This window comes from Desulfovibrio sp., assembly GCF_018379785.1.
GTDB lineage: Bacteria > Desulfobacterota > Desulfovibrionia > Desulfovibrionales > Desulfovibrionaceae > Desulfovibrio.
In genome coordinates, this window is the sequence record NZ_JAGZUV010000001.1 from 57672 (window position 1) to 106058 (window position 48387).

Genomic DNA, 48387 nt, shown 5'->3' on the forward strand with positions numbered 1-48387 from the left:
CGCGTGGGGCTGAAGAACACGCCGGGCATGTGCACGAGTTTGGAGAAGGGGAAGTAGATCAGCAGCACGCTGACCAGGGTCAGGTGCACGAAGAACAGGGCGTTGATGCCTGTGGCCGCCACGGGCGCGAAGTGCGTGAGGCCCATGACGAAGATCTTGACCTCGGCGATTTCGGTTTTATCAAAATAACGCAGGCAGAGGCCCGTGCCCACGATGCCGATGAGCAGCCAGAGCGGGAAGTAGTCGTTGAGCAGGGAGAGATAGCGCAGGCGGTGGTTGAAAATGCGGCGGCACAGCAGGAAAAGCAGGGCCACCAGCACCAGACCGCCGGTCCAGTAGAAGCGCGGCGAACCGACCTGCATGATCCCGTCGATGGATTCCAGGAAGGTGATACAGGACGGCACGGGCTCGATGAAGAAGCGGAAGTGCCGGATAAAGATCAACAGGAAACAGTAGTGGAAGAGCAGGGCGAAACACCACAACCACTTGGAGGAATAGTAGACGCTGCGCGGCCCGTTGCTGATCGGGTCATTTTCGCGCACGTCCGCCAGGGAGTTGCGGAACAGGGAACGGAAGAAAAAGACTTCCAGGAACATCCGCTTTACAACGCCCCAGGTGGTGCTGGGGCAGTCGATCTTGTTCTGCTTGATGAAATCAAGCGATTGCTCCTGCCCGCCGGTGGTGGGGATGCAGAAGGGCACGGGCGATTTGGCCCAGTACACCATGCGCCAGACCATCCCGGCGATGAAGACGACTACCGCCACATAAGGCAGCGCCACGCCGAACAGAGGGGCGAGTCCCGCGCTCGCTCCCGCCCAGGCGATGGCCCCTATGAGCAGCACCAGCAGTAATGATGAGAACATTCCCTACCTCGCTTGACTACAAGTTATCCTGAAACCGCCCGGCGGATTCCGGCCGGGGATTTCAGGAAGATCGTTGCGTCCCACACGCCTGTGGGCCTTGCCGTCCGCGTGTTTTTGCCGGGGCTTGTCCGGCGGCGTGCGCCGCCCCGGATCGGGTTTTCCCGTGCCGCGCGCGTGGCTTTTCAGGGTGCCCGGCGGGCCGTCGCCGGCCGCCGTTCCACAGTAAAAAGCCGGCCGTGGACACTGTCCGCCGCCGCGCTTCGGCATCAGGCCGCCTCCCGCCGCCGCGTCAACGCGCGCCGGACGGGCCTTCCTCCAATGTCTGCGCCCAGCGCGCCAGTTGGGCGTACTGGTTGCGGATTTCCTTGATGCGCGACTCCGCCAGCGTTTCGCGGGCCGCGGTATAGATGTCGAAGGCCAGCAACGCCAAGCTGTCCAGGCGGGATTCAGCCGTGAGATAGGCGTCAAGCTCCCCCTGTTCGGCCAGCTCAGGCAAAATGCGCTCCCGCAGAAGGGGCTTCATCAGGTAAAAAACCCCCAGGCCCTGGCTCGGCGTGAAGGTCTGCACGGCGCGCAGCTTCACGAAGCGTTCCAGCGCGTTTTTGACCGTGGCCACCTCCACCTCTTCTCCGGCCACGGCATCGTACAGCGTTCCCGCCGCCTCCTTGGTCATATTTGCCACGGGATTGCCGAAAGCGTCCTGCTTGGTGCGCAGGAATCCGGTGGTCTCAAAGGGATAGGTGGAGTACACCGCCTCTGTCCAGAGGCGGACCACATCGTTTTTCCGGCTGCGAAAAATTTCTTGTGCGTTCATGAATTCCAGCCAAACGGCCAAGTATATAGATTCCTCATATAAGGGGGAAGGGCAAAGCGCGTCAAGCCCTTTCGGTCATTTCGCGCACTGTTCCCGGTCCCTGTGCCTCGGGCAAGCATGCGTCGCTTTTGGCAAAACGGCCGGGGCGGGGACGCGTTGCATGCCGTGAAAAACTTTGCCCGTCAAAAGGCGTGCCGGACGATTTCGAATTGTGAATTTTTATACAAGATGGAGGCAAGCCCGAGAAGAAAGAAGACGGACGGCGAAACAAAAGAGTACGGAGCATGCCCGTACGAGGGCATGAAGGCTCAAACACAATCAGGCCCTAGGGACAGGGGGTCGGACCGCCGCACTGCCCCGCCACCTGGGGGTCCAGAGGCAGACCGGCGTCCCGGCCGGCCTGACCTGCCGGGGCGGCTTGATCGGGCGCGGGCAGGACGGGAGACTGCGCCGCGGGAAGGCCCGGCCCGCCTTCCGTCTGGCCGGAAGCGGAACCGGGGGACCGGCGCTGCCCGCGCTCCTGCTGCTTGACCAGCATGCCGGGCAGGCCGTGATATTCAAAGAAGGGCACGGTTTGCGCCCCGGCGGAAAAGACATGGGCCTTGTTGCGCAGCATCTTGAAGCGCAGCCAGAGCAGGTCGGGGCTCAAGGACGCAAGCCCGCGCGGCACGGCCACGTTCTGGGCCTGGGCCAGGGCCTCGGCCAGATTCATGCCCGCGTCCAGCAGGCGGCGCATCTGAGCCACCTTGTACACATCGTTGTCGTTTTCGGCCAGGGGATAGAAAGCCACGTCCACATGGCCGGACAGGATGTTGATGCCTTCGCGGCAACTCGGGCAGGAGGGAGAGAAGAACATGCGCACCGTGGCTTCCTCGCTCGTCCCCATGATCGGCCAGGCTTCGGCCTGCGAACGGGCCACGGCCCCCACGTTGACAGTGAACAGCAATACCCAGATCCAGAGCAGCACGGAGCGGCGGACATGGCTGTCGCGCTCGCGCGCCCGGGCCAGCTCGGCCTGCCGGAAGCCCAGATAGCTCAGGGCGAAGAACACGGCCACCACCAGGCAGCTCACGCAGGGCGCGGTCAGGGCCATGAGCAGCAACAGGCAGATATCGCCCAAAAGAGCCAGTCCGGCCAGAAGACGGCCCGCGGCGGCGGCCCCCAGCAAAGCCAGCAGGGCCAGCAGGGCGAAGGTTCCCGTGCCCATCCACCAGAGCGAAATGCCGCCCACGGTAAAGTCCTGATACAGGGAACAACCGGCGGTCACACAGAAATTGACGTCATTGCCGAAGGCACTCCAGACGCAGAAGGCCGCTGCCAGCAGCGTGACGCACAATGAACCGGTGAGTATCTCGCGGGATTGCTTCATGAAGCACCTGTGGGTATGGCTGTGCGGCGCGGGCCTGCCGCGCCGGTATTGTCCGGGATTGCTCCGGCGGGGGTGTCCGGGGTGTACCGCTGGGAGAATTCTGGGGTTACAAAAGTACAACATCTATAGGCTGTTTTTTACTTTTCGTAAAGCGCGGCGGCTTTCGATGGCGGGCAGGCGCATTTGGGAGCATGCCCTGTGCGAATTCTCAACCCGCGGATGCGCTTGCTCAGCATTCGGCGGTCCGGAGAACGGCTGATGGCAGGGGCGGGGGACGGTCCTTCCCGGCGGCTTGCCTTGACCCGGCCCACGGGTTTATTGAAAAAGAGCGTGCCGCGCCTTGCGCGCGGGAAACGGCTTTTCTCCTTTCGCGGAGGCCCGCCATGCCCCTTACGCCCCTGGAATTGAGCTGCGCCGCCCTGGCTGTGTTCTGCGCCGCGCTGGTCCGTGGCGCCACGGGGTTCGGCTTTTCCATGATCTGCATTGTGCTGCTGACTCTGCTGCTGCCCCCGGCGCAGATCGCGCCGGTGATCGTGCTCTGGGAGATCGCGGCCAGTGCCGGGCATCTCCCCTTTGTCTACAAGGAAGCGGACTGGAAAGCCCTGCGCCATCTGGCTCTGGGCGTGGCCCTGGGCACGCCGCTGGGCGCGTATTGCCTGGCCTCGGTGCCCGCCGCGCCCATGACGGCGGCCATCAATGCGGTCGTGCTGGTCCTGACGGGCATGCTCTTTTTCGGCTTCCAGCCGCGGCAGCGGCCGGGCCGCTGGGGCGCCTGCGGGGTGGGCGCGCTTACCGGGCTGATCAACGGCGCATCGGCCAACGGCGGGCCGCCGGTGATTCTTTTTTTCCTGTCCGGCCCTTCCAGCGCGGCGGTGAGCCGTGCTTCGCTCATTGCTTTTTTCCTGTTTACCGACGTGCTGGCCGCTCTGGTGTATTGGGGCTACGGCCTGATGACCGGCCGGGTTCTTTGGCTGACCGCCGTGATGCTGCCCTGCGTGGGCCTGGGCATCTGGCTGGGCTCGCGCTGGTTCCGGCGCGTGGACGAGGCCCGCTTCCGGCGCGTGGTGCTGGCCCTGCTCTTGCTCATAAGCCTGGCGGGCCTGCTGCCGTCTCTGCTCAAAGCAGACTAGCTTTGAGAATGTCAATTTTTAAAGTTAACGCTGCCCTCAGCCTCCCGCTGCTGTCCTTATCTGCAGCCAAGGCAACGTTCGCTTTGCTCCGGAGCGGCGGGTTGAGCGCTCCGGAAAGCGCTTGTCCTTTGCGGCCATGCGGGGCACACTGCCGGGATCAGCGGGGACCGGCCGGATCGCCCGCCTGAACTTTTGCCCGGAGAAAGTGCCATGTGGAAGAACGTCATTCTGTTGGGGGCCTGCGCTTTTCTGCTCTGCGCCTGCGGCGGCGCGCGCAACGCCAAACTGCCTGACGGCAGCGAGGGCTATTCCATCAACTGCAACGGCGCGGACAACGACTGGGCCGACTGCTATAATCAGGCGGCGGACAAGTGCGACGGCCCGTACGAGATCGTCAGCACCAATACCGTGGGCGTGGGCGATACGCCCATGCGCAATATCATTGTGAAGTGCAAGAAGTAGGTCGCATTTGCGGTGAATTGCCCGGCGGTTGATCCGCCGTCGTCCCCCTTCACCGTCCCCTCGGTTGGCCCTCAAGCACGGTCTGCCCGCGTGGCGTGTTGCATCGGAGCGCTTTTTTACCGCGCACCGCCGTTTCAGAACATGAAAAAAAGGACGCCCCGAAGGGCGTCCTTTTGTATACCTGTGATGAGGTCCGCTGCTACATGGTGGAACCGGCGGCGGCGCGCTGCATCTTGATTTCCACCTTTTCGGTGAGACCGGAATAGTACTCGCGCAGAATCACGAGCACTTCTTCGCGGCCGAAGTGATCCGGCACTTCCGCGCCTTCGGAGAGCATCTTGCGCAGTTTGGTGCCCGACAGGATCACGCGGTCTTCCTTGCTGTGCGGGCAGGTGCGCATGGAAGCCATGCCGTCGCACTTCTTGCAGTAGAAGGTCCAGTCGATGTTCAGGGGCTCGCAGAGCAGGCGTTTGCCTTCGTCGGCGGGCGCGGGCATCTTGCGGAAGATTTCCTGGGCTTCGAACATGCCGTAGAAGTCGCCCACACCGGCGTGGTCGCGGCCGACCAGCAGGTTGTTGATGCCGTAGTTCTGGCGGAAAGTGGCGTGCAGCAGGGCTTCACGCGGACCGGCATAGCGCATGTCCAGAGGATAACCGGCCTGGATCACGAAGTCTTTGACAAAGTATTTGTCCACCAGGGTGTCAATGCACTTCACGCGCACTTCGGCCGGGATGTCGCCGGGCTTCAGGGAGCCCACCAGGGAGTGGATGACCACGCCGTCGCAGATTTCCACGCCGATCTTGGCCAGATATTCGTGCGAACGGTGCATGGGGTTGCGCAGCTGCAGGGCGGCAACTTTCTGCCAGCCGCGTTCGTCCATTTTTTCGCGCAGCTGGGCGGGGGTCATGTACACGCCGGGGAACTTTTCGGGGAATTCGCCCTGCGAGAGCACTTTCACCGGGCCGGCGATGTTATATTCCTTCTGGGCCAGCACCATTTTGACGCCGGGATGGTCATTGGGGGCCACTTCCCAGAACTTTTCGGAGTCCGGGCCTTCGCCCTTGAAGACCAGTTCGCATTCCCACTTTTTGTCGGCTTCGGTCATCTCGTAGATTTCTTCCACCTTCATGGTCGCCATGATTTCGCCCTTGCGGACGAGGGCCACTTCCTGGCCGACTTTAAGGTCCTTGGCGTCTTCAGCGGAGATGTCGAGGGTCACCGGCACGGGCCAGAAGGTACCGTCGGCGAGCAGCATTTTTTCGCACACGCTTTTCCAGTCGGCTTTGTTCATGAAGCCGGTCAGGGGCGAAAAACCGCCAATGCCCATCATGATCAGGTCGCCCTTGGCACGGGAAGAAATCTCGATCTGCTTCAGGCCGGCGGCCTTTTTCTTTTCATCTTCCAAAGCCTTGCCTTCCAGCAGGCAACACACCAGGCCTTTGCCGCCATGCGGGGGTACCAGTTTGGACATCGCGAAATCCTCCATGTTTTGGTTATGGACGCCTCACCGCGCCGGACAAGAACGCGCGTCGGACGGCAAGGGGCTGTTTCGGCATCCATCTTGTGAATAATCTAACAAAAAGTCAACTACCTTTCAGAATTTTTTGTGGCTTCTCTCGCGGGGACGCGGCACCGCTCCGGGAATCCAATTGCGGATAAAAAATTTGAAAAATAGCGCCCGGAATAAACATGTGCGGCGAAGATCGTCCCGGCGGATATCCCGCGGCTCTGCCGGGATTTGTCTGCAAATCCCGGCCGCGGAATGCGGGCGGGCGGACTTTGCCCGCCGTAAACGGGCATTTCAAGTGCTGACTGCTTTTAGCGTCACCGGACCCTAAAAAAGGCATGCCCATGGAGGCCGTAAAGACAACCACGGGCATGCCGCTCTGTTCATCGGGACGCGGGCTTCCACAGGTCCGGGCAGCGCGCTTCAGCCTTGGAGGGGAAGTGCTCCGGCGACGGGAAGTGCGTGGTCTTCGGCTGAATCAACGCCGCTTTGCGGCGCGCCTCACCGTGTTCGGCGTTGGAGCATTTCAAAGTTGAAATGCTCTAAAAGGGCACTTCATCCATGTTGGAGGCTTCCGAGGGAAAGGCCGGGCCCAGATCCTCGTCCTGGGGCTGCTGACGTGGAGCCTGGCGCTGCGGCGCCTGCCCCCCCCCCTGTCCGCCTTGGGGCCGCTGGCCCCCGCTGTAGCCGCCGCCCTGGCCACTTTGGCCGCGCGGAGCCTGCCGGGGGGCGGACCCGCCGCCACCGGCATAGTCATCCTCATAGCCGCCGGGGCCGCCCTGGCCGCCGCGCGGGGCGTCGCCCTTGCGGTCCAGAAACTGCACGCGCTGGGCCTTGATTTCCGTGGTGTAACGGTCCTGGCCCTGCTGATCCTGCCATTTGCGGGTCTGCAGGCTGCCCTCCACATAGACAAGACTGCCCTTGGCAAGGTAGTTGGCGCAGTTTTCGGCTTGGCGCTGGAATACCGAAACGCGGTGCCATTCGGTGCGTTCCACCTTGTTGCCGTCGCGGTCGGTATAGGATTCGTCGGTGGCCACGTTCAGGCTGGCTACCGGCGAGCCGCTTTGGGTGTAGCGCAGTTCGGGGTCGCGGCCCAGGCGGCCGATGATCATGACTTTATTCAGCATGGCTGTCGCTCCAGATGAAAGCGGGTGGAGCATTTTCACAATGAAATTGCTCTGTTATTGTCAAAATGTTCGGCCTCGTTAAGACGAAGTGAAACAAGGCCCGCGAAATTTCCGCAGGCGGGTTTTGCCCGCCCACGGAAGTTTCAAGCGCAATATGCTGTTAGCGGACGCATCCGGCTCAGGCCACGAAGGCCCGTTCCAGATTGTCCAGCACGTCTTCCAGTTGATCGCTCAGAACGTTGGCTTCGCGCGGCTGCCAGTCGGCAAGCGCCGCCTCCAGTTCCTGCTTCAGGCGCGCGGCTTCGCGGATGCCCGGTCCCAAGGCGTCCTGGCGGGCCTTGGACCATTTCATGAAGGTCAGGCCCTCGTCCAGGGCGCGCACCATTTCCAGCACGCCGCGCTTTTCGTGTTTGATGGGCACGCTGAAAGCCAGTTCAGTCAGTTGGGGCCAGAGTTGTTCCAGGAGATCTTCATTCCAGGTCACGGCGCTGACCCGTATTTGCAATGCTTTTCCCATAGTAGTGTACCGTATGTATGAGTGTTGGGGCGGCGTATCATGGGCCGCGTCGGCTGACGCGGGGGCGCCGCCGTTATTCCTTTTCCGTCCATTCGGTCTGAACGCGCATGATCACGTCCTGAATGGCCGGAAGCTGGTCCTGCGGGCAAACGCCGATGAGCGGCGCGCCCGTGTCCATGTTCTCGTTGTATTTGAAGTAGACGGCGTAAATGACGCCGTCCGGGCCCGTGTAGTGCAGGGGCACTTCGCGTTTCATGCGCGACATGATCAGGAGCTCCATGCCGTCCCGCACCGCCACGGAATGCGCGTCCGAAGCGCGGATTTTTTTGTCCACTTCGGGCGTGAAATAGTATTTGGCCCGCTCCGGCGCGCGGAACAGATGCAGGGCCTTTTGCAGAATGGCCCGCTGCACCTCCTCGCGGGTGTGCATGTGGCGCAGCACGGCCAGCGGCGTTCCGGCCTCCACGAAGCAGCCCTCCAGCTCGCTGTGCAGCACGCTGATTTCGCCTTTTTCCGGCGTGCAGATGGGCTTGGGATTGCGTTCGCGCTCCAGGGTGGCGAGCAGGGTGCCGGGTTTTTCCTTCCATTGACCCTGGGGGCCCAGAACCTTGTCGCCGGTTTTGAGTCCGGCAAAGGTCACCCGCCCGGTGTGGGGCGCGGCAATGACGATCTCGCGGTAGGGCGAGGCCTTGATTTCATCCAGCAAGGCGGAAATGTCGATCATTTTCTGTCCGTTATGGCTTATGTCTATGGCGCGTTCTGCGTATTTTTTGTTCGTCTTTTACGAAAAACAGCTTTTTTCCCGCGGTCGGCGTCATACTCGTTTTTTTGATGCGCACGTACCTGAGTACGTTTACGCTCAAAAAAACGAGCTTTCCTTGACCGCGAAAAAATATCTTATTTTTTGCAAAACCCGTCCAAACCGGCACCCGCCTTCTTCGCTGCGCTCAGCGCGGCGGTATAAGGAAACAGAGCCTGAACGGTTGTGTTGTTGAGGAAGTGCTGAGTAATGTGAGGATGTTTGTCCTTTGCCAAGAAAGGCGAACGCCGGGCGGAACGAAGTGTATCAAAACATACATGAGTTTCGCACGGGGTGAGCCTGACGCAGGCAAAGGGCAAAAAGACCATTACTCAGTACTTCCTTACCGATAATACAAATTTCTGCCGCCGATGGTAAGCAGAGCCTGCTTGAGGTTCGCGCGGATCTGCCGCCGGTCCCAGATGCCCTGAATGTGGCCGCGCGACAGCGCGCGGTAGGAGCGGTGGTATTTGGGCGGAATGTCCATGCCCGTGGTTTCCTTGATCACGCCCGGTCCGGCGAAGCCGATGTTGGAGGAGCGTACCGCGAACTGGTAGGGCGAGCAGCCCAGGAAGCTGGCCACCGGCCCGGCGAAGGAATTGGTGTCGTACAGCACCATGTACAGGCCGCCGGATTCGATGTAGCGGCGCACGGCCACGGTGCAGCGCGGCATCTGGATAACGCCGTGGGTGCCCTCCTGAATACGGATGCCCGCCGTGCCGTGCACGTAGGCCAGGAAGGGGTAGCGCTTCTTGGCGGCGCGCTGCGCGGCCTCCACGAATTTGTAGCCTTCGGCCGCGCCCACCGAGCCGCCCCGGAAGGTGCCCATGAGCATGGCAACCACCATCTTGATATTGTCGATGCGGGCTTCAAAGGTCATGCAGCCGCTCTTGGCTCCGGTCTTTTTCTGGGCGTCGCTGATGCGCTCGGCAAAGCCGGGAAAGTCCAGGGGATTGCCCGCCTCGATTTCGCTGTTGAACTCAAAGACCGAGCCGGCATCAAAGACGTTTTTCACGTACCATTCGGGTTCCATGGGGAAATGGTAGCCGCAGTGGCTGCACACGCCCGCGAATTCCGCGAAAAGGTCCGGGCCCCAGAGATCCAGACAGCCGTAGGAAGCGCTGTTGGGACAGGTCAGGGTGCGGTCGACCTTGTAGCGTGGCGAGAGGTAATTCCACTTGTGCCGCCGTGAATCGTCCGTCCAGGCCGAAAGGGCCGTGAGTTCCCTGGCCTTGTTGTCCGCGCGGCTGGGCAGATTGCGGGTGAGCTTGCGCCAGGGGGAGAGCAGGCGGCCCTTGAACATTTCCCACTCGTTGTCCACCTCTTCCATGAAGCCCCGGATCTGGCGCTGGTGCTTGCGGTAGAAATCATACTTGAAGCTGACCCAGGGCTTGGAGACCCAGTCCCAGAAAGCGGCGGCGGTCTTGGTCAGGAAGGGACGGCGGTCGCGGGCGGCCTGGCGTGAGAGGCGCAGGAATTTCTGCTGGCGGCGTTCACGCAGGCGGTCCTTGGCCGCGGCCGACAGGCCCCAGCGGATGTGCAGCTCGTCCAGATTGACTTCCGGATTGCGGTGGCGCGAGAGGGCCAGCCCCCGGAAGCCGGGCATCTTGCGGGTGGAGATGACCACTTCGTCCGTGGCCCGGATGACCTCCTGGCGCAGATGGCGGAAAAAGTCGAAATGCCAGGGCCGCGCGCCCAAGGGCGGTTCCTGCACCACGCGGTCGATGTAGCCGAAGCGCAGATTGTCCTGGGCCGTGATGTGCAGATTTTCGGCGCAGTGTTCGATCAACTCGGGCGTGGCGCGCTGTCCGGCCTTGAGCCGTCCTTCGATGGCCGCGGCGCCTTCCGGCGAAATGACCGAATAATAGCCGTGCGAGAGCATCAGGCGCTTGTCCGCCAGGCCGATGGCCTCGGCCCCGCCGGAGCCGCCCTCGGAAATGACGGCCACCACGGGCACGCGCAGGCCCGCCATGCCGTAAATGTTGCGGGCGATCTGCTGGGCCGCTCCGGGGTAATCCTCAATGGGAAAGGAGCCGGGCGTGAAAATATAGGCGTGGATGGGAATGCCCTCGGTCTCGGCCACACGCATGTACTGGAGGGCCTTGGCGTTGCCCCAGGGCTTGACCGAGCCGCCGTTGCGGAATTCCGCGCCGTGGCCCTTCTCCTGCCCGATGACCATGACCGACTGGGTGTAAACCTTCTTGCCCCGGCGGCGGGTGATCACCGCGCGGGCGATGAGCATGCTGGGGTCCAGGCTGTGCTCGTCCTGGCCGCCTACTTCGGTGAAGTTGTCGTAGACGTTTTCCAGAATGTCGCGCAGGCAGACGCGCTGCGGATGACGCACGATGCGCACCCGGTCCATGGGCGTGACGCTGCTTTCCAGGCGGCGCTCCACATAGGAGAACAGATCCTCGACCGTGGCCAGTTCCGCATAGGGATCGTTGAGCGAGCCGGAGCGGGCGCGTTCGGCGAAAGCCGTCAGTCGCTCTTCCAGCAGGTCCGCGTTGTCCTTGTGCTTGCCCGCGAAAATGTCCTGCATGTAGGTCAGTCGGTCGCGCAGGCTCTGGATGCGTTTTTCGATGTTGTTGTCCATAAGTTAGGTGCGCCGCTCACATCGGTGTCTTGAGGTAGTTGAAATAACTGCCGCTGCACTGGACAGCGGCCAGCGGATTATGCCCCAGCATGCGGTCCTTGACGGCCAGCACCGTGGCCGGGGCCTCCAGATGGCGCAGGGCCAGGGTGTCGTGGCCCACGCAGAGGCCCAGCAGCACGTTGAAGTCCACCTGGGCCCTGTTCATCAGCTCGGCCTGGAGCACGGGATTGCACATGCTTTCCGGCTGCTCCGGGTTGAGCAGATCCTCGCCCGTGAGGCCCAGTTCGCTCTTGGACAGGCCGCCCGCCTTGCAGACGGCGGAAATTGTTTCCAGGCCCTGGGCCTCGAAGATTTCCGCCGCGCCCGCGGCCTCGCGCCGCAGGCCGATACAAAAGAGCAGGCCCAGGCGATGGTAGCCCATGGCCCTGGCAAAGGCCACGATTTCCAAAATCCGGGGGCGGCAGGGCATGCGCCCGCCGTCGGGCAGTTTGGCGTAGCTGTGCCGCTCCACCCGGGCGGCCTGGCGGGCGAAATGCCGGATGTCCGGCTGCGCGTAGGTCCGGCGGCTCTTTTCCACCAAGTCCGTGTGCGCCGCCGAAGGGCAGTCCGGCGGATGCTTGCCGCCCGGCACGCAGCAGAGCCGCTCTTCGCGTTTGAAAGGACAGGCCGCGCAACGGGGCGGTGGGGAGGAACTGTGCATGCCGACGCCTTGGCCGTGGTTAAAAACGCAGAATGCGTCCGGTATTGGCCTTCAAAAAGCCCACATTGGATTTGAGGGGCTCGCCCGCGCCGTTCTGGCCTTCCAGGCGCAGGGAGTCCAGAAATTCCAGGCCGCGGGCCTTGGCCTCATCCAGATCCTTGCCCCAGATGATCGCCAGGGCCAGGTTGGGGTCGAATTCCGTGGGGATTTCGTAGGGCTCGTTGCGGGGCACATGGGTCAGCATGGCCAGCCAGGGCTGGTCCTTCCACTGGAAGCGCTCGATGCGGCCCACCCAGGGCGTGAAATTGTTGTCCGGATCCTCGGCGATGAGGCGGTACTCAATGCCCACGCCCTCGGAGGCGATTTCCGCCTGGGTGTAGCCCAGGGGCTGGCCCAGGCCGATGCGGATCTGCTCGGCGATGAGATCCACGCCCTCTTTGCCGCGAACGCGCGAAATGCGGGCCGAGACGCCGTTTTCCACCTGGATGCGGGTGTTGACCTCCATAAGGAAGGGGTCGCCCTTGCGGGTGACGATCCATTCCCAGGTGCCCACATTGTCATAGCCCACCTTGCGGGCCATGGTCAGGGAATAGTCCACGATATCCGTAAGCACGCGGCCCGCGTTGAACGTGTATTCCAGTTCGTCCGGCGCGAAGCCGGGCGCGACCTCGATGCGTTTTTGCAGGCCCGTGGACTGGATGGAGCAGTTGCGCGTGCCGAAGTGCACGGGGTTCGTGCCCGAGCGGTCCGAAACGATCTGCACTTCCAGGTGGTTGAAATCCGTGATGCGCTGCTCAATGAGCACGCCTTCGTCCTTGAACTGGCGCAGGGCGTAATTGCGGATGCGCCGGTAGACCGAACGGAACTGGTCCGGGTCGTAGACTTCCTCGATGCCCATGCCGCCGCCGCCCGCCGAGGCCTTGACCAGCACCAGCGGGCGCTGGATGCCCTGCTGTTCCTGGAATTCAAAGACCGACTTGGCGATGCGCTCGGCCTCCATCTCGTCGTAAATGGGGCGGTCCGAACCGGGCACCGTGGGCACGCCCAGGCTGCGGGCCAGGCGTTTGGTATTGATTTTGTCGCCCAGCTCACGGATGATTTTCCAGGAGGGGCCGATGAAGATCAGTTTGCGGTCGCGTTTGGTGACCCGGCGGGCGAAACGGAAATCCTCGGCGAAAAAGCCGTAGCCCGGATGCACGGCGGTGCAGCCGGCCTCGTCGGCAACGGCCATCAGTTCGTTGGCGTCGTGATAGGAGGACACGCGGAACAGGCTTTTCCCCCCGCCTTCCTCGCGGGCCAGGCGGACATGGCCGGAGGCTGCGTCCTCGGCGGTGTAAACGGCCGTGAAGGCCACGCCCAGCTTGCGGCAGGCCCGCATGATGCGTATGGCGATCTCGCCCCGGTTGGCCACCAGAATCTTATGCCCGGTCAACGGAATCTCCGTGGGAGCGCCCTTGGCGGCGCTGCCGGCGGCGGCCTTTTTTTTGCTGCTGTCCTGAGCTTTGTTCAAGCCTCTCTCCCCAGGGAACAGTGCTCTTCCCTATTATGACACGTCCGCGCCGCGCGCCTCCCCTTGTGGGCCGGATGCGCGCGGGCTATAGTGGCCGGGCGATATCTTGCACCCGAAAATCTACCAGAAGTCGAGAGATAATCTTATGCAAAATCCACAAGAAGTCCAGCTTGCCGTCGAGGCGTTGCGCGCCGCCCTGCCCGATTCCGCCATCGGGACGGATGCCCCTCTGGGGCTGATCCTGGGTACCGGCCTTTCGGACCTGGCAGCCGCCTTGGCCGATGACGCGGGCGGGGCCGGTCCCTGCGTGGTGCCCTTCGCGCAACTGCCCGGTTTTCCGCTGCCCGGCGTGGATTCGCACCAGGGTGCCTTTGTCCTGGGCCGCCTGGGCGGTCGGCCGGTATTGGCCCAGCAGGGCCGCTGCCATCTGTATGAAGGCAGAAGCCCGGCCGAGGTCTGCATGGGCGTGCGGGTCATGGCCGGGCTGGGCGTGAAAACCCTGGTCATCACCAATGCCTCCGGGGCGCTCAACCCGCTCTTTGAGGCCGGGGATCTGATGTGCATGGCCGACCAGATCAACCATACCGGCGTTTCGCCGATCATGGGGCCCAATTGCGCGGCCTGGGGCGAGCGCTTTCCGGACATGAGCGCGGTTTTTGACCCGGAGTTGCGGGCTCTGGCCCAAGAAACGGCGGAGCAGCTGGGCATCCGCCTGGAGCGGGGCGTCTACATCGGCGTGCACGGTCCGGAAATGGAAACTCCGGCGGAAACCCGCATGTACCGCCAGTGGGGGGCCGACGCCGTGGGCATGAGCACCGTGCTGGAAGTGGTTGCGGCGCGGCATCTGGGCATGCGCGTACTGGGCTTTTCCTGCCTGTCCAACAAGAATTTGCCGGACTGCATGGCGCCCGCGCCCCTGGAGGAAATCATCGCCGTGGCCGGGCGCGCCGGGGCCAAACTGGACCGCCTGCTCAGGGCCTTGGTGACAAAACTTTGAAAAATGCGTACAAAGCCTCTCCTTCAGGCTGATGACAAGCCCCGCTCCGCAGTGTTGGCGCCGCCGTCGGCGGCCTCTCTCCAGAGCGTTTGCACTGTTTTTTACGGCGGCCTTCCGGTTCGTCGCCGCCGTATCCTTTTCTAATCCAAGGCTTTTCCCATGCAGCAGAATGATTCTCTCCGCAATGTTGCCATTATCGCCCACGTTGACCACGGCAAGACCACCCTGGTGGACGCCCTTTTCAAGCAGAGCGGCGTATTCCGCGCCGACCAGCGCGTGGATGACCGCGTCATGGACAAAATGGATTTGGAGCGCGAACGCGGCATCACCATTGCCGCCAAGAACTGCGCCGTGCGCTGGAAGGGCGTGAAGATCAACATCATCGACACGCCGGGCCACGCGGATTTCGGCGGAGAGGTGGAGCGTTCCCTGTCCATGGCCAGCGGGGCCATTCTGCTGGTGGACTCATCCGAAGGCCCCTTGCCGCAGACCCGCTTCGTGCTGCGCAAAACCCTGGAAGCCGGTCTGCCCGTGGTGGTGGTCATCAACAAGATCGACCGCAAGGACGCCCGGCCGCAGGAAGTGCTCAATGAAATCTACGATCTGTTCATCGACCTGGGAGCCAGCGAGGAACAGCTGGAATTTCCCGTGCTTTACGCCATCGGGCGTTCGGGCGTGGCCATGAACAATATCGACGACCCGCAGGAAGATCTTTCCCCGCTGTTCGAAGCCATTTTGACCAAAATTCCCGGCCCGGCCCACGATCCGGAGCAGCCCTTCCAGATGCTGGTGGCGGACCTGGATTACTCGGACTATCTGGGGCGGCTGGCCGTGGGCCGGATCATGCACGGCAAGGTCTTTGCCAAGGAATCCCTGGCCTGCATCGGCGAGGACGGCCAGGCCCGGCCCCTGCGCGCCACCCGCCTTCAGGTCTACGACGGCCTTCAGCTCTCCGAGGTGGAGGAGGCCCGGCCCGGCGACATCGTGGTGCTGGCGGGCATCGAGGACGTGACCATCGGCGACACCATCTGCACCCGCGAGAGCCCGCGCGCCCTGCCGCGCATCCGCGTGGACGAGCCCACCGTGGCCATGCGCTTCGGCATCAACACCTCGCCCCTGGCCGGGCGCGAGGGCAAACTTGTGCAGAGCCGGGCCATCCAGGACCGCCTGATCAAGGAAAGCCTGCGCAACGTGGCCATCCGGGTGGAAGAGACCTCGGACCGCGACGCCTTTCTGGTCAAGGGCCGGGGCGAATTCCAGATGGCCATCCTCATTGAGACCATGCGCCGCGAGGGCTTCGAGCTTTCCGTGGGGCGGCCCGAGGTGATCCTGAAAAAGGACGCCAACGGCAAGACCCTGGAGCCCATTGAGCATCTCTATGTGGACTGCGATGAAATCTTCATGGGCGTGGTCACGGACAAGCTGGCCCAGCGCAAGGGCCGCATGCTCAACTGCACCAACAACGGCACGGGCCGCGTGCGCCTGGAATTCTCCGTGCCCTCGCGCGGGCTCATCGGCTATCGCGACGAATTTCTCACGGACACCAAGGGCACGGGCATCATGAATTCCTATCTGGAAGGGTACGAGGAGTGGCGCGGCGACTTCCCCACGCGTTTTTCCGGTTCCATCGTGGCGGACCGGCCCGGTTCGGCCGTGGCCTACGCCCTGTTCAATCTGGAGCCGCGCGGCACGCTCTTTGTGGAGCCCGGCGACCCGGTCTACGAGGGCATGATCGTGGGCGAGCACAACCGCGACAATGACATCGACGTCAACGCCACCAAGGAAAAGAAGCTCACCAACCTGCGCGCCGCGGGCAAGGATGAAAACGTCATCCTCACCCCGGTGAAGAAAATGACTCTGGAACATGCCCTGCACTTCGTGCGCGAGGACGAACTGGTGGAAGTGACGCCCCAGTCCCTTCGCCTGCGCAAGGTCGAGCTTTCGTCCCTGAAACGCTACCAGATAGCGGGCAAGGCCGCCAAGAGCAAGTCCTGAGCCGTTGGGCCTCAGGTAAGGGGAAACGGGCGGCGCGTTGGAGCATGAATCAGCGCCCTGTCGGCAAGTCCGGCGGGGCGCTTTTTGTTTCCACGCCCTTTTGACGGAAGAGCCCTTGCTGAAAATATATTTTCAGTTAATACTATTTATAAATAAATAAAATAGTCTCTGATGCCTCACCGTGCGCGGTGTTTGAGGAGATGTCATGCCGGGTCGCGAATGCTCTGGTGTGCGCCTGCGGGTGCTTCTTCCGTTTCTCGGGCTGCTTGTGTGCCTTTGTTCCGGCTGCTCCGGCGCGTGGGCGGCGCAACCGGCCCGCCCCGGCGAGCCCCTGGCGCGGGCCTTCAGCGAACTGTTTCAGGATGCCGACCGGATCACGCGCCTGGAAGCCTGTTTTCTTTCCGTGGGACTGCCCGAGCGGCCGGAGCACGTGCGGATTCTGCGGCAGAATCTGTCCACGGATGATCCTTTGGAGCGGATTGTCACGCTCTACGCCTTGGCGGCGATGACCCGCGCCCCGGAGGATGTGGACGCCTTTCTGGCTGCTTTTCCCGTGGACCCCGGACTGTTTTTGACGTTGCAAGATGCGGAATGGCGGCTTTCCGCCACGCTGGGTGAGGGCATTGCGGATTTTTTATTGCTCCTGGTGCATGAGCCGCGCACGCGCGACAGGGCGCTGCCGCATCTGGCGCGGATCATCAGCAATAAAGGCGTGGTGGAAAATCTGACTGCCGAGGAACAGGATGTCTATGTGAAACCCTATCTTGGGACACATAGAGACACTTTTTTACTTGAGGGTACCAGCGATTTTGCCCTGTCATATCTGTATGAAGAAGAGCGCAAGTGGGCCTGCGGAGCGAAGCTGACGGAACTCCTGCTGAGCAATGACCCGGATTCCAGAATCACGGCGCTACTGATGCACCGGAGGCTGTTTGATCCCGATGCCGCCCGACGCGAGATGCTGCAGACCTGCAAACAACCGAAACCACTGCGGGATGCGGCTCACGCCATACTGATGCAACGAGTTTTGGATTATACATCTTTTATGAAAAACTTTCCAACGGACCAGGCAACGGTGGAAGCTGTTCTGCGCACGGAAAAGCGGCTGTACAAACCTCCGTTTCACAGCCTTGCCTTTTCTTTTATGAATCGCGGCGACCCACACGACGCGGCGGTGGCCGCAGCCTTGCTGCGTTATGGCAACGGCCGGCTTGAGGCTGTCGAGCGGCACTATCTTCAGGACTATCTGAAGGGGGAATCGTTATGTGGAGATTCAATGGTTACGCCCTGACCTGTCCGGAAGGGGGCATCTGGGGCGCCCGTAGCGGTGGAAGACCCGGTAATTCCCCTAAAGTAACCTACGGTCCAGACGGGCTCTCTGAATGCCTGCCGGAAGGTCTGTATCTTATTCTACGCAGAGAATTTGTGGAGATAAAAGATGAAAAGGGTTATTATAATGATCCGGGAATGTATCTTCCTGAAAAAAATGAAGGTTGGTTCGTACCTCTGAGGCCGCTGTTTTACACCGAGCGCGGTACGCCTGAAAAGGGCAGGTTCGGCATCCATCCCGATGGGGAAGCGCCCGGCACCAACGGCTGTATCGGCGTATTCTCCGGAGATTACGCCAAGTTGCTCCTGTTGCTGGTACGCGGGTCGTTCTGCACGCATCTGGAGGTAAAATATTCCTGCTGCTGCGTGACTCCTTCCGTGTATGCCGGGCGGTAAGCCTGTCTTCCATTTTCAATGCCAACTATGCCCTAAAGGCGTTCCACTCGTGCCCGCGCGGTCAGGGTTTCCGCATCCAGTTTGCTCATGGCGTCCAGCAGGAAGATCCGGTAAGAACCGCTGCCGCCGTCCACGGCCCGCAGTTTTTCATAGGCCAGTTCGCCGCAGACGCCCATGGCGGCCATGGCGCAGACACAGGCCCGCAGGGGCGCTTGCGGATTCGCGCCCAGATACGCGCCGGTCACGGCAGCGGACATGCAGCCCGTGCCCGTGATGCGCGCCATCATGGCATGGCCGTTGCGCACGGCCCAGGCCTCCCGGCTGTCCGCCACAATATCGATGGGCCCGCTGACCATGATCACCGCGCCGGTCAGCGCGGCCATTTTCTGGGCGCGCCGGGCGTTTTCCGCCAGATTGTCCTCCGTGACCAGGCTTTCCAGGCTGGCGTCCACGCCCCTGGCGTCGGCCATGCCCCCGGCCAGGAAGCTGATTTCCGAATTGTTGCCCTTGATGGCGGCGCAGCGGATCTCGCGCAGCAGGCGCAGGGCCGTGTCGTTGCGGAAGTCGGACGCGCCCGCGCCCACAGGATCAAAAACCACGGGTCTGCCCAGAAGGTTGGCCGTCTGACCGGCGTGGAGCATGGCCTGCACCGTGCGTTCGTTGAGCGTGCCCATATTCAGTACCAAGGCCGAGCAGAGGCCCGTGATCTGCCCGGCCTCGCGGGCGTCGTCGGCCATGATCGGCGAAGCGCCCGCCGCCAGGGCGATATTGGCGCAGTCATTGACCGTGACGTAATTTGTGATGAAATGCACAAGCGGCACTGTTCGCCGCACGACGCGGAGCAGCTCTCCGAAGCTTTCCATATTCCGGCTCTCCTTGCCCGGCATGCGGAACCTCCGTTCCCAGGGCTGGAAACGGAGGTCCGCCGTCGTGCCCGACATACCCGAAGGCGGTTCCTCAGAAACAGCCTCTACGGTTTGATGTACGCAAAACCTTCGCGTTGCAGGCGCACCACTTCCACCAGACCGGCGGGCACCACCGAGCAGCCCGGCCAGAGGCGGGCATGGTCGATCTTGTTGTCCGCCAGGGCATTGGCGCAGAGCATGACGCGCACGCCCTGGGCCAGAAGCGGCGCGGCCAGTTCGCGCAGATCCGCGTGCTCGTCCGTGAACAGGATTACGGCGGGGCCGTTGGCAACCACGGCCAGTTGAAATTTTTCGCCGGGCAGGCCCTTGATGTAGTTGGCCGCGTTTTTCAGCACCAGGCGCAGCATGGCGGGGTCGTTGCTGTCTATATGCAGGCAGAGATCATAATTCATAAGTATTCTCCAGATAGTTTCACGGTTCCGCGATATGGCGAAGCGGCATTTACGCTAGCAAAGCGGCGCGGCTTTGCCAAGCGGGCGGGCGCTGCGGCGTTTTTTTCGCCCTCCCGTGGAACCCGGCTTGCGCGCGCTGACGCTCAAGCGTATATGGAATATACTATGCGTTGCGCATTCGTTACTCTTTTATGCTTTTTCCACACCGTCGGCGGGCGGCTTTTTTTTATCGGCGCCCGGCCCCGCCCACGGGCCGGGCAGTCGGCGCGTGTTCTGATGCTGGCCGCCCTGCTGGTTCTGCCGGGCCTGCTCAACGGTTGCGGTCTGCTGGCCAGGAGCGGCGATGCCGGGCCCGAGGCGGCGGACTCCGGACAGGGCGCCGAGCCGGATCCGGCCTGGCAGGGCAAGCCCATTCCCTATGCTCTGCGTATTGAGGTGCGCGGCGGGCCGTCCTCCCTGGAGGGCAAGATGAAGGCCGCCAGCCAGCTCGCCCAGCTCGCCAAGGAGCCGCCGGACAGCATGCTGGCCCTGGAACGCCGGGCCCGCGCCGATACGGAAACCGCGCTCAAGCTGCTCCATTCCCAATCCTATTATGACGGCAAGGCCTCCTTCAGCATGGACGAGGCCGCCTCCCCCGTGAAGGTGACCCTGCTGCTGGAACCGGGCCCGCGCTACACGCTGGGCCGGGCCGATGTGCGCTACGAACCCGCGCCCGTGGTGCCGGAATCCTTCAAGAACCGCAGCCGCGAAACGGGCTTCTGGGGTCTGGAGCGGGAGGCGGTGCCGCCGCCGTCCTTCCCGTCAAGCCTGCCCGGCGTGAACGTGGGGCAGCCGGTGACCGCCGACGCCATGCTGGCCGCCGTGGACGCCCTGCCGGAATGCTTCCGCCGTGAGGGCTATCCCCTGGCCAAGGTGGCCGCCGCCCGCTATACCCTGAACCGCGAGGCCCGTACGCTCAATGCCGATATTCTGGTCCGGACCGGACCGCCCGCGCTCATGGGGGACATCCGCGTGCATGGCGCGCAGGATGTCAACGCCGAATACCTGCAACGGCTGACGCCCTGGACGCCGGGCGACGAGCCCTGGGACAGCGAATTGCTGGACGATTACGCCAATACCCTGCGCGGCCTGGGTCTGTTCCGCTCCGTGGAGGCGGCCCCGGCCGCGGCGGATCTGGAAAAAAGCGGCGAGGGCGGCGTGGCCGTGCTGCCCGCGGACATTACCGTGGCCGAAGCGCCCTTCCGTTCCATCAGCGGCAGCGCCCGCTACGACACGGATACGGGCCTGGGCCTGGAAGGCGTCTGGGAGCACCGCAATCTTTTCCACAACGGGGAAAAACTTACGGTCACCGCGCCCCTGGCCACGGAAATCCAGGGCATCAAGGCGGCCTTTGAAAAACCCGCCTTTCTGGTGCGCGAGCAGCGCCTGCTGGCCTCGGCCTCGGCCCTGCGCGAAGATACCAGCGCCTACCGCAAGATGGCGGGCAACGCCTCGGCGGGCCTGGACCGGAAGCTGGCCCGCCAGTGGTGGGGCGGCGTCGGCGTATTTGTGGAAAGCGGTTCCCTCAAGGACAACGAGAACAGCGAGCACCCCTACGGCGTATTCAGCCCCCGCGTGAGCCTGCGGCGCGACAGCCGCAACAATGTGCTCAATCCCAGCAGCGGTTCGGAAATGGAAATCAAGCTCACGCCCTTCGGCGGCTTTTATCAGGAGTCGTTCAGCGCCATGGCCGGAAGCCTGGCGGCCAGCGTCTATTACGCGCCCATGCGCGACAAGACGGGCCGTCCCGACGACCGCCTGGTGCTGGCGGGCCGGGTGGAGGGCGGGGCCATGGCCGGTTCGCCGCTGCACAGCATCCCGTCAAGCATGCGCTATTACGCGGGCGGCGCGGGCTCGGTGCGCGGCTATGCCTATCAGGCCCTGGGGCCGCGCGACAGCAAGGACGACCCTCTGGGCGGGCGCTCCTACCAGATCGTCAACCTGGAGGCGCGCTTCAAGGTGACTGAAAACATCGGTCTGGTGCCTTTTCTGGATGGCGGCATGGTCTATACGGACGAGTTCCCGCGCATCATCGGCGACATGGATTGGGGCGCGGGCTTGGGCCTGCGCTATTACACGCCCATCGGGCCGTTGCGCCTGGACGTGGCCACGCCCCTGCGGCGCATTGACGGCGACCCGCCGGTGCAGGTCTATATCAGCATAGGGCAGTCCTTCTGATGGCGCGCATACAGGAAGAACGGCCCGCGAGCCCGGCGACCCAATCTCCGTCCGCCGTGCAGGACGGGCACAGCGGACGCCCCAAGCGCCCCAAAAGGCGGACGCGCTGGCTGCGCCGCGCGCTGGCCGCTCTGCTGGCCCTGCTGTTGACGGCGCTGGGGGGGCTGGCCTATGTGCTGCGCAGTGAAAGCGGCCAGGCCTGGCTGACCAAAACCGTCAATGCAGCTTTGGAAAGCTCCTTGCGGGAAAGCGGCCTGCATGCGCGCCTGACCCGTCTCTCCGGTCCGCTGCCCTTTGCCTGCTCCTTCGGCCTGGAAGTCGCCGACGCCCGAGGCGTCTGGCTTACGGCTCCGGAAAACAGCTTTGCCTGGGACTGGCGTGCCCTGCCCGGCGTGGTGCGCATTGCGGCCATCCGCAGCGTCGATCCGGCATTGAGCCGTCTGCCCGACCTGCCCTCTGATCCGGAACCGTCCGTCCCGCGGCAGCCCCTGACCGTGGAATCGTTGCGCGCGGCCCTGGGCGAAGCGGCCCGCGCCCTGAACGATCTGCCCGCCTGGCTGCCCGAGGTGCGTCTGGACGCGCTGAGCGTGGAAAACGCCCTGCTGCCGCCGGAATTGCTCGGCGGCGCGGCCTCGCCGCCAACGCCGGGCGCGGCAAAAGCACAAGCGCCGGAACAAAAAACTGCTGACGCGCCTGTCCCGGTTCCCGCCGCGCAGGTTTTGCGGGCCGATCTGGACGCCGGGCTCACGGCCGGAAGAGAGGGCGCGAAGCTGCACGTCCGGGCGCGCCTGAGCGGCGCGGAGGATGCGCCTTTTGCCCTGTCCGCGCTCAGTTGCGCGGTGGCGGAAGTCAGCCTGGAAGCCCAGGCCGGACCATTGAGCAACGGGGCGGAACAGGGGCCGGGCCTGGCCGTGAACAGCCGCCTGGAAGCGGTGTTGCGGCGGCCCGTGCTTCATGTGGACGCTCTGCCGCCGGATCTGCTGGGTTCCGAAGCCCGCTTGAACCTGGCTTTTGAAGGCGGGACGGCCGCAATGGAACCCGGCCCGGCGTCCTCGGCGCGGCTGGCCCTGACCAAGCTGAATCTGACGGCGGGCCGGGTGACGGCCGCAGGGCAGGGGCAGTGGCACAGCGGCCGGAAAGACTGGCCGGACGGCCCTCTGGACCTGAATCTGAATGTCAGCCTGCAAAGCCCGGCGGCGGACACGGCCGCTATTCCCACAAAAATCACAGAGGGCACGGAAGAGGCCGGGGATGTGCTGGCCATGCTGCGCGCGCCGCTCTCCCTCACGCTGACCGCCAAGGGCGCGCTGCGGCGGCCGGATGTGGACCTGCGTCTGGCCTGCGCGGATATTCAGAGCAACGGCCACGTCCTCAAGGATACGACGCTGGCGCTCACGGGCGCGCCCCTGGCCTGGGGCGACGCGCTGGGCCTGGGCGGCTCTCGCGGGGAAGCCCGTCTGGTGCTGGACCTGCGCGCCGAGCTGGATCAGCGTCCTCTCAAGCTCACGACGGAACTTTTTTATGGGCCGGACCTGAAGAGTGGCCCGGAAAACGCGACGGACAGCACGACGGATAGGACGGACGGCGCGCCGGGGGCGGCTGTGGCCGGTCTGCGCAAGCTGCGCCTGGGCGCGGCGGGCCTGGAAGGCACGGGCGACGTGACCGCCGTGCTCGCGCCGGGCAAAGCGCCCGCTCTGGACGGCGCGATCCGGCTGCGCGTGGCTGACTGGCAGGCCCTGTCCGCCTTTGTGCCGGGGCAGCGCCTGGACGGCGAAGCCGGGCTGGATCTGGAATTGCGCGCGGAAGCGCCGCAAAACGGCTCCGGGTCCGCCGCGCAGCAGGTTCTGCTGCGCTGGAAGATTCCCCGTTTCAACCTCAGCTCCGCGCAAGGCGGGGATGCGGCGCTGCATGTGCGCGGCCTGGACGGCGAGGCCCGGCTCACGGATCTTTTCGGCCGGGCGGCGCTGGCGGCGCGCCTGGATCTGGAAGAGGCGAGCCGGGGCGATCTGCGCCTGGGCGCGCGGGCGCGGGCCTCGGGGCCCTTGCAGGGGCCTCTGGACCTCAGTCTGGAAAGCACGGGCGGCGTGACAAGCCGACTCAACATCCAGTGGCGGCCCGGCCTGGTCGCCTTGCAGACTCTGGAAGTGCGCCTGAACGCGGCGCTGGCGGCGGTCGGCAGCGGCAAGGGAAGCAAAGGGCAGGCCCTGGGGCTGCGCGCCACGCGCGGCGCGGAGATCCGCTACGGCGACGCCGGGCTGGCGGTTTCCGGCCTGGATCTGGCCCTGTCGCCCTCGGGACGTTTGCAGGCCCAGGGCGCGCTGACGCCGGAGAAACTTGATTTGCGGGTCGTTCTGGACGGCCTGGCCCTGGAGCCCTGGCGCGCGCTGGTGCCTGTTCTGCCTCTGGGCACGGCCGAGGCCCGCGTGCGGCTCAGCGGCAGCCCGGCCCGGCCCGGCGGGGATTTCCGGCTGGGCGTGCGCCGTCTGCGCGTGCCGGGCAGTCCTGTGGCCCCTCTGGATCTGGCCCTGGTGGGCGGCATTGAGCGTAACGCCTCGGGCAGTGCGCTGGCCGCGCGATTGGAGCTGGATCCCCAGGCCGTCAAGGCTCTGGGCGGCAGCGAGGCCAGTCTCAACCTGCGCCTGCCGTTGCTTTTCGGCCCGGACGGCCTGCCCCGACCCGCTCCTCAGGGGCAACTGGCCGGACAGGTGCGCTGGGAGGGGGCCGTGGGCCCCGTCTGGAGCTTGTTGCCCCTGGCGGACCGCCGTCTCAACGGCCGGATATCCCTGAATCTCAATCTGGGGGGCACCCTGGCCGCGCCGCGCGTGACCGGCGGCCTGCGCGTGGACAAGGCCCGCTATGAGGACCTGCTGCTGGGCGTGCTGCTCACGGACATCAATCTGCGCCTGGATCTGAACGGAAAAGAGGCCGGAAAAAAGAATGCGGCAGGCGGCACTGGCCCCCTGGCCGGAAGCATGTATCTGGAACTCAGCGCGGCCGACGGCCTGGGCGGCAGCCTGCGTCTGACGGGCGGCGGCGGGCTGGACGGCCGCAATCTGGACCTGCGGGCCGCGCTGGACCATTTGCGGCCTCTGCGCCGACGGGATCTGCGCATCAATCTTTCCGGCCAGGCCCGGGTTACGGGCAGCGCCACGGCTCCGGACGTGCGCGGTGAAATCATCATCAATCAGGGCGCGTTGCTGCTCAACAATCTGGCCGTGGGCGGCAGCATCACCACCTTGCCCATTCAGGAAGCCGCTACAGTGGCGGACGCCGCCCCGGCGGCACCAGCAGCGGCCGCCGAAGGACAGGGCTCCCTGAACCTGCGCATCCGCGCTCCGGGCCGCTTCATCGTTGAGGGGCATGGCCTGACCAGCGAGTGGCAGGCCAATCTGCTGGTCAGCGGCAGCCCGGCCGCGCCCATGATTACCGGCGAACTGCGCGCCGTGAAGGGCAATTTCGATTTCCTGACCAAGAATTTCGCGCTCACGCGCGGGGTCATCACCTTTGGCGGCGGTTCCCTGAGCAATCCCCTGCTGGATATTGTGATGACCAATGAAACGCCGGACCTCACGGCTCACATCACTATCAGCGGCACGGTGAGCAAGATGAAGCTCAGCCTGAGCAGCGAGCCCAGCCTGCCCAAGGATGAAATCCTCTCCCGGATTCTCTTTGGCCGCAGCGCCAATGAGTTGAGCCGCCTGGAGGCCCTGCAACTGGCGGGGGCCGTGGCCCAGCTGGCCGGTTTCGGCTCGGGCGGGGGCGGCATGCTCGACTTCACGCGCAAGGCCCTGGGCGTGGACGTGCTGCGCCTCGGCACCTCGTCCACCGGGGCCGCCGGAGAACCCGGTGACCAGACCGCGGGGGGCACCACCCTGGAAATGGGCAAGTACATCGGCGACCTGATCTACGTAGGCGTGGAGCAGGGCATGAAGCCGGACAGCACGGCCTTTATCATCCAGCTGGAACTGACCCCGCGCATCAATCTGGAACTCCGCACCGAACAGCAGGATACCTGGGGCGGCGTGCGCTGGAAGTACAATTACTGATCCGTCCGTCGCCGCCTGTGCCGTATAATGGAAGGGCCGCCATGTCCGTACCGCCTCATTCCGCCTCCGCCGCTTCCGGCAACCCGCCCTGGCCCGTCCGCCGGGCAAGTGGCGATGATTTTCCCGCCCTGGCTGAGCTGTGGCGGCGCAGCGTGGAAGCTACACATGATTTTCTGCTGCCCGGTGATCTGGAGCGGATTCACGCGGAAGTGGCGGACGTGTATCTGCCGGGCGTGGGCGAAGTCTGGCTGGCGGAAGGGGAAGGCTGTCCGGTGGGCTTCCTGGGCTGTGACGGAGCGCATGTGGAAATGCTTTTCGTGGAACCGGAATATTTCGGACGCGGCGTGGGCAAGGCCCTGCTGCGGCACGCCCGGAACCTGCACGGCGCGCTCAGCCTGGAAGTCAATGCACAGAATGCGCGGGCACTGGCCTTTTATCAGCGTCAAGGCTTCGCGGTGACGGGGCGGTCCGACCTGGACAGCGCGGGACGGCCTTATCCTCTGCTGTATCTGGCCTGGCGGAGATGAACCGGCTGGCGCATATTGATGAGTAAAACATCCCGGATTCGCCATCTGAACGAATCCGGGATGTTTGTTGATTCCTGGTACCCGGAGTCGGACTCGAACCGACATACGCTATGCGTGAGGGATTTTAAGTCCCTTGTGTCTACCAATTCCACCATCCGGGCATGGTGCGTCACATCAGGCCGCTGCCGCGAGGACGCGCCGGGCCGTCACTCTTCTCCTTCCGTTGCCGCCGGAGCGGGCGGCACACGCCAGATTTTCAGCCCGTGGGGAGGATCCTCGGGCACGGGACGTTCCTCTTCCTGCCACTGACCGGCCTGAATCCAGTAGACGTGCAGGGCGGCCAGGCTTTTGTCCAGGCAGAGCAGCCGCCCCGTGACGCCGCGCGGCAACAGAGCCGCCGCTTCCTGGGCGATTTTGCGGTAGACGTAGAGCTTGTGCGCCTCAAAGGCGCACTGACACATCAGCGCGTCGCCCAGCGGCGTGAAATCCAGATGTGTCGCCCCGGCCCGCAGCAGCAGGGCTTCCAGGTCGGTGATCAGCGTGCTTTCCACATCCAGCAGTTCTTCGTAGGTCAGGCTTTCGTCGTAGCTGAACTGACCGAAAACCTCACTGCGATTTTTGTCCATGGCGGCCTCAATCTGCCGGTTTTTATATGTCAAAGCCCGGCATTAGGCAACACGCGTCTGGCCTTGGGAGCGGAAAGCCGCTATACACGGGGCAGGCCGCTGCGCGGCCGTTCCGAACAGGAGGAACTATGCGTTTCCGGGATACCTGCGTACTGGCGTTCTGCCGCCTGGGCGTGGCCGGACTGGCTCCCAGGGCTCCGGGCACCTGGGGCACGGCCCTGGCCTGCCTGCTGGCGCCCTTTGTCTTTCTGCCGCTCGGCATGGGCGGGCGCGTGCTGGCTTTGCTGCTGCTCTTCGTGCTGGGCGCTCTGGCCGCCACGCGCGCGGAAAAGCTGCTGGGCCGCAAAGACCCCGGCGAAGTGGTCATCGACGAACTGGTGGGCGTCTGGCTGGTGCTGCTGCCGTTTGCCGAACCGGGCTTCTGGCTGGTGGTCGCGGCCTTTGTGCTCTTCCGCATTTTCGACATCGCCAAGCCCTGGCCGGTGCGCGCCTCGGAAAACTGGCTGCCCGCCGGTTTCGGGGTCATGCTGGACGACGTGCTGGCCGGGCTCTGGGCTCTGCTGTGTGTGGGTGTGTTGCACTGGACCGGGCTGGTTTAGCCGGGATTTTTCCGAAGACGCGCAGCATGACGCCGGAGCGCCGCGCAAAGCGGGCGCACCGACGGAATCCGGCGGAATATGCAGGGAAAGCGGAAAAAGGAAATCGCCGTGCCTGGCGCTACTTCATGCGATAGGTGATGCGGCCGCGCGTGAGATCATAGGGGGAGAGTTCCACCTTGACCCGGTCGCCGGGCAGAATGCGGATATAGAATTTGCGCATTTTACCGGAAATATGGGCCAGCACTTCGTGGCCGTTTTCCAGCTCCACGCGGAACATGGCGTTGGGCAGGGCTTCCTGCACCACGCCGTCAACTTCAATGGAACCTTCCTTAGCCATGGGGCCTCCGTAAAAAACGTATTCGGGCAATGTGCGCGTGAACGTGTTGCGTGACGGCAAAGCGGCGCTGCCGTCTTCACGGCGGAGATTTTTTTGAAATCCCGCAGGCGGCCCGGCTTCTCAAAGTTAAGCCGCTCTGAACGGCGGACAGCTTCACAAAAAAGCCCGCACCTGTCAACCGGAGCGGCGCACGGCATCCGCAACCACGGAGCATCGTGCCGCGGGCGCTGCCCCGTGGCGTTTCCGGATGCGTTCAGAATCCGTTCAGATCCGCGCGGAACCGTGCGGGCCGCCGTCCTTACGGAAGAGCAGCCACAGGCCCGCCAGAATCAACGGCAGGCAGAGCACCTGCCCCATGGTCAGCCAGCCGAAGGCCAGGTAGCCCAGCTGGGCGTCGGGCACGCGCACGAATTCCACCATAAAACGGGACAGGCCGTAACCCACGGCGAACAGACCGGATACCGCGCCGGGTTTGCGAGGCTTGCCGGAGTATACCCAGACCACGATGAACAGCAGCAGGCCTTCCAGCAGGGCTTCATAGAGCTGAGAAGGATGGCGCGCATAGGGGCCGCCGCCGGGAAAAACCATGGCCCAGGGCGCGTCGCTGACCTTGCCCCAGAGCTCGCCGTTGATGAAGTTGCCCAGGCGTCCGAAAAAGAGGCCCTGCGGCACCAGCGGGGCCACAAAGTCCGAGACTTCCAGGAAGGATTTTTTGCGGCTGCGCGCGAAGTACCAGAAAGCCCCGAGCACGCCCAGCAGCCCGCCGTGGAAGGACATGCCGCCGTTCCAGATGCGCAGGATTTCCACGGGATCATGAATGTAGACCGGCAGATCGTAAAAGAGCACATAACCCAGGCGGCCGCCCAGGATGATGCCCAGCATGACGCAGGTCAGCAGGTCGTCCACGTCGGCGGGACGCCAGCCCGAACCGGGGCGCGACGCCCGCCAGCGGCCCAGGCCCCAGCCCACGGCAAAGCCGATGAGGTACATGAGGCCGTACCAGCGCAACTGGAGGCTGCCGATGGAAATGGCTACGGGATCAATGTGCGGCATGGTCATGCCGGCAATTCCGGAGCGTTGAATTCGCCGCTTTTGCCGCCGCTCTTGTGCAGCAGGCGCACCCGGCTGATGACGATGTCGCGCTGCACGGCCTTGCACATGTCGTAAATGATGGCTGCGGCGCTCTGGGCCGCCACAATGGCTTCCATTTCCACGCCGGTGCTGCCCACAGTGCGGGCCTCGGCCTCAATGCGCACTTGGGGCGGCATGTCGCGCACTTCAAAACGGACGTCCGCGAAGGTCAGGTTCAGACTGTGGCAGAGCGGGATCAGCTGACTGGTGCGCTTGGCCGCCATAATGCCGCCGATCTTGGCGCAGGCCAGCACATCGCCCTTGGGCAGGGCGGATTTTTTCAGCAGTTCCAGAGTGGCCGGGGCCAGTTCCACCACGGCCTCGGCAATGGCCACGCGCTTGCTGGGGGCCTTGTCGCCCACATCCACCATGGTCACGTTGCCCTGGGCGTCCAGATGTGAAAAGGCATGTTCCATATTGCGAATCCTTATCGAGAACGTATGCTTTTATCGTAACCGACCACACACCCGCGCGCATACGCCGGTGTATGCCACATACTGCAAGTAGGGGCGGGGCGCAAGCCGCCGGGACAGCCGGTCGGGCTCAGCGCAGGCCCACCAGCCATTCCGCCGGTGACGGAGGCCGGGGAACGCGCGGAAGCTGCCAATGCGAGTCGCGCCGACTGTCGGAAAAGCGCAGCCGTTGGCGCAGCAGGCGTATATCCGTGGTTTCCGCGCCGGATTGCGCCTGCGCCGGGGCGATTTCAACCATCAACTGGAAGGGAATGTCCGCGTGGGGGCGCAGGGCCATGATTTTGCGGACAAAGGCCAAGCCGCTGCCGAACCGCAGATCGTAAAACAGGAGATTTTGCGCGTCCTGAACGCCGGGGGGCGTTTGGGGGGCATCCGAGGGGCGCAGCGGCGTCATGACCGGCAGAAGCGTGAACTGAAAAAAAGTCTCGCACGTCACGGACTGGCGCGAAAGTTCCGCCGTCAGCCTCGTGGGCGCGGCCTGGTGCGTGGTTTCGGGCGCGCGCGGCCGGCCCAGGGCATTGAGGCTTTGCTCATGCACCAGCATGCCGTCCGGGCCTCGTTCCTCAAACAATACCCGCCAGAAAAAGGGCGAAAAGGCATCCGGCAGCACGGTCAGGTGGCTGACCTGACGGCTTTCGGCCCGCAGCCGGGTTTCCGCCTGGGCCGCGTGCCAGGCGTTGAGCCCCACGCCCGACGCCGGATAGACGAAAACCCAGGCCAGGGCCAGGAGCATGAGACCACGTTTGCGCCGCCAGCGCCACACAGCCCAGAGCAGGGGCAGGGTGAGCAGCAGGTCAATGATGAAGACGCCGTTGAGCCGTACCCGCTCATGCGAGAAGGGCAGAAAAATCATGGTACCGTAGGTGGTCACCACATCCAGCCAGATGTGCAGCAATATCATGGCGCAGGTCAGCAGCCAGACCTTGCCGAAATTCCAGCGTTCCGGCGTGGCGGACCGCCAGAGCGGATAGCAGCAGAGAGCCAGCAGCAGCCCCAGTACGGGCATGGCGGCAAGGGAGTGGGTGATGCCCCGGTGCAGCAGCAGGAATTGCAGCGGCGTGGAGACAAAAACCAGGTCCAGATCGGGCGAGGCCGCCGCCAGGGCGGCCAGGGGCACGGCCCAGCGGGTGAGGGGGCGGCGCGGCAGGGCCAGCATGGCCACGGCGCCGCTGGCGGCATGGGTGATGGGATCCATAGGCCCTTATTGCCGGAAGGGGCTGCGCTGCTTGGGCACGGCGCGATAGGCCGGGTCTTCGGGTGAGGGCTGTCCGCCGGTCAGGCGGTTGAAACGGCTGATCTGCCAGTCCTGCATCCGGCTCATGACGTCCGGGCGGTTGTAATAGTAGAGCATGCGCTGGGTATTGCCGGCTCCGGTCATGGGATAACGCAGCTGTTCCGCTGTTGACGGGGCCGGAGCGCCGCGCTCATAGTCCGAGGAGGAACCCGCCCCGATGTCCTTGGGACCGCAGCCCGCCAGAACCGGCAAGAGCAGGACCGCCAGAATCAGAGGCGCGAGCTTCGCCGAAAGGGCGGCGCGGATTTTTTTTGTCAGGGCCTTCATGGCTCTCAGTATAGACATGCGAGGACCATCCGGCAAGTGGCGGGGAAGGGCTCATTGCATTTGAAGCCAAGAGGGCCTATATCCCTAAAATATGTGTCACCAGCAATGCGACATCGCCGGTTATCTGATGTCGGGATGAGGATTGCCATGGAAAGGGTGTGGGGAGCGCCGGATCTGTTGCGCCTTGCGGGCGTTCTCGCGCTGTCGCTGCTGTTCCTCTGCGTGTGGGTTCCGGCGCGGGCCGCCCCGTTGCGGGTGGGCCTGGACAGCAATTATCCTCCGTTTTCCCGGGTGGACAGGCGCGGCCACGCCTCGGGCTTTGACCTGGAGGTGGCCGAGGAACTGTGCCAAGCTATGGGCCGCCAATGTGAATTCGTCTTTCTGCCGCTGGACGGCCTGCTGGAGAGCATGCGCAACGGCGGGCTCGACCTTCTGATGGGGGTCAGTGAAACTGATGAACGGCGGGAATTCATGGATTTCTCCAAGCCCTATTTCCGCGCGCGTTCCGGTTATATCGGCAGGCCCGGCGACGTGGGAACCGGAAAGGACGGCGTGGTCAGGATCGGCGCGCGCGGGGGCAGCGTGCAGGTAAGCCATCTCCGAAACCGCCGGGCTGAGCGCGCGGAAGTTGTCCAGGCCGAATTCGGCCGCCTGCTGGACATGCTCTGCGCCGGGGAACTGGACCTGGTTCTGGCCAATGACCTGGCGGGCTACAGCTTTCTGCTTTCCGAGCGGGGCCGGGATTTTGAGGTGTTGGGCGACCCCCTTCCGCTGGATTCCTTTCCCAGCCTGGTGAGCATCGGCGTACGCAAGGGAGAAGAGGATCTGCGCGAGGAAGTGAACCGCGCCATCCGGACCATCCGTTTCAGCGGCGCGTTCGGACGGATCAATCGCAATTATTTTCCGTACACTTTGTATTGACGGAGCCGCGGCATGGATGCAGAGCGGGGGCGGCCCGAAGCCCCATTCGGAAAAGTCAGGCGCATCAGCGCCTACCGCTTCCTGGCGTTGCTCATATTGCCCGCGGCGCTCCTGCTGGCCGTGGCCGGACTGGCGGTCTTTCTCAGCCTGGACACCATCAGGCAGATCACGGATTCTCTGGAAGAAGAGCATTTGCCCGGCATTCTGGACAGCCAGCGCACGGTGGACAACATCAATGTGCTGCGCAGCGAAGCCGCCGTGGTCTTCATGGCCGAGGATCCCGACCAGCGCCGCGCGGCCCGGCTCAAGGTCCAGGCTCTGGTGGCCGAATCGGTGTTCGAGCAATCTCCGGAGATCACCGGCTTCGCCAAGACCGTGCAGGAACTGACGCAAAAGCTGGATAATGCCCGCAAGCGCAGCGATGAGGCCTCAGACACGCTGCATCTGAACGAACTGCGCCTGTCCGCCGTACTGGCGCGACTGAAGCTGGCCGTCGGAGTCGTGGACACCCTTGAACCCACGCACAGTTCGCGCCACGTCACCTCTTCCCTTCGGGAAAAGGACATGGCCCAGTATGAACGGGCTCGGAAGAGCTTCGAACCGGTGTTGGCTCTCTGCCGCCGTACAGACCTCGCCTCCGCGTTGCGTGAGGACTGCGCGGCCTTTCAACGCGACCTGCGTGTGGTGGGGCGGACCTGGAACCAAAAAGGTGCGTCCGACCAGGAGGCGCTCATGCTCTGGAGGAGCCTGGACGCCTCCCTTCAAGATCTGAGCAACGCCGCCTCCAATGAGGAATTCCAGCGCGCCTACGCCGGCATGGAGGGCCTGCGGGCCGAAGCCCGCAGCATGCGGAACGGCTTTTACATTTCCATCGCTCTGCTGGCGGTCATGGTGCTGGGGACAGTGGCGGTGCTGCACCGGCATATCCTCTCGCCCATTTCCCTGGCTGCCCAGGAACTGCGCCAGATCCGCTTCGGCAGCCCGGCCAAGGCGCTGCCGCCGGTGCGCATCCGTGAGCTGCAGCAATTGCTGGATCTCGTGCCCAGCCTGCGCGGCTACCTGAAAGATCTGGCCGCGCGCTCCGGCGCGCTGGAGCAGGAAAAAAACAAATACGAGAGCCTCAGTCTGGTGGACGCTCTGACCGGCGTGGCCAACCGGCGCAGCTTTGACGCGCGTCTGGCGCAAAGCGGCTGTTGCGCTTCGGTGGGCATGCTGATGATCGATGTGGATTTGTTCAAAAATTACAATGATTCCCTGGGACATCTGGCCGGCGACGAATGCCTGATCGCCGTGGCCCGGGCCATGCAGGCCACGCTCTACCGGCATGACGACACCCTGTTCCGCTATGGCGGCGAGGAATTTGCCGTGATTCTGGAAGATGTCGTCGCGCAGCAGGCCCTGGCCGTTGCCGAGCGGGTCATGGACAGAATCCGTTCGTTGCGCCTGCCGCATCCCGATTCGGCGGTGGCTTCATATGTGACGGTGAGCATCGGCGTGGCGGTGGCCCGCCGGGATGAGGGCTGCTCCGGGGCGGAACTGGTGGCCCGCGCGGACAAGGCCCTGTACCGGGCCAAGGCCGGGGGCCGCGACCGGATCTGTCTGTACGGGGACGAGGACGCGTAGGAACGCGGGTTGATGGCCTTTTTGCCCTCTGCCCGCGCCCGGTTCACTCCGTGCAAAGGTCGGCTTTGAATATACTTCCTCCACCCGCAGCTCGCCGTTCTTGGCAGAGAACAAAAATCCTCATTACTCTGTGCTTTCCCAGCTTTTTTCGGGGCGGCCCTGTGTTCCCGCGACGCGGGTTCGGCAGGACAGAGCTGCTTGAAAACCGCTGCCAACGAATGCCTGATTAACGTATCTGATTTATTGCTGTTTGTACTGGCCTTTCCAGCACGTTGAGCCAATCCCCTAATACTGCCTTTTTATTTATTATGAGTCGCTTCATCTGCAAAGAGCCATTCGTTCGCAGTCGGCGGGTAAGGCGCTTTTGATATCCCCCTATTTGAAAAGGGAAAATAAGCTATGAGAAAATTTAAGGTCGCAATGGTACAGCACAAAGTACCTACGTCAAATGTCGGGGAGAACACGGAACTAGCGATACGATATATCACAGAAGCGAAAGCGGATGGCGCTGATTTTGTTCTTTTTCCTGAATGCTTCCTTTCGGCTTATCAATTTCCAAAAATTTGTGAAACATTACAGTCTGTTGAAGAGATTGAAACTAATGATGAATTTGCCAAATGGTGTGAAGATGCCTTAGACGATGGCTGCACTTATCTCGAAAAGATAAGACGGGTCGCGAAAGAACTAAGCATCGGTGTTGAGATCACTTGTTTCACCAAAGGGAAGAAATATCCTCAAAATACGGCATTTATAATTGACAGGGATGGTTCAATCATTTTGAAATACAGCAAAGTTCATACTTGTGATTTTGATTTGGAACGCTATCTTGAAAGCGGTAAGGAATTTAAGGTATGTCACTTTGACGGGATATGTATTGGAGTTATGATTTGCTATGACCGGGAATACCCTGAAAGTGCAAGAGAGCTAATGATGCAGGGCGCAGAGCTGATACTGGTGCCAAATGATTGTGATTGTGTCAGACCGTTCAGATTAAGAGAATTGTCAGTGGAGGCCATGCAGAATATGGTGGGCATTGCAATGGCAAACCCACCAGGGGAGAATTCAGGGTGTTCCTGCGCATTTCATCCTATGGTTTGGGGACATCAAGAAAACAGCATAATCGTCGCTGACGAAGAATTTGAAGGCTTGGTGTATGCTGTATTTGATATGGAATCGATAAGAAAATACCGTGATACAGAAGATTTGGGCAAGTTTAGAAAAGTAAACGCTTATAAACATTTGTTGTCATAATCATCATTATAAATTGAACGTATTTTATTCTCCCTTTTGGCGTGTCGTTGTAGTTTTTATTTTGCGATCTTTCCGTGTTGCGCCTCCGGCCCAAACCTGCGGAGCCCGCTTGTTGAGGGGGTTCTCTAATCCCCGGCAAGCTGCGCTTTGCCGCCTTATGGCCGTTACTGTTGCTATTCACGCAATAAAAAAGATTTTTCGGCGCCGGCAAGGAAAAGGATGGTTTTGACGGATAATTCGGCAAATAAGAAGCCGGCAAAAGCTGGCTGGGAGGCGTCTGCCCGCGACGCGGGTCCGCGCCGTCCTTGCCTTGCGCTCCGGCTCAGACTATAATCTTGCCTTCATATGCAATTATACCGCCGCGCGGGACAGCGCGGCGTTTCCCTCGGAGTTGCCATGCGCCCAGCACATTGCGGCATAACGCCCGAAGGGTGGCCCTGCATCGGCCTGACTGGGCTTTCGGCTCTGGTTTTCGCGCTTCTGGACTGGTGGTTTTTGGCGCTGGTGCTGCTGGCGCTCTGCTGGTTCAGCCTGCATTTTTTCCGCGATCCGGAGCGGGTCGTGCCCCAGGGCGAAGGCTTGGCCGTCAGCCCGGCGGACGGCAGAATCATCCGCGTCGAAGACAGGGCCGATCCTTTCAGTGATGAGACCCGCTGCTGCGTCAGCATTTTCATGAATGTCTTCAGCGTGCACGTCAACCGCGCGCCCGTGGACTGCGTGGTGGAGGATATCCGCTACTGGCCGGGCAAATTTCTCAACGCCGCCTTTGACAAGGCCTCCACGGACAATGAGCGTTGCGCCTACTGCCTGCGCGGCGACGACGGCCAGGTCTGGAGCATGGTCCAGATCGCGGGCCTGGTGGCCCGGCGCATCGTCTGCCGCACGGAGCCCGGCGATCCCCTGGCGCGAGGCCAGCGTTACGGCATGATTCGTTTCGGCTCGCGAGTTGACCTTTATCTGCCCCGGGGCTATGTTGCGGCGGTACGCATCGGCGAACAGGTCTTCGCCGGACAAAGCGTGATCGCCCGAGCCCATTGAGCCGGATACGCCGATCAGGCCACAGCCATGGACGTTATGGAAAAGAAAAAGCCGCATAAAGGGGTCTATCTCCTGCCCAACATGATCACGACGCTGAGCATGTTTCTCGGCTTTTTGTCGATGGTCTGGGCGGTGCAGGGCCGCTTTGAAGAGGCGGGCATGGCTATCCTGGTTTCGGCCCTCATGGACGGCCTGGACGGCAAGGTGGCCCGCCTGACCAACACCGCCAGCGAATTCGGGGTGCAGTATGATTCCCTGGCCGATCTGGTGGCCTTCGGCCTTGCCCCGGCCATGCTGCTCTGGCAATGGCAGTTGCAGGCTTTCGGCCGCCTGGGCGTGGCCGCGGCGTTCATTTACGCGGCCTGCGGGGCTTTGCGCCTGGCGCGTTTCAACGTCAGCACCGCCGCCGTGGGCAAGCGTTTTTTCATCGGCCTGCCCATTCCGGCGGGCGGTTGCACTGTGGTGACTTTTGTCTTTTTCGCCTCCCTGTTTCCGGATTTCCTGGCTTCCGTCACGCCCTATTTCGCCCTGCTTCTGAGCGTGGGCACTGGCGTGCTGATGGTCAGCCGGGTGCGCTATTTCTCCTTCAAGGAATATGATTTCCTGCGCGCCCATCCGGTCCGCACCATGGTCACCTTTCTTTTCCTTCTCGCATTGGTGGTTTCCCTGCCCCGCCTGTTCGGCTTTCTGCTCTGCGCCATCTATATCGCGGGCGGGCTCGTCTACACCTTTGTGATCCTCCCCCGCCGCAACCGTCAGCTACTACGCGCCCTATCGCCCCAGAGCGATTAAGGCTGCGTAACGGTTCGCCGCCCGTCGGGCGGAAGACGCGCTCCCTGGACAGCCGCCCTTTACGGCGGCCGTTATGCAAGCAGATATATCTTGTCAACCCAGAGGAGTACGAACATGCAAAACCGCGTTTATTTTTTCGACACCACCTTGCGTGACGGCGAGCAGTCGCCCGGCGCCACCATGAATCTCCAGGAAAAACTGCGCCTCGCCCATCAGCTGGAAGTGCTGGGCGTAGACATCATGGAAGCGGGCTTTCCCGCCTCCAGTCCCGGCGATTTTGAATCCGTGCGCACCATCGCCGCGCAGGCCGGAGACATTCAGGTGGCCGGGCTCGCCCGTTGCGTGGACAGCGATATCGACCGTTGCTGGGAAGCCGTGAAGTGCGCCAGGAATCCGCGCATCCACACCTTCCTGTCCACCTCGCCCCTGCATATGAAGCACAAATTGCGCAAGGATCCCGAAGACGTGCTCAGGATGGCCGTGGCCGGGGTCAAGCGCTGCGCCTCCTACACGGACAATGTGGAATTTTCCGCCGAGGACTTTTCACGCTCGGAAAAGGATTTTCTCTGCCGCATCGTGGAGGCCGCCATCAATGCCGGGGCCACCACCATCAACCTGCCGGACACCGTGGGCTACGCCCAGCCGCAGGAATTCGCGGCTCTGGTGGACTATGTGATCAAAAACACGCCCAACAGCGACAAGGCTGTGTTCAGCGTGCACTGCCATGACGACCTGGGCGTCGCGGTCGCCAATACTCTGGCCGCCCTCAGGGTGGGCGTGCGTCAGGCCGAGGTGACCCTCAACGGCATCGGCGAACGCGCGGGCAACGCCTCCCTGGAGGAAGTCGCCATGGCTCTGAGCGTGCGCCGGGACTACTACGGTCTGGAGCACGGCATCAAAACCGAGCAGCTCTATCCTTCCTGCCGCCTGCTCTCCATGATCATCGGCCAGCCCATTCCCAACAACAAATCCATTGTGGGGGCCAACGCCTTTGCGCACGAGTCGGGCATCCATCAGGACGGCATGCTCAAGAACCGCGAGACCTATGAAATCATGACCCCGCAGTCCGTGGGCCGCACCGAGAGCAATCTGGTCATCGGCAAGCATTCGGGCCGCAACGCCGTGCGCAACAAGTTCGAGAGCATGGGCTACAAGCTGGACGACGAGCAGCTCAATCTGGTCTTTGAGGCTGTGAAGCAGTTGGCCGACCGCAAAAAGACCCTGCTCGACGACGATCTCATGGCCCTGGTCCAGCAGGAGATCTATCGTATCCCGGACCGCCTGCGCCTGCGTCACGTCAGCGTGCAGAGTTCGGACGCCGGGGGCGTGCCGCCCACGGCCGCGGTGCTCATGGATGTGGACGGCATGGAAAAGAGCGGCGCGGGCTTCGGCGTGGGGCCGGTGGACGCCCTGTTCAACGTCATCGCCGATATGGTGGGGCGTGAGCCGGAGCTGGAGCAGTACGCCATCAACGCCATCACCGGCGGCACCGACGCCCTGGGCGAAGTGACCGTGCGCATCAGGGAGAACGGGCATTCCGCCGTGGGACGCGGCACGCATCCGGATATTTTTGTGGCCAGCGCCAAGGCCTATGTGGATGCCCTGAATCATCTGGCCAAGAGGGAGGAGGAGGGGACGCGCCTCCACTGCCAGCATGATTAGCGGAGAGGCGGATTTTTTCCCCTGGGCTGCGTCAGAAAAAAAACTTCGCCTCTCCGCGAAAGCGGCAGCGGCCCGATATTAAATCTGTTATGTGCCTGAAGGCAGTAACAGGCGGAGCCAATAAGGAGTTTGAACATGCCTCAGACGCTTGCGCAGAAAATTTTGCAAGCCCATACCGACGAGGCCGTGCAGTGCGACGGCCAGATCGTCCAGTGCCGGGTATCCATGGTGCTTGCCAACGACATCACCGGCCCGCTGGCCATCAAGTCATTTCGCGGCATGGGCGCGGAAAAGGTTTTCGACAAGGACAAGATCGCCCTGGTCATGGACCATTTTACGCCCCAGAAGGACATTGATTCCGCCAATCAGGTGCTGATCAGCCGCAAATTCGCGGAAGAGCAGGGCATCACCCACTATTACGAGGGCGGCGACTGCGGGGTGGAGCACACCCTCCTGCCCGAGCAGGGCCTGGTGGCCCCCGGCGATCTGGTCATCGGCGCGGACAGCCACACCTGCACCTACGGCGGCATCGGGGCCTTTGCCACGGGCATGGGCTCCACGGACATCGCGGCGGCCATGGCCCTGGGCGAAACCTGGCTCAAGGTGCCGCCCACCATCCGGGTCGAGATCCGGGGCGAGATGCCCCGCTGGCTGCGCGCCAAAGACCTTATGCTGCTGCTCATCGGCGCCGTCGGCGTGGACGGCGCTCTGTACAAGGCCCTGGAGTTCGGCGGTCCTGTCATCGACGCCCTGGACGTGGAAGGCCGCCTGACCATGGCCAACATGGCTATCGAGGCCGGCGGCAAGGCCGGGCTTTTCGCCGTGGACGCCCGGACCAGGGCCTATTGCGCGGAGCACGGCCGCCCCGGTCTGAGTCTGGAACTGGCCGCCGACCCGGACGCGGTCTACGAGCGCGTGGTGGAGATCGACGTCACGGGCCGGGAGCCCGTGGTGGCCTGCCCGCATCTGCCGTCCAATGTGAAGCCCGTGTCCGAAGTCGGGGATACGCCTGTCCAGCAGGTGGTCATCGGCTCCTGCACCAACGGCCGCATCAGCGATATGCGTGACGCGGCGGAAGTGCTGCGCGGCCGCAAAGTGGACAAGAAGGTGCGCTGCATTGTGCTGCCCTCCACGCCTACAGTCTGGAAGCAGTGCCTGAAGGAAGGCCTCATGGAGGTCTTCATGGATGCGGGCTGCATTGTGGGGCCCTGCACCTGCGGCCCCTGCCTGGGCGGCCATACGGGGATTCTGGGCGACGGCGAGCGCGCGGTGGCGACCACCAACCGCAACTTCAAGGGCCGCATGGGCAGTCTCTCCTCCGAGGTCTATCTGGCGAGCCCGGTGGTGGCGGCGGCCAGCGCCGTGGCGGGTAAAATCGCTTCCCCCGGGACGTTGTAAAACCGTCTCGGATGGAAGCGCGCGGCTGTCATAAAAGTTTTGGGAAAGACGGGGGACCGGGGAAGGAGAAGCCTTTTCCAAAAGGGTTTCCCTTCCCCCAAAATCTCTTCGGAGGGTCAAAGCATGAACTACAAGGGCAAGGCCCACAAAGTGGGCGAGCATATTGATACGGACGCCATCATTCCGGCGCGTTTTCTGGTGACCACCGACGCGAAAAAGCTGGGAGAGAACTGTATGTCCGGCCTGGAGCCGGACTGGGTCAAGCGCGTGGCGCCGGGCGACATCCTGGTGGCCGGGCGCAACTTCGGCTGCGGCTCCTCGCGCGAGCATGCGCCCATCGCCATTCTGGGCGCGGGCATGTCCGTGGTCATCGGCCACAGCTTCGCGCGCATCTTTTACCGCAATGCCTTTAATATGGGCCTGCTGCTCATGGAAGTGGGCGACGAGGTGGACAAGATCAACGACGGCGACGCGCTGGAAATCGACGCCGCCACGGGCCGCATCCGCGACCTGACCAACGGCGCGGAAATCACCTGCCCGCCCCTGCCCCGATCCATGGCCGCCATTTTGTCCAAGGGTGGTCTGGTCGGCTATGTGAAGGAACGCTTGGCGCGAGGATAATTTTTTGCGGGGGGCAACCTTTTTGAAAATAGGTTGCTCACCCGCCTCCTCTTCCAATGAATTTTTATTCAGGGAGGCTGACCTGAATAAAAGTTTTCGGGAGGATGGGAGAGAAGGAACTCCCTGGGGTGTGTCGGCATGTGATGGATTTTCGTGTTATATCAAGGAGCAAGAGCCTGTTATGGAGGAAGTGTACTCTTGCCTCGCCGTTGCAGCGAAGCTGCTTACGGATGAGGACAGCAGAGCTATGGTACTCGACCGGAATAAAAGGCTTTGCCGCAGAGATAACCGAAAAGACGCTCATGACGACCCCCGCTAAAAGGGCTTCCTTGTTCCACGGCGCAACATCGTCTTACAAAAGGATATTTCTCATGAACAAAACCATCTGCCTGCTGCCCGGCGACGGCATCGGCCCGGAAATTCTGGCCCAGGGGGCCGCTGTGCTGGCGGCCACGGCCCGGAAATTCGGCCATGCCTTTGATTCTGAAGAAGCCCTTATCGGCGGGGCCGCCGTGGACGCCACGGGTTCGCCCCTGCCGGAGGCGACCGTGGAGGCCTGCCGCAAGGCCGACGCCGTGTACCTGGCCGCTGTGGGCGGCCCCAAATGGGACAGTATGCCGCCGGAAAAGCGCCCGGAAAAGGGCCTCTTGGGCATCCGCAAGGCCCTGGGCCTGTTCGCCAACCTGCGCCCGGCTCTGCTGCTGCCGGAACTGGCCGGGGCCTGCCTGCTGCGGCCGGACGTGGCGGCCAGGGGGCTTGATCTCATCGTGGTGCGCGAGCTCACGGGCGACGTCTATTTCGGCGAGCCGCGCGGCGTGGAACTGCGCGACGGCCGCCGCACGGGCTTCAATACCATGATCTATGACGAGGAGGAGATTCGCCGCATCGCCAGGGTGGCCTTTGAGACCGCCCGCCAGCGCCGCCGCAAGGTCTGCTCCGTGGAAAAGAGCAACGTGCTGGAGACCTCGCGCCTCTGGAAAGAAGTGGTGCTCGAAACCCACAAGGATTACGCCGACGTGGAGCTCTCCCACATGTACGTGGACAATGCGGCCATGCAACTGGTGCGCGATCCGTCCCAGTTCGACGTAATTCTCACCGGCAATATCTTCGGCGACATCCTTTCCGACGAGGCCTCGGTGATCACCGGCTCCCTGGGCATGCTGCCCTCGGCCTCCCTGGGCGCGCCCGGGCCGGGCCTGTTCGAACCCGCCCACGGCTCGGCGCCGGACATCGCGGGCCAGGACAAGGCCAATCCCCTGGCGACCATTCTTTCCGGGGCCATGCTCTTGCGCCTGGGGCTGCACCTCCCAGCCGAAGCGGACTGCATTGAAAACGCCGTGCGCCGGACCCTGCGCGACGGCTACCGCACCGGCGACATCATGGAACCCGGCAAAACCCTGGTGGGCTGCGAGGAGATGGGCCGCAAGGTCATCGAGCGGTTGTGACGACGACAGGCGGGCGCGCAAGCGCCCGCCGTGCTTTTCGGATCTGTGGGGAGGAAGACGTGCGTAGACGCGATACTATCCTTGTCCCGGCGCTGGCGTTTTTGTTGACCGTCCTACCGGCGCCGCAAGGCCGTTGCGGCGATGTCCACAAACAGCTCTGGGAAGTGGCGCACGACACGGCGTTTGACACAATCCGGTTTACGGACGGCGAGGTCCAGATAGAAGAGTACATGGAGCCTCTGGAAAAGATGCCCGGGCTGTGCCTGACCGGCGGCTATCTTGACCGCAACGTGGAGAGGTTTTTTTTCGAACAGGGCGTTTTCGCTTATCCCGCGGGAGACGGCGAAATACCGCAGGAGTGCACAGGTGTAAATACATATCTGGAGGATCGAGCCAACAATTTCCTTTTTACCCACGGCGACGGTTCCCCATGCGGTTGTTTCCGGCTTACCGTCAGCCGCGCTTTCCCCCGGAAAAAGGGCAAGACGCTCGTGGTGGGCCACGCCTGGATGGCTTGTAGCTTGGAAGACGGCAGTATTGCCTCCGAGTCCCTTGCCGCTTTCCTTCCTCCGGATTTAGCTCCGCAATCCTTTTTGAAAGAGGGCGAGACCGCCGGGCCGGAGGAAGTTTCGCTCTTTATTCTGCGTCTCCTGCCGTCGCGTACGGCGCCGACTGTGACGGCACGGCTGGATGCGCTGCCGCTGGGCATCCAGCAGCCGCCCTTGAAAAAAAGTTTTCGGCATAAGCTGGACGTTGAATATGTTCATACCCAGAGGGGTGATCTGACCGTATTCGGCGCCATTGCTCTCTATGGCGGGCCAAAGATGGACAAGGCGCTTGCCGACGAAAGCTGCGATACTCTTACCGGAAAAGATTTGGAAGAGGCCATCGCCATTGTCGCTGCGTTGGAAAAGGAAGAAATCCCCGATGGGCCGCCCCGATTTCCCTTGAGCATTTCCGGCAAGCCGAGCGAGTACAGCCTGGAGCGCTTCAAGGAGGAGTTCCGTCATGCCCTTGGCGTATACCGGGCCGTCAGCAAGCAGGCCTGGCGGGACACCATCCTGCAATGGAACAGGGACACGGGGCGTTTTCAGATCAAGAGGCATGCACGGCCCATACCCCCAATGACCTTCCGTGAATTTCTGCTGCGGGTTGACTATTATTACCCGGTGTGCTGAAAGCCCGCAGCCGGAAGGCGGTGAAGCCGCATGCGCGGGTACTTTGCTTCAGGCCTGCGCCCGGTGTAAAAATCTCCGGATATGGCCGCCCAGCATGACCAGCAGCACCGAGGCGGCGATAAGGGCCACGCCGCCCGCCAGGGCCGGGCTGAAGGGCTCCCCGAACACCAGGATGCCCACCATGACGGCGGTGAGCGGTTCCATGACGCCCAGCGCGGAAGTCATGGTGGAGCCGATGCGCTGGATGGCCAGAATCAGAGTGAGGTTGGAGAGCACGGCGGTGACCACCGCCAGCAGGACGGCGATGCCCAGCTCCCGCCAGGAGGTCAGGATCTGGAACGTGCCGGTGCCCAGGGCGTTGATCAGGGAGAGCAGGGCGCTGAACAGCATGACGTAAAAGGTCATCACCAGGCCGCTCATGTTCGGGATGCGCGCCGTCTGGATGCCGACGATATACAGCGAATTGCACAGCGCGGACAGCAGCATCATGCCCACGCCCGGCAGGCTGATGCTCTTGCCGTCGTCGCCCGGGCCGCCGCTGAGCAGGGCCACGCCGGACACGGCCAGAATGATGGACAGGGCGATGGTCCAGGAAAAGCGTTCATGGAAAAAGACGACCATGATCAGCATGACCATGACCGGGTAGAGAAACTGGAGGGTGGCGGCCACGCCGCTGGGCAGATAGCTGAAGGCCCAGAAAAAAAGCAGTGCGGCGAGCATGTACATGACGCTCATGCCCGCCAGCTTGCAGAGGTCCACCCCGCGCGCGCGGAAGCGCTCGCCGCGCGCGGCCAGCAGGCCGCCCAGAGTGAGGGTGGCGATCAGAAAACGATAAAAAAGCGCGGTTTCCGCGGTCACGCCCGCGTGCAGCAGCGGGAGGGTGAACAGCGGGATCAGCCCGAACGTGGCGGACGAAAACAAACCCAGAAAAAAGCCCATCACTGCCTCCGGCCCGTCCATACCGGAGATCGGGCCGCCATGCAAGGGAGCGCCTTTCCTGCCCCGCCGCATGCCGTTGCGGCCGGGATTGTGAGCATCTTTGCATCAGAAACGGAGCAGGTCTCCCGGGCGCATGCCCGGGAGACCTGCTCCGTCAGAAATATGTCGGAGGCGGGCTCAGCGTGAGCTGTCCAGCACCACTTCGGCCTCGGGATGGGCCTGGCGCAATGCTTCATGCATGGCGGCCGCATCGGCGAAGGCGCGGAACGGCCCCACCTTCTCGTCGCCCTTGCCGGCGCTGTAGCGCACATAATAAGCCTGATCGGCCTTGAGCGGGGTGCCGCTCTCGTCGCTGACCACTTCCAGGTCCACCTTGCCCACGCCGCGCTTGCTCAAGTCAAGCTGCTTGGCCGCGGCATAGGAGAGGTCGATGATCCGGCCGCGCACATAGGGGCCGCGGTCCGTCACACAGACCATGACGCTCTTGCCGTTGTCCTGATCCGTGACCTTGACCACCGTGCCGATGGGCAGGGTGCGGTGGGCCGCGGTAAAGGTGTACATGTCGTAATCAACGCCGCTGGCCGTGGAGCCGCCGTGAAAGTCGCGGCCGTACCAAGAGGCCTTGCCCGTGAGCATTTCGCTGCCCTGGGCGCGCTTGAGCCAGATTTCACGGCTGTCCGCGCTCTTGCGGACTTCCTCGGCCTTGCGCTGTTTTTTGTTTTTGGCGCTGCTGCGGTGTTTTTTGCGCGTGCTTTTGTCCTTGCCGCTGACAGCATGGCTTTTACGCGCGGAAGAGACATTTTTCTTGCTTTTTCCAGTGGTGGGATTGTGGGCTTCCGTGCCGGATTTCCGGCTTTTGGCTTGGGGAGCGCTTTGTGAAGCCGCGTCGGCGTTCATGGGGGCGGCGAGGGCCAGGCAAAGGGCCAAGGCCGCCCCTATGGAAAGCCAGCGTGAATACTTCATGGTTACTCCTTGGTTAGTGTTCGAGGCTGTCCGCGCAAGACATTCAACGCACGGGCCTTTTGCCCGCCGGCTGCGTCGAACGTCTTGAAAAAGCTGGACGGGTCGCGCCCGCGACCCTGACCCCAAGGGCTTTTCCCGGCGGCCTGGAAACGCGTCCGCGCGTCGTGAGCCGCCCGCCTGCAAGGGGAATGCCTTTTCTTATTGCACAGACTATACCGCAAAAAAAACGCCGCTGTCAAATCGGTGAAAAATTTTTATTATCAGTCAGTTAGAAAAAGTTTAGAAAGAAATCCGGCCGGGTGCCGACCGTTGCGGCAGCCAAAAAAATGCCGCCCCGGCAGGGGGCGGCATTGGGTTCTGATTGCATGGCGGAGGCGAAAAACGAAGGTTTACCAGTCCAGGGTCCGCTTGAAGGCGCGGGCCAGATCCTCCACATTCTCGCGCAGCACCGTGCTGTCGCCGCTTTTCAGGGTCAGGTGCCCGTCGCCGGTGACCGTGCCGATGCGGCGGCAGATCTGCCACAGGCCCAAGGCGTCCAGCAGCATTGCCAGGTCCGGCTTGACGCTGACCAGCAGGCGGCTGGCAGACTCGCTGTAGAGCAGTTCCGTGCGGCTCATTTCCTCCAGGGCGGGCACGGCGTCCAGGTCCACTTCCGCGCCCAGACGGCCGCCGATGCACATTTCGGCCAGGGCCACGGCCAGGCCGCCGTCCGAGCAGTCGTGGCAGGCGGCAATGGCCCGCTGGCCCATGAGCGCGTGCAGCGCGCGGTAGCGCGCCAGGGCTGCTGCGGCGTCCACCTGCGGCACGCGGCCGCCTTTGAGGCCCAGTTCGTCGGCGGCTTCGCTGCCCGCCATTTCACGCCAGGTGCCGCCCAGCAGGTAGATATGCTCGCCCTCGCGCTTGAAGTCCGAGGTCTGGGTGCAGGTCACGTTGCGGATCACGCCCAGCACCGAGAAGAGCACCGTGGGCGGAATGGAAATGCGTTCTCCGCCGCCGGTGTAGTCGTTTTTCATGGAATCCTTGCCCGAAATGCAGGGCAGGCCGAACGCCAGGGAGAATTGCCGCAGGGCCTTGCAGGCCCGCACCAGTTGGGCCAGTTTGTAGCGGCCGTCGGGATTCTTCTCGCTCCAGACCGGGTCGCACCAGCAGAAGTTGTCCACCCCGGCCAGGGCGTCGGGGTCGCCGCCCACGGCCACGGCATTGCGCACGGCCTCGTCCATGGCGTTGGCCATCATCCAGTAGGTGTCGTAATCGCTGAACTTGGGGCAGATGCCGTGGCTGATGACCAGGCCCGCGTCCGACTCCAGCAGGGGGCGCAGTACGCCCGCGTCCGCCGGGCCGTCGCGCAGCACGCCCACCAGGGGCTTGATGACGCTGCCGCCGCGCACTTCATGGTCGTATTGGCGGATGATGTATTCCTTGGAACAGATATTCAGGCGGCCCAGCATGCGCCGCAAGAATTCGCCTTGGTCCGGACCCTCGACGTCCACGCGGATGTCCGGCATGTCCGGGGCCTTCCACACGGCTTCCAGCGTCAACTGGGGCACGCCGTCGTGCATGAATTCCATGGGCAGGGAGGCCACCACCTTTTCATTGTAGCGAGCCTCGAAAAAGCCGGAATCCGTGAAGCGGCCCAGGGCCGTGGCCTCCACGTCCATGCGCGCGGCGAGATTCATGAATTCCGCCAGTTTGTCAGGCGGCACGGCCAGGGTCATGCGCTCCTGGGCTTCGGAGAGCAGGATTTCCCAGGGCCGCAGGCCGTCATATTTCAGCGGGGCCTTGGCGATGTCCAGCACGCAGCCGCCCGTATCCTCGGCCATTTCGCCCACCGAGGAGGAAAGGCCGCCCGCGCCGTTGTCCGTAATGGCCGTGTACAGGCCCAGATCGCGCGCGCGCAGGATGAAATCGTACATCTTGCGCTGGGTGATGGGGTCGCCGATCTGCACGGCCGTGGCCGGGGAACCCTCGTGCAGTTCCTCGGAGGAGAAGGTGGCCCCGTGGATGCCGTCCTTGCCGATGCGGCCGCCGGTCATCACGATGATATCGCCCACATCGGCTTTTTTCTGCCAGCCGGGGCGGCCGTTGATTTCCGTGGGGATGATGCCCACGGTGCCGCAATAGACCAGGGGCTTGCCCAGATAGCGCTCGTCAAAGACCAGAGAGCCGTTGACCGTGGGAATGCCGGATTTGTTGCCGCCGTGTTCCACGCCTTCGCGCACGCCTTCCAGCACCCGGCGCGGGTGCAGCAGACGCGGGGGAATGGCCTTGTCGTAGAAAGGCGAAGCAAAACAGAACACGTCCGTATTGCAGACAAGTTCCGCGCCCAGGCCTGTGCCCATGGGGTCGCGGTTCACGCCCACGATGCCGGTCAGCGCGCCGCCGTAGGGGTCCAGCGCCGAGGGGCTGTTGTGCGTTTCCACCTTGATGCAGGCGTCGTAGCCGTTGATAAAGGCGATGACCCCGGCGTTGTCCTTGAACACGGACTTGCAGTAGTCGTTGTCGCCCATGCGCGCGCGCAGCAGGGCCGTGGCGTCGCGGATGCAGGTCTTGTACAGATTGTCCACATCCTCGCGACGGCCCGTCTCTTCATTGGTGTAATCAATGCGCGAGGCGAAAATCTTGTGTTTGCAGTGCTCGGACCAGGTCTGGGCCAGCACTTCCATTTCCACGTCCGTGGGGTCGGCGGGCAGATCCAGGGCCTTGCGCCGGGCCGCTTCGCCCGCTTCGGTGAAGTGGTCGCGGATGCGGTGCAGCTCGTTGAGATTCAGAGCCCAGGTATTTTCACGGCTGGCCTGTTGCAGGGCCGCGTCGTCCATGCGGGAAAGAGGCACGGTTTCCACCGTGTCGTTGGCTTCGCCGGTGACCTTGGCGGTCTGCGGCGCAAAGCCGGGTTCGGCCCGCCATTCCTCCAGGCTCTTGACCCGGAAGCGCTGAATCAGCGTATTGCAGAGCAGGTCGCGGCTGAGGGCTTCCACCTGCTCGCGGCTGAGAGGGGCCGCCGGATCATTGCGGATGCGGTACTGCACCGCCGTGTAGACGCGCAGGCTGTCGCGCGGGATGTCCAGCACCAGGGCGGCGGTGTCGCGGGCCGTGCGGGCCTCGTTGTCCGTGACGCCGGGGCGGAAGCCCACTTCCACGAACCAGTCCGGTTCGGGCGTCAGCAGGGGCAGGGGCTCCAGCGAGGCCCGTTGCAGGATGGGATCGTGCCAGATGCCTTCATCCAGCAGGCGGCGGACCTGGGCCTCGTCCAGACCGTCCACGGTGAAAACCTTGATCTGGCGCACCTGCGCCACGCTGAGGCCCAGGGCCTTGCGCAGATGCTGGGCCGTTTTGCGGCCCTGGGTATCGTCCAGCCCGGCATGCAGGCCTGTTTCCACACGATAGAGCATAGGGGGTCTCCTTACGTTACCAAGACGTCCCGGTTACTGCATGGGCTTTGGTTCACCGAAATTATCCGGGAAAAACAGCCTTTCGTGCGCTGTCGGCATCATCCGCCGTTTTTTGCTGCTCACGTACTAGGGCCTGTTAACACTATTTGAGAGCCTCGACGATGAGAGCAAAAACGATAAAAGCAAGGAAAATGACATCCAGCTTGTCATATCGAGTTGCTATG

At 63.1% G+C, this 48387-nt stretch carries 41 protein-coding genes and 1 tRNA gene (1 of these 42 cut by a window edge); 20 read left to right on the forward strand and 22 right to left on the reverse strand.

The features are described from left to right. The 3 genes from dsrM to KH208_RS00235 form a co-directional block, all read right to left on the reverse strand. On the reverse strand, nucleotides 1-863 hold the 5' portion of the coding sequence (gene dsrM, locus KH208_RS00225; RefSeq protein ID WP_008683465.1) for a sulfate reduction electron transfer complex DsrMKJOP subunit DsrM. It extends 157 nt beyond the left edge of the window; the window shows 863 of its 1020 coding nt (coding positions 1-863); the start codon lies at nucleotides 861-863; its stop codon lies off the left edge, out of view. A gap of 289 nt (nucleotides 864-1152) precedes the next feature. Beyond that, the gene (locus KH208_RS00230; protein ID WP_008683467.1) at nucleotides 1153-1677 is read right to left on the reverse strand and encodes an RsbRD N-terminal domain-containing protein; all 525 of its coding nucleotides are present in this window, start codon (nucleotides 1675-1677) and stop codon (nucleotides 1153-1155) included. A gap of 325 nt (nucleotides 1678-2002) precedes the next feature. Further along, nucleotides 2003-3046 carry a hypothetical protein gene (locus KH208_RS00235; RefSeq protein ID WP_291432852.1) on the reverse strand — a complete coding sequence of 348 codons (1044 nt, stop codon included), beginning with the start codon at nucleotides 3044-3046 and terminating at the stop codon, nucleotides 2003-2005. A gap of 383 nt (nucleotides 3047-3429) precedes the next feature. On the opposite strand from KH208_RS00235, the gene KH208_RS00240 reads away from it, so the two are divergent. Both KH208_RS00240 and KH208_RS00245 read left to right on the forward strand, forming a co-directional pair. Then, the gene (locus KH208_RS00240) at nucleotides 3430-4176 is read left to right on the forward strand and encodes a sulfite exporter TauE/SafE family protein (protein ID WP_291432853.1); all 747 of its coding nucleotides are present in this window, start codon (nucleotides 3430-3432) and stop codon (nucleotides 4174-4176) included. A 210-nt stretch (nucleotides 4177-4386) separates the two neighbouring features. After that, a complete protein-coding gene (locus KH208_RS00245; RefSeq protein WP_291432854.1) occupies nucleotides 4387-4638 on the forward strand; it encodes a hypothetical protein in 252 nt (83 codons plus the stop codon). A 199-nt stretch (nucleotides 4639-4837) separates the two neighbouring features. On the opposite strand, the gene sat is transcribed toward KH208_RS00245, so the two are convergent. The 7 genes from sat to KH208_RS00280 all read right to left on the reverse strand — a co-directional run bounded on the left by sat (nucleotide 4838) and on the right by KH208_RS00280 (nucleotide 13319). Continuing rightward, nucleotides 4838-6109 (reverse strand): sulfate adenylyltransferase, encoded by a 1272-nt coding sequence (sat, locus tag KH208_RS00250; protein WP_291432855.1) that lies wholly within the window; start codon nucleotides 6107-6109, stop codon nucleotides 4838-4840. Nucleotides 6110-6687: 578 nt separating this feature from the next. Beyond that, nucleotides 6688-7272 carry a single-stranded DNA-binding protein gene (locus tag KH208_RS00255; protein ID WP_291432856.1) on the reverse strand — a complete coding sequence of 195 codons (585 nt, stop codon included), beginning with the start codon at nucleotides 7270-7272 and terminating at the stop codon, nucleotides 6688-6690. Between the two features lie 178 nt (nucleotides 7273-7450). Continuing rightward, entirely contained in the window at nucleotides 7451-7789 is a 339-nt protein-coding gene (locus tag KH208_RS00260; protein ID WP_008683484.1) for a hypothetical protein, read from the reverse strand. Between the two features lie 73 nt (nucleotides 7790-7862). Continuing rightward, nucleotides 7863-8513 (reverse strand): biotin attachment protein, encoded by a 651-nt coding sequence (locus KH208_RS00265; RefSeq protein ID WP_291432857.1) that lies wholly within the window; start codon nucleotides 8511-8513, stop codon nucleotides 7863-7865. Between the two features lie 418 nt (nucleotides 8514-8931). Then, nucleotides 8932-11181 (reverse strand): acetyl-CoA carboxylase carboxyl transferase subunit alpha/beta, encoded by a 2250-nt coding sequence (locus KH208_RS00270; protein WP_291432858.1) that lies wholly within the window; start codon nucleotides 11179-11181, stop codon nucleotides 8932-8934. 16 nt (nucleotides 11182-11197) lie between these two features. Beyond that, nucleotides 11198-11881 carry a DUF1847 domain-containing protein gene (locus KH208_RS00275; protein WP_291432859.1) on the reverse strand — a complete coding sequence of 228 codons (684 nt, stop codon included), beginning with the start codon at nucleotides 11879-11881 and terminating at the stop codon, nucleotides 11198-11200. Nucleotides 11882-11900: 19 nt separating this feature from the next. Beyond that, a complete protein-coding gene (locus KH208_RS00280; RefSeq protein WP_291432891.1) occupies nucleotides 11901-13319 on the reverse strand; it encodes a biotin carboxylase N-terminal domain-containing protein in 1419 nt (472 codons plus the stop codon). 217 nt (nucleotides 13320-13536) lie between these two features. Here KH208_RS00280 and KH208_RS00285 point away from each other — a divergent pair, with 217 nt between their 5' ends. From KH208_RS00285 to KH208_RS00300, 4 genes are all read left to right on the forward strand, one after another. Then, nucleotides 13537-14388 (forward strand): purine-nucleoside phosphorylase, encoded by an 852-nt coding sequence (locus tag KH208_RS00285; RefSeq protein WP_291432860.1) that lies wholly within the window; start codon nucleotides 13537-13539, stop codon nucleotides 14386-14388. A gap of 159 nt (nucleotides 14389-14547) precedes the next feature. After that, complete coding sequence (typA, locus tag KH208_RS00290) at nucleotides 14548-16383, forward strand: translational GTPase TypA (RefSeq protein ID WP_291432861.1); 1836 nt, start codon at nucleotides 14548-14550, stop codon at nucleotides 16381-16383. A 205-nt stretch (nucleotides 16384-16588) separates the two neighbouring features. Beyond that, nucleotides 16589-17674 carry a serine/threonine protein kinase gene (locus KH208_RS00295; RefSeq protein ID WP_291432862.1) on the forward strand — a complete coding sequence of 362 codons (1086 nt, stop codon included), beginning with the start codon at nucleotides 16589-16591 and terminating at the stop codon, nucleotides 17672-17674. A gap of 176 nt (nucleotides 17675-17850) precedes the next feature. Next, on the forward strand, nucleotides 17851-18108 hold the full coding sequence (locus KH208_RS00300; RefSeq protein ID WP_291432863.1) for a hypothetical protein: 258 nt from the start codon (nucleotides 17851-17853) through the stop codon (nucleotides 18106-18108). A 32-nt stretch (nucleotides 18109-18140) separates the two neighbouring features. Here KH208_RS00300 and thiM read toward each other — a convergent pair whose 3' ends face one another. Further along, on the reverse strand, nucleotides 18141-18971 hold the full coding sequence (gene thiM / locus KH208_RS00305) for a hydroxyethylthiazole kinase (protein ID WP_291432864.1): 831 nt from the start codon (nucleotides 18969-18971) through the stop codon (nucleotides 18141-18143). A 107-nt stretch (nucleotides 18972-19078) separates the two neighbouring features. Continuing rightward, the gene (locus KH208_RS00310) at nucleotides 19079-19426 is read right to left on the reverse strand and encodes a DsrE family protein (protein ID WP_291432865.1); all 348 of its coding nucleotides are present in this window, start codon (nucleotides 19424-19426) and stop codon (nucleotides 19079-19081) included. A gap of 165 nt (nucleotides 19427-19591) precedes the next feature. Here KH208_RS00310 and KH208_RS00315 point away from each other — a divergent pair, with 165 nt between their 5' ends. From KH208_RS00315 to KH208_RS00325, 3 genes are read left to right on the forward strand one after another with little or no spacing between them, the layout of a single operon-like run. Continuing rightward, on the forward strand, nucleotides 19592-21643 hold the full coding sequence (locus tag KH208_RS00315; RefSeq protein ID WP_291432866.1) for an autotransporter assembly complex family protein: 2052 nt from the start codon (nucleotides 19592-19594) through the stop codon (nucleotides 21641-21643). Continuing rightward, nucleotides 21643-25689 (forward strand): translocation/assembly module TamB domain-containing protein, encoded by a 4047-nt coding sequence (locus KH208_RS00320; protein WP_291432867.1) that lies wholly within the window; start codon nucleotides 21643-21645, stop codon nucleotides 25687-25689. The genes KH208_RS00315 and KH208_RS00320 overlap by 1 nt, the downstream gene beginning before the upstream one ends. A gap of 41 nt (nucleotides 25690-25730) precedes the next feature. After that, the gene (locus KH208_RS00325; RefSeq protein ID WP_291432868.1) at nucleotides 25731-26216 is read left to right on the forward strand and encodes a GNAT family N-acetyltransferase; all 486 of its coding nucleotides are present in this window, start codon (nucleotides 25731-25733) and stop codon (nucleotides 26214-26216) included. Between the two features lie 75 nt (nucleotides 26217-26291). Here the strand turns inward: KH208_RS00325 and KH208_RS00330 are convergent. After that, nucleotides 26292-26377 (reverse strand) — tRNA-Leu (locus KH208_RS00330). A gap of 45 nt (nucleotides 26378-26422) precedes the next feature. Further along, a complete protein-coding gene (locus tag KH208_RS00335; protein WP_291432869.1) occupies nucleotides 26423-26842 on the reverse strand; it encodes a hypothetical protein in 420 nt (139 codons plus the stop codon). A 128-nt stretch (nucleotides 26843-26970) separates the two neighbouring features. Between KH208_RS00335 and KH208_RS00340 the strand changes: the two genes are divergently transcribed. Next, nucleotides 26971-27441 (forward strand): phosphatidylglycerophosphatase A, encoded by a 471-nt coding sequence (locus KH208_RS00340; protein WP_291432870.1) that lies wholly within the window; start codon nucleotides 26971-26973, stop codon nucleotides 27439-27441. A 118-nt stretch (nucleotides 27442-27559) separates the two neighbouring features. Here the strand turns inward: KH208_RS00340 and infA are convergent, their stop codons facing one another. From infA to KH208_RS00365, 5 genes are all read right to left on the reverse strand, one after another. Continuing rightward, complete coding sequence (infA, locus tag KH208_RS00345; RefSeq protein WP_006008898.1) at nucleotides 27560-27778, reverse strand: translation initiation factor IF-1; 219 nt, start codon at nucleotides 27776-27778, stop codon at nucleotides 27560-27562. A gap of 264 nt (nucleotides 27779-28042) precedes the next feature. Beyond that, nucleotides 28043-28837, reverse strand: coding sequence for a prolipoprotein diacylglyceryl transferase (gene lgt, locus KH208_RS00350; RefSeq protein WP_291432871.1), 795 nt, complete (start codon nucleotides 28835-28837; stop codon nucleotides 28043-28045). Then, entirely contained in the window at nucleotides 28834-29325 is a 492-nt protein-coding gene (moaC, locus tag KH208_RS00355; protein ID WP_291432872.1) for a cyclic pyranopterin monophosphate synthase MoaC, read from the reverse strand. The genes lgt and moaC overlap by 4 nt, the downstream gene beginning before the upstream one ends. Before the next feature lie 127 nt (nucleotides 29326-29452). Beyond that, complete coding sequence (locus KH208_RS00360; RefSeq protein ID WP_291432873.1) at nucleotides 29453-30577, reverse strand: metal-dependent hydrolase; 1125 nt, start codon at nucleotides 30575-30577, stop codon at nucleotides 29453-29455. Between the two features lie 6 nt (nucleotides 30578-30583). After that, on the reverse strand, nucleotides 30584-30961 hold the full coding sequence (locus KH208_RS00365; protein WP_291432874.1) for a chemotaxis protein: 378 nt from the start codon (nucleotides 30959-30961) through the stop codon (nucleotides 30584-30586). Between the two features lie 129 nt (nucleotides 30962-31090). Between KH208_RS00365 and KH208_RS00370 the strand changes: the two genes are divergently transcribed. The 10 genes from KH208_RS00370 (at nucleotide 31091) to KH208_RS00415 (ending at nucleotide 42872) form a co-directional block, all read left to right on the forward strand. Next, complete coding sequence (locus KH208_RS00370) at nucleotides 31091-31864, forward strand: ABC transporter substrate-binding protein (protein WP_291432875.1); 774 nt, start codon at nucleotides 31091-31093, stop codon at nucleotides 31862-31864. Between the two features lie 12 nt (nucleotides 31865-31876). After that, on the forward strand, nucleotides 31877-33487 hold the full coding sequence (locus KH208_RS00375) for a diguanylate cyclase (RefSeq protein ID WP_291432876.1): 1611 nt from the start codon (nucleotides 31877-31879) through the stop codon (nucleotides 33485-33487). Nucleotides 33488-33886: 399 nt separating this feature from the next. Then, entirely contained in the window at nucleotides 33887-34738 is an 852-nt protein-coding gene (locus KH208_RS00380) for a carbon-nitrogen hydrolase family protein (RefSeq protein WP_291432877.1), read from the forward strand. A gap of 396 nt (nucleotides 34739-35134) precedes the next feature. Further along, entirely contained in the window at nucleotides 35135-35776 is a 642-nt protein-coding gene (locus KH208_RS00385; protein ID WP_291432878.1) for a phosphatidylserine decarboxylase family protein, read from the forward strand. Nucleotides 35777-35803: 27 nt separating this feature from the next. Beyond that, nucleotides 35804-36568 carry a CDP-diacylglycerol--serine O-phosphatidyltransferase gene (pssA, locus tag KH208_RS00390; RefSeq protein WP_291432879.1) on the forward strand — a complete coding sequence of 255 codons (765 nt, stop codon included), beginning with the start codon at nucleotides 35804-35806 and terminating at the stop codon, nucleotides 36566-36568. A gap of 114 nt (nucleotides 36569-36682) precedes the next feature. Further along, nucleotides 36683-38230 carry a 2-isopropylmalate synthase gene (locus KH208_RS00395; protein WP_291432880.1) on the forward strand — a complete coding sequence of 516 codons (1548 nt, stop codon included), beginning with the start codon at nucleotides 36683-36685 and terminating at the stop codon, nucleotides 38228-38230. Between the two features lie 135 nt (nucleotides 38231-38365). Next, nucleotides 38366-39628, forward strand: coding sequence for a 3-isopropylmalate dehydratase large subunit (locus KH208_RS00400; protein ID WP_291432881.1), 1263 nt, complete (start codon nucleotides 38366-38368; stop codon nucleotides 39626-39628). A gap of 123 nt (nucleotides 39629-39751) precedes the next feature. Beyond that, on the forward strand, nucleotides 39752-40249 hold the full coding sequence (locus tag KH208_RS00405; RefSeq protein ID WP_291432882.1) for a 3-isopropylmalate dehydratase small subunit: 498 nt from the start codon (nucleotides 39752-39754) through the stop codon (nucleotides 40247-40249). Between the two features lie 371 nt (nucleotides 40250-40620). Further along, nucleotides 40621-41694, forward strand: a complete 1074-nt coding sequence (gene leuB / locus KH208_RS00410) for a 3-isopropylmalate dehydrogenase (protein WP_291432883.1) — start codon at nucleotides 40621-40623, stop codon at nucleotides 41692-41694. Between the two features lie 59 nt (nucleotides 41695-41753). Continuing rightward, a complete protein-coding gene (locus KH208_RS00415; RefSeq protein ID WP_291432884.1) occupies nucleotides 41754-42872 on the forward strand; it encodes a hypothetical protein in 1119 nt (372 codons plus the stop codon). A gap of 48 nt (nucleotides 42873-42920) precedes the next feature. On the opposite strand, the gene KH208_RS00420 is transcribed toward KH208_RS00415, so the two are convergent. From KH208_RS00420 to KH208_RS00430, 3 genes are all read right to left on the reverse strand, one after another. Continuing rightward, complete coding sequence (locus KH208_RS00420; protein ID WP_291432886.1) at nucleotides 42921-43811, reverse strand: DMT family transporter; 891 nt, start codon at nucleotides 43809-43811, stop codon at nucleotides 42921-42923. 177 nt (nucleotides 43812-43988) lie between these two features. Further along, nucleotides 43989-44774, reverse strand: coding sequence for a septal ring lytic transglycosylase RlpA family protein (locus tag KH208_RS00425; protein ID WP_291432887.1), 786 nt, complete (start codon nucleotides 44772-44774; stop codon nucleotides 43989-43991). Nucleotides 44775-45163: 389 nt separating this feature from the next. Continuing rightward, a complete protein-coding gene (locus KH208_RS00430) occupies nucleotides 45164-48163 on the reverse strand; it encodes an AIR synthase-related protein (RefSeq protein ID WP_291432888.1) in 3000 nt (999 codons plus the stop codon). Between the last annotated feature and the right edge of the window lie 224 nt (nucleotides 48164-48387).

What these genes read in the sequence shown, in the direction of transcription:
- KH208_RS00400 (WP_291432881.1), top strand. Translation starts at nt 38,366, where the DNA reads ATGCCTCAGACGCTTGCGCAGAAAATTTTGCAAGCCCATACCGACGAG.
- KH208_RS00335 (WP_291432869.1), bottom strand. Translation starts at nt 26,842, where the DNA reads ATGGACAAAAATCGCAGTGAGGTTTTCGGTCAGTTCAGCTACGACGAA.
- KH208_RS00325 (WP_291432868.1), top strand. Translation starts at nt 25,731, where the DNA reads ATGTCCGTACCGCCTCATTCCGCCTCCGCCGCTTCCGGCAACCCGCCC.
- KH208_RS00340 (WP_291432870.1), top strand. Translation starts at nt 26,971, where the DNA reads ATGCGTTTCCGGGATACCTGCGTACTGGCGTTCTGCCGCCTGGGCGTG.
- KH208_RS00370 (WP_291432875.1), top strand. Translation starts at nt 31,091, where the DNA reads ATGGAAAGGGTGTGGGGAGCGCCGGATCTGTTGCGCCTTGCGGGCGTT.
- KH208_RS00260 (WP_008683484.1), bottom strand. Translation starts at nt 7,789, where the DNA reads ATGGGAAAAGCATTGCAAATACGGGTCAGCGCCGTGACCTGGAATGAA.
- KH208_RS00395 (WP_291432880.1), top strand. Translation starts at nt 36,683, where the DNA reads ATGCAAAACCGCGTTTATTTTTTCGACACCACCTTGCGTGACGGCGAG.
- KH208_RS00265 (WP_291432857.1), bottom strand. Translation starts at nt 8,513, where the DNA reads ATGATCGACATTTCCGCCTTGCTGGATGAAATCAAGGCCTCGCCCTAC.
- thiM (WP_291432864.1), bottom strand. Translation starts at nt 18,971, where the DNA reads ATGGAAAGCTTCGGAGAGCTGCTCCGCGTCGTGCGGCGAACAGTGCCG.
- moaC (WP_291432872.1), bottom strand. Translation starts at nt 29,325, where the DNA reads ATGGAACATGCCTTTTCACATCTGGACGCCCAGGGCAACGTGACCATG.
- KH208_RS00360 (WP_291432873.1), bottom strand. Translation starts at nt 30,577, where the DNA reads ATGGATCCCATCACCCATGCCGCCAGCGGCGCCGTGGCCATGCTGGCC.
- KH208_RS00420 (WP_291432886.1), bottom strand. Translation starts at nt 43,811, where the DNA reads ATGGGCTTTTTTCTGGGTTTGTTTTCGTCCGCCACGTTCGGGCTGATC.
- infA (WP_006008898.1), bottom strand. Translation starts at nt 27,778, where the DNA reads ATGGCTAAGGAAGGTTCCATTGAAGTTGACGGCGTGGTGCAGGAAGCC.
- KH208_RS00425 (WP_291432887.1), bottom strand. Translation starts at nt 44,774, where the DNA reads ATGAAGTATTCACGCTGGCTTTCCATAGGGGCGGCCTTGGCCCTTTGC.
- KH208_RS00300 (WP_291432863.1), top strand. Translation starts at nt 17,851, where the DNA reads ATGTATCTTCCTGAAAAAAATGAAGGTTGGTTCGTACCTCTGAGGCCG.
- pssA (WP_291432879.1), top strand. Translation starts at nt 35,804, where the DNA reads ATGGACGTTATGGAAAAGAAAAAGCCGCATAAAGGGGTCTATCTCCTG.
- KH208_RS00230 (WP_008683467.1), bottom strand. Translation starts at nt 1,677, where the DNA reads ATGAACGCACAAGAAATTTTTCGCAGCCGGAAAAACGATGTGGTCCGC.
- KH208_RS00240 (WP_291432853.1), top strand. Translation starts at nt 3,430, where the DNA reads ATGCCCCTTACGCCCCTGGAATTGAGCTGCGCCGCCCTGGCTGTGTTC.
- KH208_RS00275 (WP_291432859.1), bottom strand. Translation starts at nt 11,881, where the DNA reads ATGCACAGTTCCTCCCCACCGCCCCGTTGCGCGGCCTGTCCTTTCAAA.
- typA (WP_291432861.1), top strand. Translation starts at nt 14,548, where the DNA reads ATGCAGCAGAATGATTCTCTCCGCAATGTTGCCATTATCGCCCACGTT.
- KH208_RS00285 (WP_291432860.1), top strand. Translation starts at nt 13,537, where the DNA reads ATGCAAAATCCACAAGAAGTCCAGCTTGCCGTCGAGGCGTTGCGCGCC.
- KH208_RS00375 (WP_291432876.1), top strand. Translation starts at nt 31,877, where the DNA reads ATGGATGCAGAGCGGGGGCGGCCCGAAGCCCCATTCGGAAAAGTCAGG.
- KH208_RS00430 (WP_291432888.1), bottom strand. Translation starts at nt 48,163, where the DNA reads ATGCTCTATCGTGTGGAAACAGGCCTGCATGCCGGGCTGGACGATACC.
- KH208_RS00380 (WP_291432877.1), top strand. Translation starts at nt 33,887, where the DNA reads ATGAGAAAATTTAAGGTCGCAATGGTACAGCACAAAGTACCTACGTCA.
- KH208_RS00365 (WP_291432874.1), bottom strand. Translation starts at nt 30,961, where the DNA reads ATGTCTATACTGAGAGCCATGAAGGCCCTGACAAAAAAAATCCGCGCC.
- KH208_RS00245 (WP_291432854.1), top strand. Translation starts at nt 4,387, where the DNA reads ATGTGGAAGAACGTCATTCTGTTGGGGGCCTGCGCTTTTCTGCTCTGC.
- sat (WP_291432855.1), bottom strand. Translation starts at nt 6,109, where the DNA reads ATGTCCAAACTGGTACCCCCGCATGGCGGCAAAGGCCTGGTGTGTTGC.
- leuB (WP_291432883.1), top strand. Translation starts at nt 40,621, where the DNA reads ATGAACAAAACCATCTGCCTGCTGCCCGGCGACGGCATCGGCCCGGAA.
- KH208_RS00235 (WP_291432852.1), bottom strand. Translation starts at nt 3,046, where the DNA reads ATGAAGCAATCCCGCGAGATACTCACCGGTTCATTGTGCGTCACGCTG.
- KH208_RS00385 (WP_291432878.1), top strand. Translation starts at nt 35,135, where the DNA reads ATGCGCCCAGCACATTGCGGCATAACGCCCGAAGGGTGGCCCTGCATC.
- KH208_RS00320 (WP_291432867.1), top strand. Translation starts at nt 21,643, where the DNA reads ATGGCGCGCATACAGGAAGAACGGCCCGCGAGCCCGGCGACCCAATCT.
- KH208_RS00270 (WP_291432858.1), bottom strand. Translation starts at nt 11,181, where the DNA reads ATGGACAACAACATCGAAAAACGCATCCAGAGCCTGCGCGACCGACTG.
- lgt (WP_291432871.1), bottom strand. Translation starts at nt 28,837, where the DNA reads ATGACCATGCCGCACATTGATCCCGTAGCCATTTCCATCGGCAGCCTC.
- KH208_RS00255 (WP_291432856.1), bottom strand. Translation starts at nt 7,272, where the DNA reads ATGCTGAATAAAGTCATGATCATCGGCCGCCTGGGCCGCGACCCCGAA.
- KH208_RS00405 (WP_291432882.1), top strand. Translation starts at nt 39,752, where the DNA reads ATGAACTACAAGGGCAAGGCCCACAAAGTGGGCGAGCATATTGATACG.
- KH208_RS00315 (WP_291432866.1), top strand. Translation starts at nt 19,592, where the DNA reads ATGCGTTGCGCATTCGTTACTCTTTTATGCTTTTTCCACACCGTCGGC.
- KH208_RS00295 (WP_291432862.1), top strand. Translation starts at nt 16,589, where the DNA reads ATGCCGGGTCGCGAATGCTCTGGTGTGCGCCTGCGGGTGCTTCTTCCG.
- KH208_RS00310 (WP_291432865.1), bottom strand. Translation starts at nt 19,426, where the DNA reads ATGAATTATGATCTCTGCCTGCATATAGACAGCAACGACCCCGCCATG.